This is a genomic window from Azoarcus sp. DN11, assembly GCF_003628555.1.
Lineage (GTDB): Bacteria > Pseudomonadota > Gammaproteobacteria > Burkholderiales > Rhodocyclaceae > Aromatoleum.
The window spans coordinates 567,195-622,363 of the sequence record NZ_CP021731.1; the positions used below are offsets into that span (position 1 = coordinate 567,195).

General features: G+C 69.2%; 50 protein-coding genes, 1 pseudogene and 1 riboswitch (2 of these 52 cut by a window edge). Of the genes and pseudogenes, 25 read left to right on the forward strand and 26 right to left on the reverse strand.

Annotated elements, in window-relative coordinates; translation table 11 throughout:
• The 4 genes in view from CDA09_RS02530 to CDA09_RS02545 are tightly spaced (at most 2 nt apart) and all read right to left on the reverse strand, a layout consistent with a single transcriptional unit that may run on beyond the window.
• Positions 1–714, reverse strand: partial view of a glycosyltransferase gene (locus CDA09_RS02530; protein WP_121427183.1) — the 5' portion only. The gene continues 360 nt to the left of window position 1, outside the view; the window shows 714 of its 1,074 coding nt (coding positions 1–714); the start codon lies at positions 712–714; the stop codon falls past the left edge of the window.
• Positions 711–1,802: a glycosyltransferase gene (locus CDA09_RS02535; protein WP_121427184.1), complete on the reverse strand. Its 1,092-nt coding sequence runs from the start codon at positions 1,800–1,802 to the stop codon at positions 711–713. Before CDA09_RS02535 ends, CDA09_RS02530 begins: the two co-directional genes overlap by 4 nt.
• Positions 1,799–2,842 carry a glycosyltransferase family 9 protein gene (locus CDA09_RS02540; RefSeq protein WP_164844359.1) on the reverse strand — a complete coding sequence of 348 codons (1,044 nt, stop codon included), beginning with the start codon at positions 2,840–2,842 and terminating at the stop codon, positions 1,799–1,801. The genes CDA09_RS02535 and CDA09_RS02540 overlap by 4 nt, the downstream gene beginning before the upstream one ends.
• Before the next feature lie 2 nt (positions 2,843–2,844).
• Positions 2,845–4,110, reverse strand: a complete 1,266-nt coding sequence (locus CDA09_RS02545) for an O-antigen ligase family protein (RefSeq protein WP_121427186.1) — start codon at positions 4,108–4,110, stop codon at positions 2,845–2,847.
• Positions 4,111–4,136: 26 nt separating this feature from the next.
• Between CDA09_RS02545 and CDA09_RS02550 the strand changes: the two genes are divergently transcribed.
• The 3 genes from CDA09_RS02550 (at position 4,137) to CDA09_RS02560 (ending at position 7,632) form a co-directional block, all read left to right on the forward strand.
• Positions 4,137–5,297, forward strand: a complete 1,161-nt coding sequence (locus CDA09_RS02550; RefSeq protein WP_121427187.1) for a glycosyltransferase — start codon at positions 4,137–4,139, stop codon at positions 5,295–5,297.
• A 107-nt stretch (positions 5,298–5,404) separates the two neighbouring features.
• Positions 5,405–6,514, forward strand: coding sequence for a glycosyltransferase (locus CDA09_RS02555; RefSeq protein ID WP_121427188.1), 1,110 nt, complete (start codon positions 5,405–5,407; stop codon positions 6,512–6,514).
• Positions 6,511–7,632 carry a glycosyltransferase gene (locus CDA09_RS02560; protein WP_121427189.1) on the forward strand — a complete coding sequence of 374 codons (1,122 nt, stop codon included), beginning with the start codon at positions 6,511–6,513 and terminating at the stop codon, positions 7,630–7,632. The genes CDA09_RS02555 and CDA09_RS02560 overlap by 4 nt, the downstream gene beginning before the upstream one ends.
• Positions 7,633–7,645: 13 nt before the next feature.
• Here the strand turns inward: CDA09_RS02560 and CDA09_RS02565 are convergent, their stop codons facing one another.
• On the reverse strand, positions 7,646–9,178 hold the full coding sequence (locus tag CDA09_RS02565) for a glycosyltransferase family 39 protein (protein ID WP_121427190.1): 1,533 nt from the start codon (positions 9,176–9,178) through the stop codon (positions 7,646–7,648).
• Between the two features lie 233 nt (positions 9,179–9,411).
• Here CDA09_RS02565 and asnB point away from each other — a divergent pair, with 233 nt between their 5' ends.
• Genes asnB through CDA09_RS02580 form a run of 3 tightly spaced genes read left to right on the forward strand, consistent with a single transcriptional unit; the run spans position 9,412 to position 13,060 of the window.
• Positions 9,412–11,235, forward strand: coding sequence for an asparagine synthase (glutamine-hydrolyzing) (asnB, locus tag CDA09_RS02570; RefSeq protein ID WP_121427191.1), 1,824 nt, complete (start codon positions 9,412–9,414; stop codon positions 11,233–11,235).
• A 2-nt stretch (positions 11,236–11,237) separates the two neighbouring features.
• Complete coding sequence (locus CDA09_RS02575) at positions 11,238–12,395, forward strand: glycosyltransferase (protein WP_121427192.1); 1,158 nt, start codon at positions 11,238–11,240, stop codon at positions 12,393–12,395.
• A 2-nt stretch (positions 12,396–12,397) separates the two neighbouring features.
• A complete protein-coding gene (locus CDA09_RS02580) occupies positions 12,398–13,060 on the forward strand; it encodes a sulfotransferase family 2 domain-containing protein (protein ID WP_121427193.1) in 663 nt (220 codons plus the stop codon).
• A 16-nt stretch (positions 13,061–13,076) separates the two neighbouring features.
• On the opposite strand, the gene msbA is transcribed toward CDA09_RS02580, so the two are convergent.
• The 9 genes from msbA to cobU all read right to left on the reverse strand — a co-directional run bounded on the left by msbA (position 13,077) and on the right by cobU (position 22,073).
• Positions 13,077–14,858 (reverse strand): lipid A export permease/ATP-binding protein MsbA, encoded by a 1,782-nt coding sequence (gene msbA, locus CDA09_RS02585; protein WP_121427194.1) that lies wholly within the window; start codon positions 14,856–14,858, stop codon positions 13,077–13,079.
• A complete protein-coding gene (locus tag CDA09_RS02590) occupies positions 14,855–15,466 on the reverse strand; it encodes a fused DSP-PTPase phosphatase/NAD kinase-like protein (RefSeq protein ID WP_164844360.1) in 612 nt (203 codons plus the stop codon). The genes msbA and CDA09_RS02590 overlap by 4 nt, the downstream gene beginning before the upstream one ends.
• 68 nt (positions 15,467–15,534) lie before the next feature.
• On the reverse strand, positions 15,535–16,482 hold the full coding sequence (gene rfaD / locus CDA09_RS02595) for an ADP-glyceromanno-heptose 6-epimerase (protein WP_121427196.1): 948 nt from the start codon (positions 16,480–16,482) through the stop codon (positions 15,535–15,537).
• Positions 16,483–16,495: 13 nt separating this feature from the next.
• Positions 16,496–17,446, reverse strand: coding sequence for a D-glycero-beta-D-manno-heptose-7-phosphate kinase (gene rfaE1 / locus CDA09_RS02600; RefSeq protein WP_121427197.1), 951 nt, complete (start codon positions 17,444–17,446; stop codon positions 16,496–16,498).
• A gap of 73 nt (positions 17,447–17,519) precedes the next feature.
• A complete protein-coding gene (gene cobC, locus CDA09_RS02605) occupies positions 17,520–18,071 on the reverse strand; it encodes an alpha-ribazole phosphatase family protein (protein ID WP_121427198.1) in 552 nt (183 codons plus the stop codon).
• Entirely contained in the window at positions 18,056–18,826 is a 771-nt protein-coding gene (locus tag CDA09_RS02610; RefSeq protein ID WP_121427199.1) for an adenosylcobinamide-GDP ribazoletransferase, read from the reverse strand. The genes cobC and CDA09_RS02610 overlap by 16 nt, the downstream gene beginning before the upstream one ends.
• Before the next feature lie 19 nt (positions 18,827–18,845).
• The gene (gene cobT / locus CDA09_RS02615; RefSeq protein ID WP_121427200.1) at positions 18,846–19,904 is read right to left on the reverse strand and encodes a nicotinate-nucleotide--dimethylbenzimidazole phosphoribosyltransferase; all 1,059 of its coding nucleotides are present in this window, start codon (positions 19,902–19,904) and stop codon (positions 18,846–18,848) included.
• Positions 19,905–19,967: 63 nt separating this feature from the next.
• Positions 19,968–21,470 (reverse strand): diguanylate cyclase, encoded by a 1,503-nt coding sequence (locus CDA09_RS02620; protein WP_121427201.1) that lies wholly within the window; start codon positions 21,468–21,470, stop codon positions 19,968–19,970.
• A 51-nt stretch (positions 21,471–21,521) separates the two neighbouring features.
• On the reverse strand, positions 21,522–22,073 hold the full coding sequence (cobU, locus tag CDA09_RS02625; protein ID WP_121427202.1) for a bifunctional adenosylcobinamide kinase/adenosylcobinamide-phosphate guanylyltransferase: 552 nt from the start codon (positions 22,071–22,073) through the stop codon (positions 21,522–21,524).
• An 86-nt stretch (positions 22,074–22,159) separates the two neighbouring features.
• A riboswitch (cobalamin riboswitch) is annotated at positions 22,160–22,397 on the forward strand.
• Between the two features lie 125 nt (positions 22,398–22,522).
• Between cobU and CDA09_RS02630 the strand changes: the two genes are divergently transcribed.
• The 9 genes from CDA09_RS02630 to CDA09_RS02670 all read left to right on the forward strand — a co-directional run bounded on the left by CDA09_RS02630 (position 22,523) and on the right by CDA09_RS02670 (position 31,519).
• Positions 22,523–24,487, forward strand: a complete 1,965-nt coding sequence (locus CDA09_RS02630; protein WP_121427203.1) for a TonB-dependent receptor — start codon at positions 22,523–22,525, stop codon at positions 24,485–24,487.
• A gap of 19 nt (positions 24,488–24,506) precedes the next feature.
• Positions 24,507–25,487 (forward strand): FecCD family ABC transporter permease, encoded by a 981-nt coding sequence (locus CDA09_RS02635; protein WP_286164358.1) that lies wholly within the window; start codon positions 24,507–24,509, stop codon positions 25,485–25,487.
• On the forward strand, positions 25,484–26,266 hold the full coding sequence (locus tag CDA09_RS02640) for an ABC transporter ATP-binding protein (RefSeq protein ID WP_121427205.1): 783 nt from the start codon (positions 25,484–25,486) through the stop codon (positions 26,264–26,266). Before CDA09_RS02635 ends, CDA09_RS02640 begins: the two co-directional genes overlap by 4 nt.
• Before the next feature lie 2 nt (positions 26,267–26,268).
• Positions 26,269–26,880, forward strand: a complete 612-nt coding sequence (gene cobO / locus CDA09_RS02645) for a cob(I)yrinic acid a,c-diamide adenosyltransferase (RefSeq protein WP_121427206.1) — start codon at positions 26,269–26,271, stop codon at positions 26,878–26,880.
• 211 nt (positions 26,881–27,091) lie between these two features.
• Complete coding sequence (gene cobA / locus CDA09_RS02650; protein ID WP_121427207.1) at positions 27,092–27,940, forward strand: uroporphyrinogen-III C-methyltransferase; 849 nt, start codon at positions 27,092–27,094, stop codon at positions 27,938–27,940.
• Positions 27,937–29,238, forward strand: a complete 1,302-nt coding sequence (locus tag CDA09_RS02655; RefSeq protein ID WP_121427208.1) for a cobyrinic acid a,c-diamide synthase CobB — start codon at positions 27,937–27,939, stop codon at positions 29,236–29,238. Before cobA ends, CDA09_RS02655 begins: the two co-directional genes overlap by 4 nt.
• A gap of 207 nt (positions 29,239–29,445) precedes the next feature.
• Positions 29,446–30,036 (forward strand): DNA-3-methyladenine glycosylase I, encoded by a 591-nt coding sequence (locus CDA09_RS02660; RefSeq protein WP_121427209.1) that lies wholly within the window; start codon positions 29,446–29,448, stop codon positions 30,034–30,036.
• Entirely contained in the window at positions 30,033–30,911 is an 879-nt protein-coding gene (locus CDA09_RS02665) for a LysR substrate-binding domain-containing protein (protein ID WP_286164359.1), read from the forward strand. Before CDA09_RS02660 ends, CDA09_RS02665 begins: the two co-directional genes overlap by 4 nt.
• Before the next feature lie 11 nt (positions 30,912–30,922).
• Positions 30,923–31,519 (forward strand): acyl carrier protein phosphodiesterase, encoded by a 597-nt coding sequence (locus tag CDA09_RS02670; RefSeq protein ID WP_121427210.1) that lies wholly within the window; start codon positions 30,923–30,925, stop codon positions 31,517–31,519.
• Between the two features lie 59 nt (positions 31,520–31,578).
• On the opposite strand, the gene CDA09_RS02675 is transcribed toward CDA09_RS02670, so the two are convergent.
• From CDA09_RS02675 to CDA09_RS02690, 4 genes are all read right to left on the reverse strand, one after another.
• Positions 31,579–31,920, reverse strand: coding sequence for a hypothetical protein (locus CDA09_RS02675; protein WP_121427211.1), 342 nt, complete (start codon positions 31,918–31,920; stop codon positions 31,579–31,581).
• Between the two features lie 190 nt (positions 31,921–32,110).
• Entirely contained in the window at positions 32,111–32,749 is a 639-nt protein-coding gene (locus CDA09_RS02680) for a LutC/YkgG family protein (protein WP_121427212.1), read from the reverse strand.
• Positions 32,746–34,152 (reverse strand): LutB/LldF family L-lactate oxidation iron-sulfur protein, encoded by a 1,407-nt coding sequence (locus CDA09_RS02685; RefSeq protein ID WP_121427213.1) that lies wholly within the window; start codon positions 34,150–34,152, stop codon positions 32,746–32,748. The genes CDA09_RS02680 and CDA09_RS02685 overlap by 4 nt, the downstream gene beginning before the upstream one ends.
• Positions 34,152–34,937, reverse strand: coding sequence for a (Fe-S)-binding protein (locus CDA09_RS02690; RefSeq protein ID WP_121427214.1), 786 nt, complete (start codon positions 34,935–34,937; stop codon positions 34,152–34,154). The genes CDA09_RS02685 and CDA09_RS02690 overlap by 1 nt, the downstream gene beginning before the upstream one ends.
• 235 nt (positions 34,938–35,172) lie before the next feature.
• Between CDA09_RS02690 and CDA09_RS02695 the strand changes: the two genes are divergently transcribed.
• Together CDA09_RS02695 and CDA09_RS02700 are read left to right on the forward strand one after the other, a co-directional pair.
• Positions 35,173–36,141 carry a DMT family transporter gene (locus CDA09_RS02695; RefSeq protein WP_121427215.1) on the forward strand — a complete coding sequence of 323 codons (969 nt, stop codon included), beginning with the start codon at positions 35,173–35,175 and terminating at the stop codon, positions 36,139–36,141.
• Between the two features lie 21 nt (positions 36,142–36,162).
• Entirely contained in the window at positions 36,163–36,543 is a 381-nt protein-coding gene (locus CDA09_RS02700; protein WP_164844361.1) for a DUF2784 domain-containing protein, read from the forward strand.
• Between the two features lie 25 nt (positions 36,544–36,568).
• Here the strand turns inward: CDA09_RS02700 and CDA09_RS23245 are convergent, their stop codons facing one another.
• Positions 36,569–36,742: a hypothetical protein gene (locus CDA09_RS23245; protein ID WP_164844362.1), complete on the reverse strand. Its 174-nt coding sequence runs from the start codon at positions 36,740–36,742 to the stop codon at positions 36,569–36,571.
• A gap of 117 nt (positions 36,743–36,859) precedes the next feature.
• Here CDA09_RS23245 and gcvA point away from each other — a divergent pair, with 117 nt between their 5' ends.
• The 4 genes from gcvA (at position 36,860) to CDA09_RS02720 (ending at position 41,941) form a co-directional block, all read left to right on the forward strand.
• Entirely contained in the window at positions 36,860–37,828 is a 969-nt protein-coding gene (gcvA, locus tag CDA09_RS02705) for a transcriptional regulator GcvA (protein ID WP_121427217.1), read from the forward strand.
• An 85-nt stretch (positions 37,829–37,913) separates the two neighbouring features.
• Positions 37,914–40,163: a YgiQ family radical SAM protein gene (locus CDA09_RS02710; RefSeq protein ID WP_502697084.1), complete on the forward strand. Its 2,250-nt coding sequence runs from the start codon at positions 37,914–37,916 to the stop codon at positions 40,161–40,163.
• Positions 40,156–40,782 (forward strand): 1,6-anhydro-N-acetylmuramyl-L-alanine amidase AmpD, encoded by a 627-nt coding sequence (ampD, locus tag CDA09_RS02715; RefSeq protein WP_121427218.1) that lies wholly within the window; start codon positions 40,156–40,158, stop codon positions 40,780–40,782. The genes CDA09_RS02710 and ampD overlap by 8 nt, the downstream gene beginning before the upstream one ends.
• A 412-nt stretch (positions 40,783–41,194) precedes the next feature.
• Complete coding sequence (locus tag CDA09_RS02720) at positions 41,195–41,941, forward strand: transglycosylase SLT domain-containing protein (protein WP_164844363.1); 747 nt, start codon at positions 41,195–41,197, stop codon at positions 41,939–41,941.
• Positions 41,942–41,992: 51 nt separating this feature from the next.
• On the opposite strand, the gene CDA09_RS02725 is transcribed toward CDA09_RS02720, so the two are convergent.
• Entirely contained in the window at positions 41,993–43,153 is a 1,161-nt protein-coding gene (locus CDA09_RS02725; protein WP_121427219.1) for a pyridoxal phosphate-dependent aminotransferase, read from the reverse strand.
• Between the two features lie 109 nt (positions 43,154–43,262).
• A pseudogene (locus CDA09_RS02730) lies at positions 43,263–45,111 on the reverse strand (phosphoenolpyruvate carboxykinase (GTP)).
• Positions 45,112–45,437: 326 nt separating this feature from the next.
• Between CDA09_RS02730 and CDA09_RS02735 the strand changes: the two are divergent.
• From CDA09_RS02735 to CDA09_RS02745, 3 genes are all read left to right on the forward strand, one after another.
• Complete coding sequence (locus CDA09_RS02735; RefSeq protein WP_121427220.1) at positions 45,438–47,714, forward strand: NADP-dependent malic enzyme; 2,277 nt, start codon at positions 45,438–45,440, stop codon at positions 47,712–47,714.
• Between the two features lie 97 nt (positions 47,715–47,811).
• Positions 47,812–48,942, forward strand: a complete 1,131-nt coding sequence (locus CDA09_RS02740) for a patatin-like phospholipase family protein (RefSeq protein ID WP_121427221.1) — start codon at positions 47,812–47,814, stop codon at positions 48,940–48,942.
• 178 nt (positions 48,943–49,120) lie between these two features.
• Positions 49,121–50,206 carry a serine hydrolase gene (locus tag CDA09_RS02745; protein ID WP_121427222.1) on the forward strand — a complete coding sequence of 362 codons (1,086 nt, stop codon included), beginning with the start codon at positions 49,121–49,123 and terminating at the stop codon, positions 50,204–50,206.
• A 42-nt stretch (positions 50,207–50,248) separates the two neighbouring features.
• Here CDA09_RS02745 and CDA09_RS02750 read toward each other — a convergent pair whose 3' ends face one another.
• Both CDA09_RS02750 and CDA09_RS23095 read right to left on the reverse strand, forming a co-directional pair.
• Positions 50,249–50,980, reverse strand: coding sequence for an IclR family transcriptional regulator (locus CDA09_RS02750; protein ID WP_286164478.1), 732 nt, complete (start codon positions 50,978–50,980; stop codon positions 50,249–50,251).
• An 87-nt stretch (positions 50,981–51,067) separates the two neighbouring features.
• On the reverse strand, positions 51,068–51,259 hold the full coding sequence (locus CDA09_RS23095) for a hypothetical protein (protein WP_128106527.1): 192 nt from the start codon (positions 51,257–51,259) through the stop codon (positions 51,068–51,070).
• Between CDA09_RS23095 and CDA09_RS02755 the strand changes: the two genes are divergently transcribed.
• A complete protein-coding gene (locus tag CDA09_RS02755; RefSeq protein ID WP_286164360.1) occupies positions 51,258–52,415 on the forward strand; it encodes a pseudouridine synthase in 1,158 nt (385 codons plus the stop codon). The genes CDA09_RS23095 and CDA09_RS02755 overlap by 2 nt on opposite strands.
• On the opposite strand, the gene CDA09_RS02760 is transcribed toward CDA09_RS02755, so the two are convergent.
• The 3 genes from CDA09_RS02760 to CDA09_RS02770 all read right to left on the reverse strand — a co-directional run.
• Positions 52,359–52,658: a hypothetical protein gene (locus tag CDA09_RS02760; RefSeq protein WP_121427224.1), complete on the reverse strand. Its 300-nt coding sequence runs from the start codon at positions 52,656–52,658 to the stop codon at positions 52,359–52,361. The genes CDA09_RS02755 and CDA09_RS02760 overlap by 57 nt on opposite strands.
• A 134-nt stretch (positions 52,659–52,792) precedes the next feature.
• The gene (locus CDA09_RS02765) at positions 52,793–53,992 is read right to left on the reverse strand and encodes an ABC transporter permease (protein WP_121427225.1); all 1,200 of its coding nucleotides are present in this window, start codon (positions 53,990–53,992) and stop codon (positions 52,793–52,795) included.
• Positions 53,989–55,169: the 3' portion of an ABC transporter permease gene (locus tag CDA09_RS02770; protein WP_121427226.1), read on the reverse strand. The gene runs 28 nt beyond the window's last position; the window shows 1,181 of its 1,209 coding nt (coding positions 29–1,209); the start codon falls outside the window, past its right edge; it ends in the stop codon at positions 53,989–53,991. The genes CDA09_RS02765 and CDA09_RS02770 overlap by 4 nt, the downstream gene beginning before the upstream one ends.

Below are 55,169 nucleotides of genomic sequence, written 5' to 3' on the forward strand. Positions count from 1 at the left end.
CACGATGCGGTCCATGATGCCGAGCTCGCGCGCCTGCGTTTCGAGCGCTTCGCGCAGCGGGCCGTCGCCGAGCAGGATCAACCGCGGGCGGCGGCCGGTGATCTCGGCCGGCAGGCGGGCGAAGGCGGCGAGCAGTGTCGTGTGGCCCTTGACCTTCACGAAGCGTCCCGGGTGCAGCAGCAGCCAGTCGTCGTCGCGGGCGCCGATCTGCGCGCGTAGCGCCGCGACCTTGTCGGCGTCGACGGGAATCGGCGCGTCGGCGAAGTTCGTGATGTGATGCACGCGGCTCGCCGGCAGGCCGTGCTGGATCATCCAGTCGCACAGGCCCTTGGTGTTGCCGATCCACGCGTGCGCGTGGCGGAAGGGATGCAGCGCGTAGTAGCCGCCGAGGCGCGCGACGTGGACCTGGCCGCGGCCGGGTTTGAGGTGCGTGAGGCGCGAGGCGCGGCCCATGTAGGTCTGCACGATCGGCGTGCGGGCGGCGCGCGCGTAGGCGCTCACCTGCCAGCGCGAGAGCGGGTCCCACACGGTGCGCATCGGCAGTTCCCGCGTCGGGATGCCAGCGAGGTGGCGCGTGGCGAGGTCGCCGCCGCTGCGCACCAGCGCCTGCACCGGCAGGCCGGCGCGCTGCATGGCGCGCAGGAAGCGCACGAACCAGCGTTCGGCACCGCCCATTTCGCGGCTGCCGATGATGTGGAGCGACGGAATCGTCATGAGGGTCGGTTTCCGGTCACTTGGCGATAGACGGCGAGGTTGCCCTCGACCATCGCGTCGATGGAGAACTCCGCGAGGATGCGCGCGCGGCCCGCGTCGCCGAGACGGCGGCGCAGTGCGGGATCGGCGAGCAACTGTCGCAGGGCGCTGCCGAGCGCATTGACGTCGCCGGGCGGGATCAGCAGGCCGCTGACGCCGTCGGCGACCGCCTCCGGCAGCCCCCCGGCGCGGCTCGTCACGATCGGCACGCCGGCAGCGGAGGCCTGCAGCAGCGCGATGCCCAGTCCTTCCATGTCAGCCGGGTGGGCGAGGATGTCGGCACCGCCGAGCCAGCGCGGCAGGTCGTCGCGGAAGCCGGCGAGGCGCACGCGGTCCGCGAGGCCGCGCACGGCGATCTCGGCGCGCAATTCGGCTTCGAGCGGCCCCTTGCCGAAGAGCACGACGTGCAGCGTCGGGAATTCGGCAAGCAGCGGCGGCAGCGCCTCGAGGAGGTAGCGGTGCCCCTTGCGCGGGATCAGCTGTGCCGCCATCGCGATCGTCAGCGCGTCGGCAGGCAGGTCGAATTCGCGGCGGAACGCGGCGCGGTCGACCGGCACGAGCCAGGGCGTCGCATCCAGCGCGCTGCGCACGCAGCTCACCTTCTCCGGCGCGAGGCCCTCGGCGAGGAGCACGTCGCGGATGCCTTCCGAGATCGTGATCACATGGTCGTAGAGGCGGTACTTGAGCGCGACGAGCCAGCGCGGTTCGGGGTTGTCGACGCGGCGCGACAGCACGCAGGGCACGCCCGCGAGGCGCGCGGCGACGCCGCCCCACAGGTCGGCGCCGCGGCGGCTGTGCAGATGCACGACGTCCGGGCGTTCGGCCCGGATCAGCGTCTTCAGCCTTCCGGCGAGCGCGATGTCGGCGTCGCCGCCCATCGCCATCGGCACGACGGTCGCGAAGGGTGCGGCGGCCGCCGCGATGTCGCTGCCGGCCGGGCACGCGAGCACGTTGTCGATGCCGCGCGCCTTCAGGCCTTCGAGGATGAAGGCGACCTGGCGCGCGCCGCCGTAGAAGTGCTTACCGGCTTCGACGTGCAGCACTTTCACGCGTCGGCCCCGGCCGCGAGCGCGAGGCGCGCTTCGGCGAGCGCGCGCTCGGCGCTGATGTCGCGCAGGCAGGTGAAGGCGCCATTGCAGGTCGGGCTGCGCTTGCACGGCGAGCACGGCAGCCCGAGCCAGATCACGCGCGCGTTGGGCCGTCCGGTGTCGAGATAGGGCCGCGTCGAACCGAAGATCGACACGGTCGGGCGCGCGAACGCGATGCCCATGTGCGTGAGGCCGGTGTCGACGCCGATGACGAGGCCGGCGTGCTTGACGACCGCGGTCGCTTCCGGGAGCCTGGTCGCGCCGGCGAGGTCGAGGATGCCGGTGCCGGGCGCGGCGATGCGCGCGGCCGCCTCGCGGTCGCCGGGGCCGCCCAGGATCACCGGCGTGAGGCCGAGTTCGGCGGCGACCTTCGGTCCCAGCGCCTGCCAGGCGTCCTCGAACCAGTGCTTCTGCGGGCGTGTCGTGAAGGGGGCGAAGACCGCGTAGCGGCCGGGTGCGAGGCCGCGTTCGGCGAGCAGCGCGAGCGCGCGCTCCTCTGCGGCCGGATTGACGTGCAGGAAGGGCACGAAATCGCCCGCCGGCAGGCCGAGCTCCTCGGCGAGGAAGCGGTACTCGGAACTGATGCGTTCGATGACGCCGCCCTTGGGCACCACTTCGGTCATCAGGAAGCGGCTGCCTTCGCGCGAGCCCAGTCCCACGCGGCGCTGCGCGCCCGACAGCCAGGTTGCGATGCCGCTCTTCAGCAGGCCCTGCATGTCGAGCGCGAGGTCGAAGCGTTCGGCGTGCATGCGGCGGCGGAATTCGCGCACCGAGCGCCACAGCGCGACGAAGCGGCGCTCGCGCCACAGTTTCGCCCACTCGGTCTTGGGCCAGGGCAGCACGGCGTCGACGTCGGGGTCGTCGGCAACCAGCGCGCCAAGGCCCGGTTCGGTGAGCCACGCGATGTGCGCGTCCGGATAGGCCTTGCGCAACACGGCGGGGAAGGGCGAGGCGAACACGATGTCGCCGATCGCGGAGGTGCGGACGATGAGGATGCGCATCGTCATGTCCGGGCCCGGAGTGCGGTCGCGTAGCCCAGTCCGGCGAACAGCAGCCAGAAATTTCGCCCATCCCAGGCCAGCAAGCGGAAATCGGTCAGGTTGAAGATGGCGTCGAGCATCAGCACGGTCAGCGCGAACGCCGCGATGTCGCCGGGCAGCAGCCCCCTCCGCCACGCACGCCAGCTGGCGAACAGGATGGTCGCGAACAGTGCGGCCATGATCGAGGCGCCGAGTGCGCCGAGCCGGACGAGGAACTCCAGGGGAAGGTTGTGCAGATGCTTGAAATCGTGCAACTGCACCTCCGCGGCCCCGGCGAGCAACTGCGGGGTCGCCCCCGGCCCGTTGCCGAACCACGGATGAGCGGCCCACTGCTGCAGTCCGAAGTGGAGCATGTGCACGCGGATTCCGATGGAGTCATAGGGCAGGCTGGCCCATTCGCCGCCGAGAATCTGGCGATAGGTCGATGCTTCCGATAGGATGCGGTTCGAGACGACGTTGTCGGTGGCGAGGCCGGCGATGCCGAGCGCGATCAGCGCGCCCAGGACAAGCAGCTTGATCCGGGGGCGCCGCGTGAGCGTCACGATGCGTAGCACGAGCAAGGCCAGCAGCGCCACCCAGACCCCGCGCGACTGGGCCGCGATCGTCCAGTAAATCGCCGTCAGCGTGCCGGCCGCCCAGCCGGCGCGGACCCACCACCGCCACGGCTCCGCCGTTTTCCACAGCCGTGCGCGGAAGCACACCAGGCCGATCAGCAGGGCGCCCGAATATTCCCCGAAATGGTTGATGGAACTGAAGCCGAGGCGGATCCGTTCGCCGGTCAGGATGGCCGGCGGCGTGCTCCAGTCGATCGCGACGATGCGTCCGAGCATGAAACCGGCGAGGGCGAAGGCGAGCAGCCGGGATATCCGCTTGTCGTCCGCATCGGTCCAGTAGGCAATCAGCCAGAATACCCACAGCTGGATGAAGCGTGTCCCCACCGACAGGTCGAGCGGCCGGTGGGCGGGGGGCCACCCGAACGCGAGGCCCAGGCCGAAAACGGCGAGCAGCGCCAGCAACAGGGCGAGCGAGCCGCTGCTGCGGGCAGCCCGCGCGAGCCGCGCCGGTTCGAGCAGGGCGGCGAGCAGCATCAGCCCGAGCGCCGTATTCGCGAGCGCCGGTATGAAGAGCGCGGAGAAGCCGAACGCGTAAAGCGAGGCGACCCCGATTTGGCGGGAGATCAGCGGCAAGCTGCGGGGGAAGGTTTGTTGTGCTGTCGGATGGGCTAACATTTCAAACTTTGGCAATCGATCCGACCATGCCCGTGATGCCCCTCTCCCGCTCCGAAGCCGCTGCGCCAGGCCCGTCGGTCTCGATGCTGGTGGGCCCGCTGGGCAAGGGGGGAATCGGCAAGATCGTGGTGCAGCTGACGGAAGCGCTCATTGCGTCGGGGGTCGCGGTCGATCTGCTCCTGCTCGGTCGGGACAGCCCGTATTTCACGGCGCTTCCGAAGGGCGCGAACATCGTGATGTTGCGCAGCCTTCATCCGATAGCGGGAGCGCTGGAACTGGCGCGTTATTTGCGGCGGTGCAAACCAAGGGTGATATTAAACCATCGACCTCGTCTCATCCGCCAGCTTCGTTGGGCGCGGTCGCTGGCCGGCGTGTCGTTCCGTCTGGTGAATGTCATCCACACCCACCTCTCGACGCAGCTGCGCCTGGCGGACAAGCCCCGCCGCCAGTTGCGTGCCGCGCAAAGCCTGGCGGCAGGCGACGCGCTGGTCGCCACGTCGCGCGAGGTCGCGGCGGATGCGGCAGGACTCCTTCGGCTATTGCCCGAGGATATACTCATCGCATATCCCGCGATCGCGGCCGGCGATCTGCAGATGCGCGCCAAGGAAAGCCCTGCGGCGCCGTGTCTCGCGCAGGTGCCGGAAAGCTTCATCGTCGCCATCGGCCGGCTCGAAGAGGAGAAGGACTTCCCGACGCTGATTCGCGCCTTCGCGCAGCTGGGCGCGGCCCGGCCGTCGCTGCAGCTGGTCATTCTCGGCGAGGGACGGGCGCGGGCGGCGCTGGAGTCGCTGGTGGCGCAGCTCCACTTGCAGGGGCGCGTGCACCTGGCGGGCTTTGCGGCGAATCCCTACGCGTGGCTCGCGCGTGCGCGCCTGCTGGCACTATCCTCGGTCGCCGAAGCGTTCGGTATCGTTCTCGCCGAAGCGTTGGCGCTCGGGGTGCCGGTGGTCGCCACCGATTGTCCGAGCGGCCCGCGCGAGATCCTCGTCGATGGCCGTTACGGCCGCCTGGTGCCGCCGGGAAATCCGGCCGCGCTGGCGGAGGCGATCCTGGCCACGCTCGATGCGTCCCCCGATCCCGATTTCCTGCGCGAAGCGGTGCGGCGGTTTTCGCCGGAAGAAAACCTGCGGGTGTATCGCGCGGCGCTGGGACTGGAAGATCCGGCGGACGGGGACAGGAGCGCGTGAGCAGGCGCCGGCGAATGCCGATGGCCGAACGGGCCGCGCCCGCGCGCCTCGCGATTTGTGCCCCGTGATGGAGTAAACTCGCCGCTTTTTTCAGGTGTATCCCGTCAATGCGCCTCGCCGTTTTCATCCCTTCCTTCGGTGACGGAGGCGTCGAGCGGATGCTGGTGAACCTGGCCAGCGGCCTGGTCGGGCGCGGCGTCGACGTCGATTTCATCGTCCGCACGCGCGGCGCCCCGTTTGTCGACCGCCTCGATCCCCGCGTGCGCATCGTCGAAACCGGCCGCGCCGGCCTGTTCGGCGTGCAGCCGGCATTCTGCCGCTATCTGCGCGAGGCGCGCCCCGACTTCGTGCTGTGCGGCAAGGATGAATCGGCGCTGGCGGCGCTGCTCGCGCGCAAGCTCGCCGGCGTGCCGTTCGCCTTGATCATGCGCCCCGGCACCACGTTTTCCGCGCGTCTGGCGCGGCGAAGCGCGTACACCCGGTGGCGGGCGCTGTTGCTGGTCAAATACGTGCATCGCGCGGCGACCGCCGTCGTCGGCAATTCCCAGGGCGTGGTCGACGACATCTCCGCAATCGCGACCCTCGCGCCCGAGCGCGTGCACCTCATCCGCAATCCGGTCATCACCCCCGGCCTCGCCGCCCAGGCCGCCCGGCCGATCGATCATCCGTGGTTTGCCCCCGGTGAGCCGCCGGTCGTCCTCGGCATCGGCGGGCTGCGCCGGCAGAAGGCCTTCGACACCCTGCTGGACGCCTTTGCCCGGGTGCATGCGGAGCGTCCCTGCCGCTTGCTGATCCTGGGGGAAGGGCGCTTGCGCGGTGATCTCGAACGGCTCGCCGCCAAGCTCGGCGTGGCGGCCGACGTCGAGCTGCACGGTTTCGATCCGAATCCCTATCCCTACCTCGCGCGCGCCGCGCTCTTCGTGCTCGCCTCGCGCTGGGAGGGGTCGCCGAATGCGCTGACCGAGGCGCTGGCGCTCGGCACGCCGCTGGTCGCCACCGATTGTCCGTCGGGGCCGCGGGAAGTGCTCGCCGGCGGGGCGGTCGCGCCGCTGGTGCCGGTCGACGACGCGGACGCGATGGCCGCCGCGATGAAGGCCGTGCTGGCGCAGCCCGGCGACCCCGCCGCACGCCGCGCCGCGGTCGCCGAATACACGATGGAACGATGCGCCGCGAAGTACCACGCCTTGTTCGAGTCGCTCGCGCAGGGCGCGTCATGACGGACGGCGCCCGAATCGCCATCTTCGTGTCGACCTCCGGCCACAGCGGCGTCGATCGCGCGATGAAGCACCTGGTCCCGGAGCTGGTCGGACGGGGCTACCACGTCGACGTGCTGAAGGTGCGCCGCCACGGCCCCGATATCCGCTTCTCCCACCCGCGCCTGCACGTCATCGACCTCGGTACGCGCCACACTTATTCCGCAGTTTTCGCTGTCGCTCGCTACCTGAAGGCCAAACGCCCCGTCGTGATGCTGAGCGACAAGGATCGCGTCAATCGCAGCGCGCTCGCGGCGCGCTGGCTCGCCGGAACCGCGACGCGGCTGGTGTTCAGCTCCGGCACCACGATTTCGATCGACCTCGACCATCGCGGCGCGTTCGAGCGGTGGGTGCAGCGGAACTCCATGGGAAAGCTCTATCCGTACGCGGACCAGGTCATCGTGACCTGCGCGGGGGTGGCCGACGACATGGCCGCCTATACAGGGCTCGAGCGCTCGCGCATCAGGCCGGTCGCCAGTCCGGTGGTTCCGGATGCGCTGCTGGAGCAGGAGTTCCCGCGTCCCGAGCATCCGTGGTTCGAGCAGGGCCAGCCGCCAGTGATCCTCGGCGTGGGCGAGATCTGCGAGCGCAAGGGGTTCGATGTGCTGTTGCAGGCGTTTGCGCGCCTGCGCCAGGAACAGCCCTGCCGCCTGATGATCCTGGGCAAGGGCGGCCGGCGGGAGGCGCTGCTCGAACAGGCTGCCGCGCTGGGAGTGGCGGACGATTTCGCGCTGCCCGGCTACGTCGATAATCCCTACGCCTACATGGCCCATGCCCGCCTGTTCGCGATGACTTCCCGCTGGGAAGGGCTGGGTTTCGTGCTGATCGAGGCGATGGCCGTGGGGACCCCCGTCGTATCGACCGATTGTCCCAGCGGTCCGTCGGAAATCCTGCACGGCGGGCAGTTCGGTCGCCTGGTGGCGGTGGACGACGTCGCGGCGCTGCACCACGCAATCGCCGAGACCCTCCGCGCGCCGCTGCCGCCGGCGATGCTCAAGGCCGCCGTCCGGCCTTACACCGTGTCGGCGGCGACCGACGCCTACCTCGAGGCTTTCGGGCTGCCGGCCCGCTGCGCCGGCTGAGACGCTTCCGGCGCTATTGGCCGGGCGGCAGGTAACCGATCCACAGGCGGATCGGGGGCTGCGCGGCCTTTGACAGCGGCGCCATGTCGATGGTCTCTTCGCCGGTCAGCGCAGGGAAGCGCGCCCGCAGGCTCCGGATGAGGGCCTCGCCGTTCGGCTGCTGGCTCAGCGGATGGACGAAGACGGCCCCGGCGGTCCGCACGTCCCCCTCGTTCAGCCAGGGGTTGCCGCCCGCGTCCGTCCCGAAAAAGGGGATCAGTCCGGCCTTCGAGTAGGACACCATGCCCGCGACCGTCCAGCGGTCACCGCCGACGAAGCGCAACGGAGCGCCGGGATGCTGGCTATCCCAGGTCTGCGTGACGTGGTCGAGCAGCGGTTCGTAAGGGAAAGTCGCTTCGTCCCACGGGCGCTGGTGGAAGTTCCAGGCATGGCGCAGGACCAGGGCGAGGGTCAGCGCGACGACGGCGGCGCCCAGTCGGGCAATCCGTTGCTTGTCGACCTCGGGCACGTAGAACAGCACGAGCGCGATGCCGGCCAGCGAATAGAACGGGAAACCCCAGGCCGTCACGAGGTTCGCGCGCGTCGCAAAGCCGAACAGCATCGCCACGATGAGGGGGCCGAGTGCGAGGCTCAACGCGAAGACATGGTTGAAATCGTGCCGGTCGAAGGCTTGCCGCCGGCGTTTCAGGATCAGGAACAACAACGCGGCCGGCAGCGTGTAGCCGATCTGCGAGCGCAGGAACAGCAGCGGTTGATAGACGGGGTGATTCGCGCCGTGGCGCGGCACGCCCGGCAGGGCCTCGGTGTCCAGGCGCCCGAGCGCGTACTTGACGGGGAGGAAGTCGTGCTGGGCGAGCCAGACCAGGTGCGGCATCACGACGAGCACCGACACCAGCACGCCGACGTAGAATCCGCGGCTCGACAGGCTGCGGCGGCCTTCCCGGGTGGCGACGAGAACGATCGCGAGGACCACGAAGAGAATCCCCGTCTCGTATTTTGCCAGGACCGCCAGTCCCGCCCACAGGCCGGCATGGGACCAGCGCCACGCGTCGGGCGCGAGGATCGCGCGATGGACGGTCAGGCACAGCATCGCCCAGGTGGGCAGCATTACGACGTTGGGGTTGAGGATGAACGACGTCGAGTTGAACGCGTTGGATGCGTTGAAGAACGCAACGCCCTCCAGCAGGAGGACCGCGGCGAAAGCGCGCCAGGGCGTCACCAGCAGGGTTTTCGCCAGCGACCAGACGGCCCAGAAGGTGAGCGCGATGCAAAGTTGCGACGCCAGATAGACCGGCCAGCCGACGCTGCCGAAGAGGTCGGTGACGAAGGCGGACAGCCACGGGGCCAGCGGGGGGTGCTTGTCGTAACCGAGCTGCCACAGCTTCCCCCATGCGATGCCTTCCACGGTATCTCGCGGCACCGAAGGGTAGGTGAGGGACGGGACGAGCGTCCAGATCACGACATGGGCCAGGCACAGCGCGAAAAGGCCAAGCTGCGCGCCGCGTTGATCACTGCTGGTTGGTTGGGGGGTGTCCTGCTTAATCATCGAGAAAACCTTCGCGCGGAGCGCGTCTGATCCGGGGCGTGGGCAGCCATCGTCCAGGATGCATTTGCCCGCAGCACCTGCGGGGCGAGCCCGAACCTCGGCAGGCGCGGAGTCTAGAGTACCCACGTGACCCCCGCAACCTTCGCGGTCGCAATGCTACAATTCCCCGCTTTTTTCCGCCTCTTTGGTCCCTTTGAGGGCCGTGTCTTCTCAATCTCACCCGGATCTTCCTGATGTGTGGCATCGCAGGTGTCGTTTTCCAGGATCGTCCTGCCGACGAGGCGCTCCTTCGGCGCATGGCTGCGGCCCTCGCCCATCGCGGCCCGGACGACCAGGGCTTCTTCTGCGGGGACGGGATCGGGCTCGCGCATACGCGCCTGTCGATCATGGATCTCGCGCACGGGCATCAGCCGCTTTATGCGCGCGGCGATGATCTCGTGGTCGTCGCAAACGGCGAGATCTACAACGATCTGGAGTTGCGCAGCGAACTGGAGAAGGACGGCGCGCACTACCAGACGCGCTCCGACAGCGAAACCATCCTCCATGCGTATGACCGGGACGGCGACGACTGCCTGCAGCAGCTTTGCGGCATGTTTGCGCTGGCGCTCTACGACCGGCCGCGCAAGCGGCTGCTGCTCGCCCGCGACCGGCTGGGGATCAAGCCCTTGTTCCTGGGCGAGGTGCCCGGCGGCTACGCGTTCGCGTCGGAACTGAAGGCCCTGCTCCCGGCGCTGCCGGGGGCGCCCGCAATCGATCCCGATGGCCTGGTGCAGTTTCTCCACAACCAGTTCAACTCCGGGCGAACGACGATTCTCAAGGGCGTGGAGCGGATCGCGCCGGGTGAGGCGGTGCTGTTCGAAGCGGGGCGCCTGGTGCGCCGCTGGCAGTACTGGTCGGCGCTCGACGTGCGGGCGCAGCGGCTGACGTTCGAGGAGGCCAGGGAGCAGTTCGACCCCTTGATGGAAACCGTCATGCACCAGCACATGCGCGCGGACGTGCCGTTCGGCCTGTTCCTCTCCGGCGGTGTCGATTCCGGCACGTTGCTGGCGCTGTTGACGCAGTACGGCAAACATCCGGTCCGGACTTTTTCGGTGGGCTTTCCGGGCACCGGCACCCAGGACGAACTGCCGCCCGCGCGGGAGATGGCGACTCGCTACGGCAGCGTTCATACCGAAATCCGGCCGGACAAGATCGAACTCTTCGAACACCTGCCGGCCACGGTGTGGGCGGCGGATGACCTGATGCGCGATTACGCCAGCATCCCGACCTCGCTGCTGTCGCAACACGCGGCGCAGGAGCTGAAGGTCGTGTTCTCCGGCGAAGGCGGCGACGAGGTGTTCGCCGGTTACGGCCGCTTCAGCAGTCCGTCGGCCGAGCGCTGGATCAAGAGCGTGCTTTTTCCCGGCTCCGGCGGTTTCCGGACCAGCGGTTCGCTCGGCCGCCGGGAGCAGCGCCATTTGCTCGGTACGGAGCTGGGGGCGGCTTTCAGGCGCGTGCGCCAGCCCTTCATCGACGCCTGGCGGGCGACGCCGGCCGGCTGGACGCCGCTGCAGCGCATGCAGTACGACGAACTGGTGACCGCGCTGCCGGACAACCTGATGGTCAAGTCCGATCGCATGATGATGGCTTGGGGCCTGGAGGGGCGCGTGCCGTTCCTGGATCACCGGATCGTCGAATTCGGCCTGTCCCTGCCGGATGACTTGAAAGTGAGCGGACGCCGCGGCAAGGTCTTCCTGAAGGAATGGGCGCGTCCCTATCTGCAGGAGGCGCAGGTGTCGGGCAGGAAGCGCGGTTTCCATGTGCCCGTCGGCGAGTGGCTGAGCGGTGATTTCCTGACGCGGCTCGAGCAGCTCTTGCCGACCCTGCCGGCGATCCGGCACTGGTTCAATGCGGGCGAGGTGGGGCATCTGGTGCACGCCAAGCGCGGCGGCAGCAGTGCCGCGACGCGGACACTGTTCTCGCTGCTGCAGTTTGCGCTGTGGCACCGGATCTTCATCGAGGGGCGGGGCGAGCGTCCCGCGTCGCGCGTCGATTCGCTCGAATTCCTCGCGTCGTGACGATGACTTGCCTGGATGTCCCGCAGGGATCGGCCCCGCCGCGGCTCGCGGTGTTCATCTCCTTCTCCGGCGCGGGCGGGGTGGAGCGGATGGTTCTCAACCTGGTCGACGGCTTCGCCGCGCGCGGCATCGGCGTCGACCTGCTGGCGATCCGTGCCGACAGCGCGCATCTCGGCGCCCTGCCGCCGGACGTGCGGCTGATCGATCTCGGCGTGCGTCACAGCGCGCTCGCGATCGGCCCGCTCGCGCGCTACCTGCGGCGCGCCCGTCCCGTGGCGCTGCTGGCGGCGAAGGATCGTGCGATCCGCGCGGCAGTCGCGGCGCGCGCGCTCGCGGGCGTGTCCTGCCGCATCGTCGGCCGCCTCGGCACCAACCTGTCGGCGGCGCTGGAAGGGCGCAGCGGCCTCGCGCGCTGGCTGCGTGTCGCGCCGATGCGGTTCTTCTATCCGCATGTCGATCACGTCGTATGCGTCTCCGACGGCGTGCGCGAGGACGCCGCGCGCCTCACCGGTCTCGACGGCGGGCGCCTGTCGGTGGTGCGCAATCCGGTCGTCACGCCGCGGCTGGCGACGCTGGCGCAGGAAGTGCCCGAGCACCCCTGGGTCGCCGACGCCAGCGTGCCGCTGATTCTCGGCGCCGGGCGGCTGACCGAGCAGAAGGATTTCCCGACGCTGGTCCGCGCCTTCGCGAAGCTGCGTGCGGCACGGCCGGCGCGGCTCGTGATCCTCGGCGACGGCCGCGGCCGCAGCCGCCTCGAACAGCTCGCCGCCGAACTCGGCGTGGGCGGCGACGTCGCGCTGCCCGGCTTCACGCCGAACCCTTACGCGTGGATGACGAAGGCGCGGCTTTTCGTGCTGAGTTCCGCGTGGGAAGGTTCGCCCAACGTGCTGACCGAAGCGCTGGCGCTGGGGGTGCCGAGCGTGTCCACCGACTGCCCGAGCGGGCCGCGCGAAGTCCTCGCCGGCGGGCGCTGGGGGCCGCTGGTGCCGGTCGGCGACGCCGAGGGGCTTGCCGCCGCAATGGCCGCGACGCTCGACGCGCCACAGCCGCCGGACGTGCTGCGGGCCGCCGTGTCCGCCTACACGCGCGACGCCGCCGCCGCGGCCTACCTCGCGCTCCTCGGCGTCACCCCGAACAACGAATTGCCTGTGGAAAGCTGAAGATGCTGCTGTCCCTGAAATACAACTTCCTCTTCGTGCACACCGCCAAGACCGGCGGCACCTCGGTGCGCGACGCGCTCAGTCCGTTGCGTTTCCGCGATCCGTGGTATCCGGTGCAGTTCCTGTGCTCGCGCCTGTCGGCGCTGTCGGGGCATCGGCTCGGGATCAAGTTCCCGCGCCATTCGAAGATCGTCGCTGCACAGGAGATGCTGCCGCAGGAGCTGTTCGAGAAGCTCTTCAAGTTCGTGTTCGTGCGCAACCCGTGGGACCTGCAGGTCAGCTCCTTCCACCACATCCGCCGCGAACGTCCGCACCTGATGAGCCACGTCGAAACCTTCGATGAGTTCATCCGCTGGAAGCTCGACCCGGAGCGGCCCTACCAGTACCACGTCGACACCAGCATCGACCTGCAGTCGGATTACGTGATCGACTTGCACGGCAAGGTGCTGGTGGACTTCATCGGCCGCTACGAGAACCTGCACGACGACTTCGAGGAAGCGTGCCGCCGCATCGGCATCAAGGCGCCGGAGTTGCCGCACAAGCGCCAGGCGAAGGATCGCGGCAAGGACTACCGCAGCTACTACACCGACGAGCTCGCCGCGCTGGTCGGCGAGCGCTTCGCGCCCGACATCGAGCTGTTCGGCTACACCTTCGATCCGCAGTAAGACGCGGACCGCCCGCTCAGGAGCGCGGCGCCGGCGCGGGTTCGACCGGCACGGGCTCGGCGTCCGGCGCGATGCCTTCGCCGCTCGCGAGCAGGTGCGCGTAGGCGCCGCCGGCCGCGGCCAGTTCGGCGTGGCTGCCCTGTTCGACGATGCGGCCGTGCTCCATGACGACGATGAGGTCCGCGTCGCGGATCGTCGACAGCCGGTGTGCGACGACCAGCACCGTGCGGTTCTGGCGCAGTTTGGCGAGCGCTTCCTTCACCGCGCGTTCGGACTCGTTGTCGAGCGCGGACGTTGCCTCGTCGAGCAGCAGGATCGGCGCGTCCTTCAGGAAGGCGCGCGCGATCGCGATGCGTTGGCGCTGGCCGCCGGAGAGCTGGCTGCCGTTCGTGCCGACACGCGTCGCGAGGCCCTGCGGCAGCTTGTCGATGAACTCCATCGCGTGGGCGTGGCGGGCGGCGCGGATCACGTCGGCTTCGGCGATGTCCGGCCGGCCGTAGGCGATGTTCGCGGCGACGGTGTCGTCGAAGAGCACGACCTGCTGGCCGACCCAAGCGATCTGCGCGCGCAGCCACGCGAGCGGCGCCTCGGCGATCGGGGCGCCGTCGAGCAGGATGCGCCCGGCTTCGGGCTCGAAGAAGCGCGCGATCAGCTGGATTGTCGTGGTCTTGCCGCTGCCCGAGGCGCCCACGAGCGCGATCGTCCTGCCGGGCGGGATGTCGAGCGTGAAGTCGCGGATCGCGGGCTCGGTCTGGCCGGGATAGCGGAAGCGGACCTGCTCGAAGCGCAGCGCGCCGCGTGCGCGCGGACCGTCGGCACCCTCGGTGTCGGGCTCGGGCTCGCGGTCGAGGAGCTCGAAGATGCTCTGCGCCCCGGCGAGCCCCTTCTGGATCACGGTGTTGATGTTGGTGAGGCGGCGGATCGGTTCGAACAGCATCGCCATCGCGGCGACGAACGCGACGAAGGTGCCGGGCGTCAGGCGGTCCTGCGCCGACAGCGCCGAGGCTGCCCAGATCACGATGGCCACCGCGGTCGCGGCGAGCACCTGCACCAGCGGCACGTTCACCGACGAGATGCGCACCGTGCGCATCGTTTCCTTCCTCAGCCGCTCGGAGATGTCGGCGAAGCGCCGGTCCTCGTGCTCGTGCGTGCCGAAGAGCTTGATCTCGCGGATGCCGGCGAGGCTTTCGCCGACGGTGCCGGTCATGCGCGCGGCCGTCTCCTGCATCGCGCGGTTGCCGCCGCGCAGCTTGCGGCTCGCGTTGCGGATCGCCCACGCGACGACCGGTGCGATCAGGAGCAACAGCAAGGTCAGCTCCCACGCCGTCCACAGCAGGTAGCCCGCGAGCCCGACGATCACCATCGTGTCGCGCACGACGATGATCCACGCGTTCGACAAGGCGCTGCCGACCTGCGGGATGTCGTACAGGATGCGCGACATCATGCGGCCCTGCGCCTCGGCCTGATGCACCGACAGCGGCAGGTGCATCTGGTGGCGATAGACGCGCTGGCGCAGATCCGTGATCGCCTTGTTCGCGACCCACTGGCTGGACACGCTGGCAGCGTACTCGGCAAGGCCCTTCACGAGGAAGGCGAGCATCAGGAAGAGCGGGACCTGCCACTGCGCGGCGTGTTCCTTCGCGATCAGGCTCTTGTCGACGAGGGGCTTCAGCAGTGCGGGCATCACCGGCTCGAGCGACGCGGCGGCGATCATTGCGATCACCGAGATCACGACGACCTTGCGGTAGGGCAGGATGGTCGCGAGCAGGCGGCGGTAGAGGACGATCGAATCCTTCATTCGCGGTGCAGGACCTTGTCGACAATCAGGCTCGCCCAGCCTTCCTCCTGGAACTGCGGCTTCAGGGTCTTCTCGTCGTAGACGGTATTCACCCAGTCCATGAAGTCGATCGGCGTGCGGGCGTTGTACGCGAGGTAGCTCATCAGGAAGAAATCCAGCACGCCGGTGCGCGCCTGCTTGAAGTGGCCGTAGCGCCACGACAGCTCCGAGAGCGCGTCGGCGACCGGGTGTTTCAGGTGCAGGATGCGGTACAGGGCCGCACCGAGTCCGGCGCGGTCGGCGCCGGATTTGCAGTGCATCAGTGCCGGGTATTCGAGTGACGCAAAAAGCGCGCGGAAGTCGCGCACGCGTTGCGCGGTGGGCGGGTTGCGCGAGTACAGCTCGATGTCGTGCAGCGCGATGCCGAGTTCCCGGCACGCCTCGCGTTCGAGTTCGTACGAGCCGTATTCGTTGAAGCCGCGCAGATTCACGATGCTGCGGATGCCGTAACGCTTGTGGTACTTGCGGATCTGTGCCGGGCTCGGCTGGCTGCAGCGGTACATGCCGCCGCCGAGGTCGTGGAAGTTGTTGTACACGGCGCGGAACAGGCCGTGGTCGACGAGGTGCATGTTGAGCCATGCACGCCGCCGTGCCTGCGGAGTCGGAAACGTTGTCGTCATCGAAAAAGGGGGCGTGTTCACGCGCGTTGCGCGAGCCAGTCGAGGTAGCGCGGCACGCCGTCCTCCACGGGCATGAAGGGCTTGTCGTAGCCGGCGGCGCGCAGCGCGCCGATGTCGGCTTCGGTGAAGCTCTGGTAGCGGCCCTTGAGGTGGTCGGGGAAGGCGATGTAGTCGATGCCGCCGCCCTTGCGCCAGTTGATCGCGGCGCGCGCGACCGCGTTGAAGGTCTGCGCGCGGCCGGTGCCGACGTTGAAGATGCCGCTCACCTGCGGGTTGTCGAGCAGCCACAGGTTCACCGCGACGACGTCATCGACGTGGATGAAGTCGCGCAACTGTTCGCCGGGGCCGTACCCGTCGCAGCCGTCGAAGAGGCGCAGCCGCCCGGATTCGTTCAGCTGGTTGTTGAAGTGGAAGGCGACGCTCGCCATGCTGCCCTTGTGCTGCTCGCGCGGGCCGTAGACGTTGAAGTAGCGCAGCCCGGCGACCTGGCTCCGGATGGCGCCGAGTTGCGGGCGCAGGTGGCAGTCGAACAGGAACTTCGAGTACGCGTACATGTTGAGCGGGCGCTCGAACTCGCGTGCCTCGCGGAAGGTCGGCCCCATGCCGTAGACCGAGGCCGACGAGGCGTACAGGAAGGGCACGCCGCGCGCGACGCACCAGCCGAGCAGCGCCTTGCTGTACGCGAAATTCACGGCCATCACGAAGCGGCCGTCCCATTCCGTGGTCGAGGAACACGCGCCCTCGTGGAACACCGCCTCGACGGTGCCGAAATCCTCGCCCGCCTGGAGGCGGCGCAGGAAGTCGTCCTTGTCCAGGTAGTCGCGGATGTTCGCGTCGGCGAGGTTGAGGCACTTGCGGCCGTCGGTGAGATCGTCCACGACCAGGATGTCGTCGATGCCGCGGGCGTTGAGCCCCTGCACGATGTTGCTGCCGATGAAGCCGGCGCCGCCGGTCACGATGTACATGATGGGTCCTCGCTCAATGCGTGCTCGCGAGCGCGTCCTGCAGTTCCGCGCGGCTCACGGTCGCGGTGCCGAGCTTGCCGACGACCACGCCGGCGGCGATGTTCGCGAGCGCGGTCGCGTCGGGCAGCGACAGGCCGCAGGCGAGCCCGGCGCCCAGCACCGCGACGACCGTGTCGCCGGCGCCGGTGACGTCGAACACGTCGCGCGCGCGGGTGGGCAGGTCGAGCGGCTCGCGGCCCTTTTGCAGCAGTGTCACGCCGCGCTCGGAGCGCGTGATGAGCAGCGCTTCGAGGTCGAGCGCCTCGCGCAGCGCCTCGCCGCGGCCGCGCAGCGTGGCCTCGTCGGCGCAATGCCCGACGACTGCCTCGAATTCGGCCTGGTTCGGCGTGATCACGGTCGCGCCGCAGTAGCGGCCGAAGTCCATGCCCTTCGGGTCGACGACCACCGGCACCTTGTGCGCGCGCGCGACGCGGATGAGGCTGCCGACCTGCGCGAGCGTGCCCTTGCCGTAATCCGACAGCACGACAGCGCCGGCCGCGGCGAGCGCCTCTTCGAAGGACTGCTCGATGCCGGCGCTTTCCAGCACCGCGAAGCTGTCCTCGAAGTCGAGGCGGATCAGCTGCTGGTGGCGGCTGATGATGCGCAGCTTGGTGATCGTCGGGTGCGCCGGCGCTTCCAGCAGGCGGCACGCGACGCCGCCCGTTTCGAGCCGCTCGCGCAGCAGGCGCGCGGCCTCGTCGCGTCCGACCAGGCCGACCAGTTCCGCGCCGGCGCCGAGCGAGGCGGCGTTGAGCGCGACGTTGCCGGCGCCGCCGGCGCGGTATTCGTCCCCTTCGACCTTCACGACCGGCACGGGCGCTTCGGGCGAGATGCGCGTCGTCGAGCCGTGCCAGTAGCGATCGAGCATCACGTCGCCGACGATCAGGACGCGGCCCGCGGAGAAATCGGGCAGGGAAGGGAGCATCGGGGAGGACAAGGGGTGGGTAGCGCGTTGAAAAGTCTGCAATTATCCCACGAACCGGGGATCGCGCGGCGTTTCAGCGATTGAACCACTTCAGCACGACGCCCCAGTCCGCGACGTCGATGCGCGTGACATGGCCGCAGGCGAAGTCCAGCGCGAGCCAGCGTTCGGCGGGCAAACCCAGCAGGTGCCCGGCGATCGCGCGCAGCGGTCCGCCGTGCGCGACGACGACGACCGGCTCGCGCGGCGCCGCGGCGAGCAGGCTGTCGAGCCAGTCGAGCGCGCGCGCGGCCATCTCGTGCGCGGACTCGCCGCCGGGGGCGCGGAAGCCGAGCGGGTCCTCGGCCCAGGCATCGATCGCGGCGCCGATCTCGGCGTAGGCGCGCAGCTCCCATTCGCCGAAGTGCATCTCCTTCAGGCGGTCGTCGAGCGCCGGGGTGCCGAGCTCGGCGGCGAGCAGGCGCGCGCGGGCGAGCGGGCTCGCGTGCAGCGCGAAGCTTTCTGGAAGGACCGGGCGCAGGCGCGCGGCAACGGCGTCGGCCGCTTCGGCGAGGCCGACATCGGCCTGCCCGTAGCACACGCCGGCCGCGACGTCGGGCCGGGGGTGGCGGATCAGGTGAAGTTCCATGCCGCGAGGATCGCGAGGTAGGCGGCGAGTTCGGTGGCTTGTTGCGTGGCGCCCAGCAGGTCGCCGGTATAGCCGCCGAGGCGGCGCACGAAGTAGCGCGCGGCCCACCCGCTCACGGCGATGGTCGCGACGAGCGCCGCGGCGATTTCCTGCGGCGCGAGCAGCACGAGCGGCAGGACGCCGAAGCCCGCGGCAGTCGCGAGTTCCGGGCCGGAGAGCCGGCGCGCGAGCGGCTTGGCCTTGGCGGTTTCGTCCTCGCGCACGTAGGCCAGCGTGTGGATCAGGCAGGTCGAGGCGAGCCGCGACAGCGGATGCGCGACGAGCAGCGCGGTGGCGACGGCGGCATCGCCCGTGGCGCTGAGTTCGATCAGCGCGGCGGCTTTGGTGAGCAGCATCAGCAGCAGGCCGACGGTGCCGTAGCTGCCGATGCGCGAGTCCTTCATGATCGCGAGCACCTGGGCCTTGTCCCAGCCGCCGCCCAGCCCGTCGCAGGCGTCGGCCCAGCCGTCCTCGTGGAAGGCGCCGGTCGCGCGGATCGTCACCGCCATCGACAGCAGCACCGCGATGCTGGGCGGGAAGACCTGCACCAGCGCGAGCCAGCTCGCTGCGCCGATGCCGCCGACGACCCAGCCGACGAGCGGGAAGTAGCGCGCGGCGTGGTTCAGGCGCTCGGGCGACCAGGGCACCCAGGCGGGCACCGGCAGGCGGGTGAAGAAACCGAGCGCGGTGAAGAAGAGTTCGAGCTGGTAGCGCATCGCGTGAAGGTGGAGCTCCTTAGTGGCCTTTCCCGCTGATGCCGGCCGAATCGAAGCTCGCCATCTCGTTGAGGAAGTTCGCCGCCGCCTGCAGCAGCGGGAAGGCGAGCGCGGCGCCGGTGCCTTCGCCCAGGCGCAGGTCCAGCTCCATCAGCGGATCGACGCCGAAGTGCGCGAGCTGCGCGGTGTGGCCCGGCTCCTTCGAGCGGTGCGCGAACACGCAGTAGTCGAGGATTTCGGGCGCGATCGCGTGCGCGACGAGCAGGGCGGAAGTGACGATGAAGCCGTCGATCAGGAGCGTCATGTGCTTTTCGGCCGCGCCGAGCATCGCGCCGGCCATCACGGCGATCTCGAAGCCGCCGTATTCGGCGAGCGCCGCGCGCGGATCGGTCGGGCGGCCGCCGCGCGCGAGCGCCTGGCCGAGGAGTTCGCGCTTGCGCACGAGGCCGGCATCGTCGAGGCCGGTGCCGCGGCCGGTCACGGTCATGAGGTCGGCGCCGCCGCCGTTGCCCCCCTCGCCGATCAGGCAGTGCGTCAGCAGCGAGGCCGCGGCGGTGTTGCCGATGCCCATTTCGCCGAAGCCGACGACGTTGCAGCCGTTCGCGGCCAGCGCATGCGCGAGTTCGCGGCCGCGCGCGAGCGCCGCCTCGCATTGCGCAGCGCTCATCGCGGGTTCTTCCAGGTAGTTCGCCGTGCCCGGGCCGAGCTTCGCGTCGATGAGCCCCGGACGCGCGCCGAACTCGTGATTCACGCCGCAGTCGATGACGGTGAGCCCCAGGCCCAGCTGGCGGCTGAAGACGTTGATCGCCGCGCCGCCCGCGAGGAAGTTCTCGACCATCTGCCAGGTCACATCCTGTGGGAAGGCGGAGACGCCCGCGCGCGCCGCGCCGTGGTCGCCGGCGAAGACCATGATGTGCGGCTGGCGGATCTCCGGGGTGAGCGTCTGCTGGATCAGGCCCAGTTGCAGCGCCAGCGGCTCCAGGCGGCCCAGCGCCCCCTGCGGCTTGGTCTTGTTGTCGATGCGCTGCTGGAGTTGGTCCGCGAGCGTGCGATCGGGCGCGTGAATCCGGAATGTCATGATTGCGGGGGGCGTGTGGCCTGAGAGGGCTGCGATGTTAGCACGCGGCCCGGCACCCCCGCCTCAGGACTGGCGGATGCCGTGCGCCCCGTCCTGCTGGCGGTGCAGGCGCTTGCCTTCCTTGGCGCGGCGCATCAGCTTGCCGGCCTGCTTGAGCAGGGTGGCGGCATCGCAGGCGTTGTTCGAGGAGAGCGCGCAGCCGATCGACGCATCGAGGATGAAGGTCTGATCCGCGATATGGACGATCTCGCCGATCGCGGCAGCCGCGGTGTTCGCGACGCGCTGCAGGTCGTCGACGTCGAACACTTCCTCGAGCACGATGACGAACTGGTCGTTCTCGGGGCGCGCGACGGTGTCCTGCTCGCGCACGAGGCTGCGCAGCCGCTGGGCGACCGTCTTCAGGATCTCGTCACCGACTTCCCGTCCGTAGGTTTCATTGATCGACGTGAACTCGTCCACGTCCAGCAGCACGACGCCGGTGCGGGTGTTGTGGCGCTTCGCGCGGATGACGGCCTGGTCGATGCGGTCGGTGAGCAGGAGCTGGTTCGCGAGGCCGGTGAGCGGATCGAGGTGCGAGGTCTGCTGGAAGCGCTGCTCGCCTTCCTGCAGGCGTTCGGTGAGCGCGTCGATTTCCAGGCTGCGCCGTGCCATGCCTTGCGTCAGCAGCTGCTCCGACGCCTGAAGCGCTTCGATCGTGTGCTCGAGGCTTGCGATCTCGTCCGCGGAACGCATGGCGCGCTCGCGCCAGTTTGCGCCGGTGCGCTCGTCCAGCGCCAGCGCCAGCGTCAGCATGCCCAGCGCCGACGTGAGCTGCATCGCGTAGGTGACCGGGCCGTCGCCGCGCAGCAGTCCCGTCTGTGCGAGCAGGTACAGCACCGCGGCGGCCAGCATTGCCGACCAGCCGGCAACGAGCAGCGTCGCGCCGGGCGCGCGCAGCTGCCGGCAGTGCAGGCCGCAGCCGATCGCGAGGAGGGCGAAGGCGGGGCCGATGCCCGCGACGACGGTGTCCGGATAGCTGTCGCGCAGCACGAAGGCACCCGCCAGCGCGATAGCGAATATGGCGGCAAAGGTCTTCAGCGCGATGTCGACGCGCGGCACCAGGGTCGGGGTGCGCAGGAATTCGCGCGTGAACATCGCCGCGCTGAACCCCGCGAGGGCGAGCCCCGCCGGTTCCGCCGCCTTCGCCCAGTTGTCGACTTGCGCGTCGGGCGCGAAGCCATGGACGATCCCGGCCGCGACCTGCCCGAGCCCCGTCCCGAGCGCGAATCCGGCATATTCGAGGTAGTCGCGATCCTTGCTGTGTGCGAACTGCAGCAGGCTGTACAGCAGCAGGGCCACCGCGAAGCCGGCGTAGAACAGCGTGACGGGCAGGTTCATCAGCAGGCGGCCCGCGTCGGCGCCCGCGCTGCCCTGGGCGGATGCGGCGAGCGGAATCGCCAGCAGCGCAGCAAGCACGAGCGGTGGACGAGCGGCAGGGAGCGTGAACCGATCGCTGCCTGGTGCGTTCGCCGGTGGTGTCGCGTGGCCCATGAAGTCCTTGTCGTGCAATTCGTCACGTTGGCCCAATTCTAAGAGGCTATCGTACCGCGTGTGAATAAGCGTTCCCGGGTACGCGCGTCAGGCGGTGCCCTTGAGTGCCAGGGGCAGGCCGGCGGCGACGAAGGTGACGCGCTCGCACGCGGCCGCGAGCATCTGGTTGAGCCGCCCGGCTTCGTCGCGATACAGGCGTCCGAGCGGCGTTTCCGGGACCAGTCCGAGGCCGACTTCGTTGGCGACCAGCAGCACCTGCGCGGGCAGCGCCGGCAGGATGTCGAGCAGCGCGCGGCGTTCGGCCTGCAGGAGCGGCAGGAGGCCGGCGTCCGCCGGGGCGGGAAGGTCGTCGGCGCCGGCCATCAGGTTGGTCAGCCACAAGGTCACGCAGTCAACGATCACGCAGCGGCCTGCGACCGCTTCGCGCCGCAGCGTCGCGGCGAGGGCGAGCGGCGTCTCCACCGTACGCCAGCCTTCCGGGCGGTCGTCCCGGTGACGCCGGATGCGCGCCGCCATTTCGTCGTCGAGGGCTTCCGCCGTTGCGATCACGGTCACGGGCAGTCCGCTCGCGGCGGCGAGGCTTTCGGCGTGGCGGCTCTTGCCCGAGCGGGCGCCGCCGAGGATCAGGTGTGCGGGCATGTCTTTGGAATTGCTTGGATTTTTTGCGCTGCGCGAAATCGCGGAACGCGCTATTATCCGCGTCGCGCCCGGTTTTGGGCGCGACGTGTTTTCAGGTGCCCGACGGCGACTCCCGCCCGAGGGTTAAACGGGAAACAGGTGCGCGGACGGCCCGCCGGGCCGTCGACGCCATGCCTGTGCTGCCCCCGCAACGGTAAGTGGACGCAAGGCGCATCCAACCGCCACTGGACGAGAGTCCGGGAAGGCGATGCGACCGGTCCGGCACTCCACGATGGAGCCCCGGCCAGCCCACGAGCCCGGATACCGGCCCGGACACGAGATGGCGGAAGTGCCGCGGGGAGGCGGCGACGGGCGCGGTGTTCCGCGGTGCTCGGCGTGTGCCCGCCAGGTGCTTCCTTGTTGAATCGACCGGGGAGCGGGGACGCTGACTCCGGCGCAGGGAGACCCCAATGAACATCCGTTTGTCCGCAACCTACGTCGCGGTGACGAGCCTTTTTCTCTCTTCCATCTCCGGAGCGATCGCCAAGGACTTGGACGAGTCGCAACTAGAGACCATCATCGTCACCGCGAATCGCATCGAAACCCCCGATGTCGCGGCGCCTTATGCCTCTGAAGTGCACACGCGCAAGGACATTGAACGCTCGGGCGCAACTTCGCTTGTCGATTACCTCAACCGCCAGTCGTCGGTCCAGTTGATGCCGAACTTCGGTAACCGTTTCACGCCCAGCATCAACATGCGCGGCTACGGTACCAACGACGGCTTCGAGAACGTCGTGATCTCCCTCGACGGGCGCCGTCTCAACAACATCGACTTGGCCCCGCAGCTTATCGGTGCGATTCCGCTTGAGGATATCGACCGCATCGAGATCACCAAGGGTAGCGGATCGGTCGCGTACGGCGACGGCGCTACTGCGGGCTCGATCCAGATCTACACCAAGCCGCGCACCGGAGCCAGCATCGACGTCAATGTCGGCAGCCATGCGGCGCTGGGCTCGACCGCACAGGCTGGATACGTCGGCGAGCGCTTCACGGTGTCGGCGACCGCCGAGCACGACAAGAGCGGCGGGTTCAGCGACAAGGATCCGTCCGGGCATCGTGATTCGTCGACGGCCGACAACTGGCGGATTGGCCTCACCGGCCGCCCGATTGACAAGCTCAAGTTAAGCCTCGATGCGGGCGATGGCCGAATCGATCTGCGCTACCCGAATTCGTTGACCCATTCCCAGTTCCGCGACGACCCGGCGATGAACAACGGACGCAACTACACGCACCAATTTTTCCGCGACGGCTACTGGGCGGTTGGCGCCGACTACGATATTGCGCCGAATTGGCGCCTGACAGCGCGGCACATCGATGAGGACAAGCGCTCGGAGTTCCCGCAGTTCAGCATCCGATTCGACTACCGTTACCTGTCGGACGATATCGCACTGCAATACCTTGGCGATGCCTTGTCGGTGACTGCCGGCCTGCAAACCTTCGACGGCAAACGTGCCGACGCTTCGAGCGAAACGAGCAAGAAGAACGAAGCGGTGTTCGTCCAGGGACAGTACGAAATCGGTCGCCTGATTTTGTCGGCCGGTGCGCGGCGTGAGCGGGTGAAATATGAATTTGATCCGTCCTCCGGCGCGGGGCTTACGGACGACAAGCGGCTGTCGTCCTGGGATCTGGGTGCAAACTACCGTATCGACGACGTTCTGTCCGTGTTCGGCAACTACAACTATTCGTATCAGGCCCCGGACATCGATCGATTCTTTGTTCCGGTTTTTGATGCGGATTTCAATCTGGTCGGGGCTGAATTCAACGGCTTTATTAAGCCAATGAGGGTGCGTACCCTTACCCTGGGTCTGAATCATGTGCTACCCATCAATCGTCTGAAGCTCGGCGTGTTCCATGCCGGACTGCGTGACGAGATCTACGATTTCAAGCCCAGCGCATTCACCGATATCAATACGAACCTCGATAAGTCGCACAAGTACGGGCTGGAGGTGCAGGACACATGGCGTATTTCGCCGATGTTGACCGGCGTGCTGAACTACTCGTGGACGCGCGCCATCATCGATCACGAGGATATGGGTGGCGGTGCCTTCAACGGAAAGGAGTTGCCGGGTGCGCCGCGCAACAACGTCGTGCTCGGACTGAATTTTGCGGTCAGCGACCGGGATAATCTCTATCTTTCGCACACTTGGCGGAGCAAGACTTGGGCAGCGGACGACTTCGACAACAACAACGAGCAGCGCCAGCGCGCCTACCAATCGACCGACATTGCGTATCGTCATCGTCTCGACAAGGTCGAGCTGTATGCGGCTGTGTCCAATTTGTTCAACTACAAGAACGGCACTTGGGTGCGCGACGACGCGATCTATCCGGTCGACTTCGAGCGTACATGGAAGGTCGGCGCGAAGCTGTCGTTCTGACGCCGACAGGCGCTACGCTGTGACGCGTCCGACCGTGCTGCCAGTCCTTGCCGCGCTCGTGGTCGCGGCGGGGCTCGCCTTCGGCTGGGCCCTGTCCGCGGGCGACCTCCCGGTCGCCTTCGGCGAGGTCTTCGCTGCGCTCTTCCGTGGTGCCGAAGGCATGGCGGCGGACGTCGTGCGCGAGCTGCGCCTGCCGCGCGCGGTGGCGGGCTTCGTGTGCGGCGGGCTGCTCGCGCTCGCCGGCGCGCTGATGCAGGTGCTGCTCCGCAATCCGCTCGCCGACCCCTACGTGCTGGGCATCTCCGGCGGGGCGGCGGTGGGGGCGCTGCTGGCGATCCTGGTCGGCCTCGCGCCCTGGCTCGTCGACGCCTCGGCCTTCGGTGGCGCGCTGGCGGCGACGCTGCTGGTGTTCGGGCTCGCGCACGGCGACGGATCGTGGACGCAGACGCGGCTCCTGCTCACCGGGGTGATCGTCGCGGCCGGCTGTGGCGCGGCGGTGACGCTGATGCTGTCGCTCGTCACCGACACGCGCCTGCAGTCGATGCTGTTCTGGCTGATGGGCGACGCGAGTGGGGCGACCCGGCCGTGGCCGGCGCTCGGCGTGCTGCTCGTCGGCCTCGCCGTCGCGATGCCCGTCGCGCGCGACCTCAACGTGCTCGCGCGCGGCGAGATCGCGGCGCAGGCGCTGGGCGTGCGCGTGCAGCGCCTGCGTTACCTGCTGTACATCCTCGCCTCGCTGCTGACCGCCGCCGCCGTCACGCTGGTCGGTTCGGTCGGCTTCGTCGGCCTGATCGTGCCGCACCTGATGCGCCTGGCGCTCGGCAACGACCAGCGCCTGCTGCTGCCCGCGGCGACGCTGGCGGGCGGCACGTTGCTGACGCTCGCCGACACCGCCGCGCGCACGGTGGTCGCGCCGGAGCAGTTGCCGGTCGGGGTGCTGACCGCGCTGATCGGCGTGCCGGTGTTCCTCTTCCTGCTGTCGCGGAACCCGCACGGATGACGGCCGGCGGCGATCCCGTCCTGCTCGAAGCCGAGCGCCTCGCGCTGCAGGTCGGCGAACGCTGGCTGTGCTGCGAATTCAGCCTGCGGCTTGCCGCCGGCGAATGCCTGGTGCTGCTCGGGCCCAACGGTGCCGGCAAGACGACGCTGCTGCATACGCTGGCCGGGCTGCGCGCGCCCACGGTCGGTGCGGTGCGCCTCGGCGGCCGCCCCTACGCGGAGTGGGACAGCCTCGCCGCCGCGCGTTTCCGCGGTCTCCTCGCGCAGCAGCAGCCCGACCACTTCTCCGCCTCGGTGCTGCAGACCGCGCTGATCGGTCGTCACCCGCATCTCGGGCGCTGGGGCTGGGAGAGCGCCGCGGACGTGGAGGCCGCCCGGGCGGCGCTCGGCGAACTGGGGCTCGCCGATTTCGCCGAGCGCGACATCCTGAGCCTCTCCGGCGGGGAGCGGCAGCGCGTGTCGGTCGCGATGCTGCTGACGCAGTCCCCGCAGCTCTTCCTGCTCGACGAACCGACCAACCATCTCGACCTGCACTACCAGATCGCCGTGCTGGAGCTCTTCGCGCGCCTCAAGGGCGAGGGGCGGGGCGTCGTGATGGTGCTGCACGACATCAACCTCGCCGCACGCTTCGCCGACCACGTGATCCTGCTCGACGGCAAGGGCGGCGTGCTCGCCGGCACGAGCGCCGAGGTCCTGCAGGCGGAGCACCTCGGCCGCGCTTTCGATCACCCGATCCGCCGCCTCGACGCCGATGGGCGGACACTCTTCATTCCGGACTGAACATGGACGAACAGGACAAGGACAGGAACACCCGCCACGCCGAGCGCATGCAACGCAAGAAGGCGGTGGTCGACGAGAAGATCGCCGCGGCGCAGGTCGAGCGCGGCGTGCTGCTGGTCAACACCGGCAACGGCAAGGGCAAGTCGAGCGCCGCCTTCGGCGTCGTCGCGCGCGCCCTCGGCCACGGCATGAAGGTGGGTGTCGTGCAGTTCATCAAGGGCCGCTCCGACACCGGCGAGGAGGCCTTCTTCCGTCGCCAGCCGGACGTCGTGTGGCACGTGATGGGCGACGGTTTCACCTGGGACACCCAGGACCGCAGCCGCGACGTCGCGAGCGCCGAGGCCGCGTGGGAACAGGCGCGTGCGCTGCTGCGCGATCCGGCGATCGGGCTGGTCGTGCTCGACGAACTCAACATCGCACTGAAATACCGCTATCTTGACGTGGCGACGGTCGTCGCCGACCTGCGCGCGCGGCCCGCGCCGCAGCACGTGATCGTGACCGGCCGCGCCGCCCCGCCGGAACTCGTCGAGGCGGCCGACACGGTGACCGAGATGGGCCTCGTCAAGCATGCGTTCGCCGCCGGCGTGAAGGCGATGCCGGGCGTGGAATTCTGACGAGTGGAAGCATTACTCGTGCAAGCCTTGGCATACAGGAAAGCGCAGCCCCCGGCGGAGCGTGTTTCGTGCCGAGGCGCCCGCCACGCGCCAACGAGGCGCAAGATACGCTCCGTCGGGGGCGGTTTCGGGGCAAATTAGCCGTTCTGAAGCCGGATCGCCCGTAGCATTGTCAAAAACCAGACTCAACGATCATCCAGAAGAGACCCGCATGTCCCTTCCCGAACTTCCCAATCCCCGTCCCGGCCCTGCCGCCGGCCATGTGTACCTCGTCGGCGCCGGTCCCGGCGACCCCGAGCTGTTGACGCTGCGCGGTGCGCGCCTCGTCGCCGGCGCGGATGCGCTCGTCTATGACAATCTCGTCAGCCCGGCCATCGTCGATCTGGCGCCGGCGTCGGCCGAACGCCACTACGTCGGCAAGAAGGCCGCCGACCATACGCTGCCGCAGGAAGACATCAACCAGCTGCTGGTGCGGCTCGCACAGGCGGGCAAGCGCGTCGTGCGCCTGAAGGGCGGCGACCCCTTCATCTTCGGGCGCGGCGGCGAGGAGATGGAAGTCCTCGTCGCGGCCGGCATCACCGTCGAAGTCGTGCCCGGCGTCACCGCCGCGGCGGGCATCGCCGCCTATGCGGGCATCCCGCTCACGCACCGCGATCATGCGCGTTCGGTGGTGTTCACGACCGGCTTCCTCAAGGACGGTGCGCTCGACCTCGACTGGCCGATGCTCGCGCGCCGTGGCCAGACGCTGGTGATCTACATGGGCATCTCGCGCCTGCCCGACATCTGCCGCGAACTCGTGGCGCACGGCCTGCCGGCGGACACGCCGGCCGGCGTCGTCGAGCGCGGCACGACGCAGGCACAGCGCGTTGCCGTCGGCACGCTGGCGAATCTGCCGCAGGTGGTCGAAGAGGAAGGCATCCGCCCGCCGGCGCTGACCATCGTCGGCGACGTTGTCGGCCTGTATCCGCGGCTCGCATGGTTCTCGCCCGACAACGCGCCGGCCGTGCATCCGCCGCATGCGGGCTGTACGGCGGTGCATCCCGGCGGGAAGCCGGAATGAGCGGCGCCGTGTCGGATATCGTCCGCTGCCCGGCGCTTTTCGTCGCCGCGCCCGCATCGGGGCAGGGCAAGACCACGGTCACCGCGGCGCTCGCCCGCCTGCATGCGCGGCAGGGGCGGCGCGTGCGCGTGTTCAAGTGCGGGCCCGATTTCCTCGACCCGCAGATCCATGCGGTCGCGAGCGGCGCGCCCGTGTACAACCTCGACCTCGGCATGTGCGGCGCGGCCGACGCGGCGTGGCGGCTGTACGAGGCCGCGCGTGACGCCGACCTGATCCTCGTCGAAGGGGTGATGGGCCTCTACGACGGCAACCCGTCCGGGGCGGACATCGCGCGCCGCTTCGGCCTGCCGGTGATGGCGGTGATCGACGCGCGCGCGATGGCGCAGACTTTCGGCGCCGTGGCCCACGGGCTCGCGCACTACCAGCCGGGCCTGCCGTTCTCCGGCGTGCTGGCGAACCACGTCGGCAGCGCGCGCCATGCGGAGATGCTGCGCGCGGCGCTGCCCGCGGGCATGCGCTGGTATGGCGCACTGTCGCGCGACGTGCAGGCGGGGCTGCCGGAGCGCCACCTGGGCCTGCTGCAGGCCGCGGAGATCGCCGATCTGGAGGCGCGCCTCGACCGCTTCGCCGACGGCATCGCGGCGACCGGCGCGGCCGATCTGCCGGAGCCGGTCGCGTTTTCCGCCGCGCAGCCGCCGCAACTGCCGCCGCTGCTGGCCGGCCGCACGGTCGCGATCGCGCGCGACGCGGCTTATGGCTTCATCTACCCGGCGAACCTCGATACCCTGCGCGGGCTCGGCGCGCGGCTCGCATTCTTCTCGCCGCTTGCCGGCGACGCGCTGCCCGACTGCGACGCCGCGTGGCTGCCCGGCGGCTACCCGGAGCTGCACGGCGAGGCGCTCGCGGCCAACCCGCAGTTCTTCGCTGGCCTGCGCGCGCACGCGGCCGCCGGCAAGCCGCTGCTCGCGGAGTGCGGCGGGATGATGAGCCTGTTCGAGACGGTCGTCGACAAGGCCGGGCAGGCGCACGCCTTCGCCGGCCTGCTGCCGGGGCGCGCCGTGATGCAGCAACGCCTGGCGGCGCTCGGGATGCAGGTGGCGGAACTGCCCGAAGGCCGGCTCGCGGGCCACACTTTCCATTATTCGAAGAGCGACACGCCGCTCGCGCCCCTCGTGCGCGCGCAGACGCCGGACGGGCGCGAAGGCGAGGCGATCTACCGGCAGGGGCGGCTCACGGCGTCCTACGTGCATTTCTACTTTCCGTCGGACCCGGAGGCAGTCGCGGCGCTGTTCGGCTGAACTCAGTCCCGCGGGCGGGAGCGTTCGTGGCGGAAATCCGCCCCCTTGCGGGCGTGTTCCGCGCCTCGTTGGCGCGCGGCGGACGCCTCGGCACGAAACACGCCCGCAAGGGGGCTGCGCGGGGGCACGCTTTTCGGGCTGGCGAACTGCGTGCGCTAAACTTCGCCGAAACCGAGTTGGTCGCGATACGGCCCCACTGGAGAGAGCATGACCGAGCGCTGCGCGTGGGCGGGCAATGATCCGCTCTACATCCACTACCACGACACCGAATGGGGCGTGCCGACCGGCGATGCGCACACGCTGTTCGAATTCCTCGTCCTCGAAGGCGCTCAGGCGGGATTGTCGTGGATCACGGTGCTGCGCAAGCGCGAACGCTACCGCGCCGTGTTCGACGGCTTCGACCCCGAGCGCATCGTGCACTACGGCGACGCGAAGAAGGCGGAACTGCTCGCCGATCCGGGCATCATCCGCAACCGCGCGAAGATCGATGCGGTGATCCTCAATGCGCGCGCCTGGCTCGACCTGCGCGAGGCGGGTACCGATCCCGTCGCCTGGCTATGGAGCTTCGTGGACGGCCAGCCGGTGCAGAACGCCTTCGCCGCGCTCGGGGAGATCCCCGCGACGACGCCGCAGTCCGACGCGATGAGCAAGGCCTTGAAGGCGCGTGGCTTCAAGTTCGTCGGCAGCACGATCTGCTACGCGCTGATGCAGGCGGCGGGGATGACCAACGACCATGTCGTGAGCTGCCCGCGCCACGGCGCAGTGACCGCGCTCGCGCGTGCATGGGGATGCGCTTGAGCGCGCCGCTGCGCCGCGTGCCGCCGATGCATGCGCTGGCGGCCTTCGAGGCGGCCGCGCGCCTGGGCGGCTTCGCGCCCGCGGCCGAGGAGCTGTGCGTGACGCCCAGCGCCGTGAGCCACCGCATCCGCCAGCTCGAGACCCAGCTCGGCACCGTGCTGTTCGAGCGCGCGTCGGGCGGGGTGCGCCCGACCACCGCCGGGCGGCTGTATCTCGACAGCGTGCGCGAGGCCTTCGACAAGCTCGCGCAGGCGGGCGCCGTGCTGCAGCCCGAACGCGAGCGCCTGCGCGTGTCGATGCCGCCGACTTTCGCGCGCCAGCTGCTGATGGCACGCCTGCCCGAATACCTGCGCGCGCACCCGGAAGTGGAACTGGAGGCGCACCTGTCGATCCCGCTGCAGGACGTCACCGCCGAGGCCGCCGACGTCGAGGTGCGCTGGGGCGCGGGCGACTACCCGGACCGCGTCGTGCGCAAGCTCTTCGACGACACGATGGTGCCGCTCGCCGCGCCCGCGTGGATCGCCGCGCACGCGCCGGCGGGCATGGCGGATCTCAGCCGGCTGGAACTGCTGCGCTCGCCGCTGCTGCCGTGGCGGCCGTGCTTTGCCGCAGCCGGGCTCGACTGGGCGGAACCCGAGCGCGGCGCGGTGTTCAACGACCTGGGGATGCTGATGGAGATCGCCGCGGCCGGCCTGGGGGCGGCGGTGTGCACGCGGCGCCTGTCGGCAGCGTGGGTCGAGACGGGGCGGCTGGTGCCGCTCTTCGGCGTGTCCGCGCCGGCGCCCTTCACCTATTACGCCGTCACGACGCCGGCGCAGAGCAAGCGTGCGGTGGTGCAGGCATTCATCGACTGGCTCGGGGCGGCGTTCGGGTAGGGGCCGGCAGCATGAACTTCCTCGCCCACGCCTGGCTTGCCGGCGATCTTCCCGCCGACCGCCTCGGCGGCCTGATGGGGGACTTCGTCAAAGGGCCGCTGCCCGCGGGCCTGCCGCCGGACGTCGCGGAAGGGGTGCGCCTGCATCGCCGTATCGACGTGTTCGCGGACACCCATCCCGCCTTCCAGCGCAGCCGTGCGCGGATCTCGCCCGAGCGCCGGCGCGTCGCGGGCGTGATGGTCGACATGTTCTACGACCATTTCCTCGCGCTGCATTGGGACCGATTCCACGGCGTGCCGCTGGAGCATTTCAGCGCGGCGATGTACGCGCTGATGGGGGCGAACGGCGCACTGCTGCCGCCGCGTCTGGCGGCGATCCTGCCGCACATGCGCGACTCGGACTGGCTGGGGAGTTACCGTTCGGCCGACGTCATTGGCATGGCGCTCGACCGCATGGCGCAGCGGCTGCGCCGCGAGAATCCGCTGACCGGCAGCGGCGCGGAACTCTTTGCCGGGTATGCCGGCTTCGAGGCGGATTTCTTCGAGTTCATCGCGGCGGCGGAGGCGTTTGCCGCGGACTGCCGGGCCCGGCGCGGACCCGGCGCTTAAGGCAGCGATCAGATTCTTCCGAACGGGATGTCGCTGCCAGGTTACAAAAATGTGTTGCGTCAGCGCAACGGAATGACCAGCGGCGGGATGTCCACGCCGATCGTGATCGCGGGGTCGCGCGGATAGTAGCGCGGCGCATAGACCGGGGCATACACCGGCGCCGGGGCGTAATAGCCGATCGGGCGCTCGTAGTACCGGTATTCGCGCACGATCGGGCGGCGCTCGATGATCCGTTCACGGATCACGACGCTCTCGCGGTCGCGGAATTTCTTGTAGTGGCCGAGATGGCGGCCGCGGTCGTGCCAGTCATCGTCGTCGTCATCGGCGTGGGCGGGCAGGGCGGCGACGAGGACGCCACCCGCGACGAGCGCGGCAAGCAGCTTGAATGCGTTGGTTTTCATGGTTGTTTCTCCAGACGGACCGGACAGGGGGCGATCGGGCCGCACCCTGTCCCCATGCGCATTAAACGCGAGATCGCGGGCAGACGTTGTCGCCGAGATGTAAGCGAATTATGCAAAACACGGGCGGGGCGGGGGCGGATGCTGCGGGAAAGGTGCTCCCGCCGCAGGCCCCTGCCCGCTGCCGCCGGCGTCAGCCGACGACGATCACATGCACGCGGCGCGGGCCGTGTGCGCCGAGCTGGATGGTCTGCTCGACGTCGGCCGTGCGCGACGGGCCGGAAATGATGTTGGTCGCGCGCGGCATGCCTTCGGGGCGGGCGCGCAGCACGGCCCACGCCTCCTCGAAGTGGCCGACGATGGCGCCCGCGTCGAGCACGACCACGTGGTCGTCCGGGACGAAGTTGTGCGTGATCGGGCTCGCCGGACCGGACGCCATCATCAGGCTGCCCGGCTCGGCGATGCCGGCGAGCGCCTGCGATACCGCCATCGTCTCGCTGATCCCGGCCGGCCCGTGGTGGATCTCGAGGCCGGGAAACGCCAGGTCCTGCAGCGCGGCGCCGACCGCGGCACGCGCGGGCAGGCCCTTGCCGGCGCGATAGGCTTCGACCGCGGCGGGCACGTCGGCGCGGCTTGCGACGCGGGCGGTCGTGCCGGCGCGGCTCTCGAACTTGCGGATGAAACGCGCGGCGAGGTCCTCGTCCTGCGCGGGACGGGTGTGGCGCGGGACGCGGGCGTCGAGCTCGGCGCGCTGCGTGGCGTCGAGCGGACCGCGCCGGAGCGCGCTGCGGACGGAGCCGAGGATCGCGTCCCTTGCGTTGCTGGTACTCATTGCTGGCCTCGCTTGCCTTGCCACAGTTCGAGGAAGGTGCGCCCCGCCGGCGCCGGCAGGTCGCGCACGTCGGTCCAGCCGCTCGCGAGCGGCAGGCGGCGGATGCTGCCGTTCCTGGCGATCGCCGACAGGAAGCGCGCGCCGACCTGTTCGAGCGCGTGATAGAGCTTCGGCCGCGTCGCGACGTAGCGCCATACCTTGAGCGCGCGCTTCTGCATCACCGGCGTGAGGTCCTGCTGGTGCTGCATGTGGCGCAGCTCGCGCAAGAGGTCCGGCAGCGGAATCTTCACCGGGCACACGGACGCGCAGCGGCCGTTGAGGGTGCACGCGTTGGGCAGGTCGTAGGCGTTGTCGAGCCCCTTGATGAGCGGCGTGAGCACCGAGCCCATCGGGCCGGGATACACCCAGCCGTAGGCGTGGCCGCCGACCGCGCCATACACCGGGCAGTGGTTCATGCACGCGCCGCAGCGGATGCAGCGCAGCATGTCCTTGAAGCGCCCGGCGAGCATCTTCGAGCGGCCGTTATCGACCAGCACGACGTGGTACTCCTCCGGGCCGTCGAGGTCGTCGGCGCGGCGCGGGCCGGTCGAGATCGTCGTGTAAGTCTCGGTCTCCTGGCCGGTCGCGCTGCGGGCGAGCAGGCGCAGGAAGAGCGTCGCGTCATCCAGCGTCGGCACCACGCGCTCGATGCCGGAGGTGACGATGTGCACCTTCGCGAGCGTCTGCGTCAGGTCGCCGTTGCCCTCGTTGGTGACGATGATCGACGAGCCGGTCTCGGCGACGAGGAAGTTGCCGCCGGTGATGCCGACGTCGGCGCGGAAGTACTTGTCGCGCAGCACGAGGCGCGCCTCATTGACGAGATCCGGCACCTCGGTCTTCCTCGGTCCGCCGTGGGCGGCCTCGAAGAGATCGGAGACTTGGTCCTTGGTCTTGTGCACGGCCGGCGCGATGATGTGCGAGGGCGGCTCGTGCGCGAGCTGGATGATGTATTCGCCCAGATCCGTCTCGACGACCTCCATGCCGTTGTCGATCAGCGCCTCGTTCAGGGCGATCTCCTCGGACACCATCGACTTGCCCTTCGTGACGGTCTTCGCGTTCACGCGCTTGCAGATGTCGAGGATGATGTTGCGCGCCTCCTCGGCGTCGCGCGCCCAGTGCACGTGGCCGCCCGCGGCCGTCACCGCCGCCTCGTAGCGTTCGAGGTAGTGGTCGAGATTGCCGAGGATGTGGTTCTTGGTGTTCTTCGCTTCTTCGCGCAGCTGCTCGAACTCCGGCAACTCCGCCGCCTGCTGCGCGCGCTTGCCGACGAAGCCGCCGCGCGCCTTGCCGAGCGCCTGCTGCAGGCTCGCGTCGTGGATCGCAAAGACCGCGCGGTCCTTGAATTCCTTCGAGCGGATCTCCATCAGTCGGCCTCCTTCGCCGCGCCCGCGAGGCCGGGGCCGTCGGCGAGGCCCGCAAGCACTTCCGCGGTGTGGAACACCTTCACCGGCGCGTGAATGCGCTTCAGGCGTCCGGCGATGTTCATCAGGCAGCCGAGATCGCCGCCGACCAGCGTGTCGGCGCCCGAGGCGAGGATGTTCCTGACCTTGTCCTCGACCATCTTCTCGGAGATCTCCGGGTACTTCACGCAGAAGGTGCCGCCGAAGCCGCAGCACACCTCGCTGTCCTCCATCTCCTTGAGCTTGAGGCCGGCGACGTCGCCCAGCAGGGCGCGCGGCTGGCCCTTGATGCCCAGCCCGCGCAGGCCCGAACAGGAGTCGTGGTAGGTCACGGTGCCGTCGTAGCGGGCGTCGGCGGGCGCGGCGTGCAGCACGTCGGCGAGGAAGGACAGCAGCTCCCAGCTCTTCTCGGACAGCGCCTGCGCGCGCGGCCGCCACACGTCGTCGTTCTGGAACAGCACCGGGTAATCGTGGCGGATCGTCGCCATGCACGAACCGGACGGGCCGACGATGTAGTCGTAGTGCTCGAAGGCCTCGATCACCTGGCGCGCGAGCGCGCGCGCGGCGTCGTAGTCGCCGCTGTTGTAACCCGGCTGGCCGCAGCAGGTCTGGTTCGCCGGCACCTCGACGGTACAGCCGGCGTCTTCGAGCAGCTTCACCGCCGAGAATCCGACGTTCGGGCGGAATACGTTCATCAGACAGGTGGCGAACAGTCCGACGCGCGGCCCGCGGGTGGGCGTTTCGGTCATGTGGGATATCTCCGCTTCTTGTTCGGGATGGGTGGCGCGATGTTAACAGGGGCCGCCGCGCCGCGCGGCGAGGGATTTTCAGCGCTGCGATGAGCCTGATTCATGTGCCTCGCAGCATAGCAGCTGGTGCCGGACCGTTCACCGCGCTCAGGGTTTTCCCGATGCCATGCGCGGCCACCCGTGCCCTCAGGCGCCATGCGTGGCACACTGCGCCCTTCGTTTCGGGATCGGGTTCATGCTGGCTGGTTTGCTCGCCGCGCTGGGTGCGGGGCTGTTGTGGGGACTGGTGTTCGTCGTGCCGCTGATGCTCGGGGATTACCCCGGCATCGCACTCGCGTTCGGCCGCTACATCGCCTTCGGCGTGCTGGCGCTGGCGCTGGCATGGTTCGACCGCGCGGCGCTGATGCGCCTCACGCGCGCCGACTGGATCGAGGCCGGCAAGCTCGCGCTGATCGGCAACCTTGTCTACTACTCCACGCTCGCGAGCGCGATCCAGCTCGCCGGCGCGCCGGTGCCGACGCTGATGATCGGCACGCTGCCGGTCGTCATCGCGATCTGCGCGAACCTCGGCGAACGCCGCGCGGGCAACGCCGCTGGGGCGGTTGCGTGGCGGCGCATTGCGCTGCCGCTCGCGGTGATTCTCGGCGGACTGCTGGTGGTGCACTTCGATCCCGCCGCGCATGCGGCCGCAGCGGCGGGGGGCGCGGCGCAGGACGGGCCGCGCTACGTGCTCGGGCTGTTGCTCGGCGTCGCGGCCGTGGCGTCGTGGACCTGGTACCCGATCCGCAACGCCCGCTGGTTGCGCGCGCGCGAGCCGGGGCTCGCACGGCCGTGGGCGACCGCGCAGGGGCTCGTGACGCTGCCGCTCGCGCTCCTTGGCGCCGCCGGCTTCGCGCTGTGGCAGGGCGTCACTGCGCCGGCGGACGTGTTCGATTGGCCTTTCGGGCCGCGGCCCGCAGCCTTCGTCGGCCTGATGCTGCTCGTGGGCCTCGCCGCATCCTGGCTCGGCACCCTGTTGTGGAACCGCGCGAGCCACCTGCTGCCGCCCGCGCTTGTCGGCCAGCTCATCGTGTTCGAAACTTTGTCGGCGCTGCTCTATGCTTTCCTGTGGTACGGGCGCTGGCCCAGCGTGGGCGAGGCGGTCGGCATCGTGCTGCTGGTTGTCGGCGTGCTGTTGGGGGTACGCGTGTTCCGTCCGGCCTGACCGGATCCTGGGGAGAAGGCTGTGTTTGCTCTGATGGCGGCCGATTTCGTCGTGCTGATGCACGCGCTTTTCATCGCCTTCGTGGTATTCGGAGGCTTGCTGACGATCCGCTGGCCGCGCCTGGCGTGGGCGCATCTACCCGCCGCTGCATACGGGGCCGGCATCGAGCTGATCGGCTGGACCTGCCCGCTGACGCCGCTGGAGAACGCGTTGCGGCGGGCAGCGGGCGGCGGCGTCGAGCTTCAGGGGGGATTCGTCGAGCACTACCTGATCCCGCTGATCTATCCGCCGGGACTCACGCCCGCGGTGCAGGCGGTGCTCGGGTTCGCCGTCGTGGCGGCCAACGTGGCGGTGTACGGAATTGTCGCCCTGCGTCGGCAGCGGCGCAGGGCGACCGATTGAGCGGCGCCCTCGTGGGGCGCGGGACTCAGTGGGGTTGGGGGCTGGAGCCGATCAGGAGGTCGAGCACGGCGTTGGCGAGGCGGGCGACGATGCGCTTCGTGCGCTGCCAGCCGGCGACGAACAATTGGCCGAGCGCCTCGTTGCGCCTGCGCTGGGCTTCACGGATATAGCCCTGATAAAACAGATAGTCCTTGTCCATGTTGCGGCTCCTTGGCGTTTGAGCCCGTCGTGAGGGCCTGGAAGCGACTGTACGGATATTTGTTGCATCGCAACAAGCGATCGTTCATCATGCGACGCCTTAGAAAATTTCATCCGTATGCCGGCCCGCCTTCCTCCACTCAACGCCCTGCGCGCCTTCGAGATCGCTGCGCGACACCTTAGTTTCAAGCTCGCCGCCGAGGAGCTCTCGGTCACGCCGACTGCGATCAGCCACCAGATCCGCGGGCTCGAGGACGACCTCGGCGTGCCGCTGTTCCGGCGCCTCACGCGCGCGCTCGAACTGACGCCCGAAGGCGAGGCGATGCTGCCCAAGCTGCGCGAGGCGATGAGCGCGATCACCGCGTCGGTCGAAACGGTGCGCGCGATGCGGCCGGTGAGCCGGCTGTCGGTCGTGGCGCCGCCGTCGTTTGCGTCGCGCTGGCTCGTGCCGCGGCTGCAGGGCTTCGCCGAGACGCATCCCCAGGTCGAGCTGCACCTGGCGAGCGCCACGCGGGCGATCGACGGTGTCGAAGCGGGCGGTCTCGGCATCGACCCGCCGGCGCCGCGCGCCGAAGGGGCGCAGCTGTGGATCCGTTTCGGCTCCGGGCGCTACCCCGGCTACCGCAGCGAGCTGCTCGTCGAGCCCGAATACACGGCCGTCTGCAGCCCGGCGCTGCTGCGCGCGAAGCTGCCGCTGCGCGAGCCCGCCGACCTGAGACGCCACACGCTGATCTACGACGACACGGTGCCCGACACGCGCGAGCGGCCGACCTGGCCCGAATGGCTCGCCGCCGCGGGCGTCAGCGGCATCCGCACCGCCGGCCTGCATTTTGGCGACTCCGGCCTCGCGATCGCGGCGGCGCTCGACGGCCTCGGCATCGCGCTGCTGTCGAAGCCGCTCGTCGCCGCCGAAGTCGCGGCCGGCCGCCTCGTCGTGCCCTTCGCGATCAGCGTGCGGCGGCGCTTCGCGTACTACCTGGTCACGCAGGACGCCGTCCCCGACGCCCTGCCGACCGCAGCGTTTCGCGCCTGGCTGCTCGACGAGGTGCGCCGCGACGCCGCGCTCGCCGGCATGCGGCACGCGTGATGCGGTCGCCAGCCCCTTGCCTCTCTTCCCCTGCCCGATTGAACCGAACGACGGCACGGAATCTCTGAATACAATGCCTGCGACCATGAACACCGATTCCCTCCCCAGCATCCTTGCCGCCGCCCGCCCGCCCGCCCGGCCCGCCCCCTTCCTGCCGATGTCCCGCGCCGAGATGCAGGCGCTGGGGTGGGACGAGTGCGACGTCGTGCTCGTCACCGGCGACGCCTACCTCGACCATCCGAGCTTCGGCATGGCGCTCGTCGGGCGGCTCCTCGAGGCGCAGGGCTTTCGCGTCGGCATCCTCAGCCAGCCCGACTGGAAGAGCGCGGACGCCTTCCGCGCCCTCGGCCGTCCGCGCCTCTTCTTCGGCATCACCGCCGGCAACATGGATTCGATGGTCAACCGCTACACCTCGGACCGCAGGATCCGCTCCGACGACGCCTACACGCCCGGCGCCGAAGCGGGCCGGCGGCCCGACCGCGCAGTGACCGTCTATGCGCAGCGCGCGCGCGAAGCCTTCCCCGACGCCAAGGTGGTGCTCGGCAGCATCGAAGCCTCGCTGCGCCGCATCGCGCACTACGACTACTGGTCCGACAAGGTGCGGCGCTCGGTGCTGCCGGACTCCAAGGCCGACCTGCTGATCTTCGGCAACGCCGAGCGGGCGCTCGTGGCTCTCGCCCACCGGCTCGACGCCGGCGAGCCGATCGAATCGATCCGCGACCTGCGCGGCACGGCCTTCATGGTCAAGCCCGGCTGGCTGCCGGGCGCGGAATGGAGCGAGATCGACTCGCTCACGCTCGATCGCCCCGGCCCGGTCGCACCGCATCCCGATCCCTACGCGATGGAAGCGGAGATGGTGACGGCCGCCGCGGAGGGCGCCCAGCCGGTGCGCATCGTCCCCGCCGCCGAGCGCGTCGCCGCCCGGCGCGCGGCGCGCGGCAAGACCGTCGTGCGCATGCCGTCCTACGAGATGGTCGTCGCCGACCCGGTGATGTACGCGCACGCTTCGCGCGTCTTCCATCTCGAATCGAATCCCGGCAACGCCCGCGCGCTCGTGCAGGCGCACGGCGAAGGGCCGGGGCGGCGCGACGTGTGGCTCAACCCGCCGCCCGTGCCGCTCACGACGCCCGAGATGGATTTCGTCTATGGCCTGCACTACGCGCGCCGCCCGCACCCGTCCTACGGCGACGCGCGCATCCCCGCGTGGGACATGATCAAGTTCTCGATCAACATCATGCGCGGCTGCTTCGGCGGCTGCACTTTCTGCTCGATCACCGAGCACGAGGGGCGCATCATCCAGAGCCGCTCCGAGGCATCGATCCTGCACGAGATCGAGGAGATCCGCGACAAGACGCCCGAATTCAAGGGCCACATCACCGACCTAGGCGGCCCCACCGCGAACATGTACCGCATGGCGTGCAAGGACAAGAAGATCGAGTCCTCGTGCCGGCGCCTGTCGTGCGTGTATCCCGGCATCTGCGAGAACCTCAAGACCGACCACGCGCCGCTGATCTCGCTGTACCGCAAGGCGCGCGCGATTCCCGGCGTCAAGCGCGTCACGATCGGCTCGGGCCTGCGCTACGACCTCGCGGTGCGCTCGCCCGAATACGTCAAGGAACTCGTCACGCACCACGTCAGCGGCCTGCTGAAGATCGCGCCCGAGCATACCGAGGAAGGGCCGCTGTCGAAGATGATGAAGCCCGGCATCGGCACCTACGAGAAGTTCGCCGCGATGTTCGAGAAGTACTCGCAGGAGGCCGGCAAGAAGCAGCACCTCGTGCCCTACTTCATCGCCGCGCACCCCGGCACGACCGACGCGGACATGGTGAACCTCGCGCTGTGGCTCAAGCGGCAGGGCTTCAAGCCCGACCAGGTGCAGACCTTCATGCCCACGCCGATGGCGATGGCGACGACGATGTACCACAGCCGCAGGAACCCCTTGCGCAAGGTGTCGGCCGACTCCGAGATCGTCGAGACCGCTCGCGCCGGCAAGCTCAGGAAGCTGCACAAGGCCCTGCTGCGCTGGCACGACCCGGAGAACTGGCCGCTGATCCGCGAGGCCCTGCAACAGATGGGACGCGCGGATCTCATCGGCAACGGGCCGAACTGCCTCGTGCCGCGCCACCAGCCCGGCGTGCCCCTCGGTGCGGCCGGCAGCACCCCTGCGGGGCGCGGTCCGGCGAAGGCGCCTGCCGGCAAGCGCCCGAGCTGCGGCGGGAAGCGGACTCCGGCCGCCGAGCGTGGCACGGAGCGTGCCCAGACGGCGCGCCCTTCCCCCGGCACGAAGCCAGCGGCGGCCCGCAAACCTGCGCGGCCGGCGAAGCGCCATGCATGAGCGGACATCCGCCGTGGCGGGGCAGGGCGCCGTGCCCGACGCGGCAGACTGCACCGAAGGAGGCTGGGTCGACGCTGCACTGCGCTGCCCGTCGCCGAATTGCGACGCCCGCCCGCCGGGTACGGACGTCACGCTGATCGTCGTCCACGCGATCAGCCTGCCGCCCGACGAGTTCGGCGGCCCGGGCGTCGAGCAACTCTTCACCAACGCCCTCGACCCCGCGGCGCATCCGTACTACGCGGCCATCGGCCACCTGCGCGTGTCGGCGCATTTCTTCATCCGCCGCGACGGCAGCCTGCTGCAGTTCGTGCCGACCGACGCGCGCGCGTGGCACGCCGGCGTGTCGAACTGGCGCGGGCGCGAGCGCTGCAACGATTTCTCGATCGGCATCGAGCTGGAAGGCTGCGACACGCAGCCCTTCGACGCGGCGCAGTACGAACGGCTGGCGGCGCTGCTGCGCGAGCTGTGTGCGCGTCACCCGATCGAGGCGGTGACGGGCCACTCGGACATCGCCCCCGGGCGCAAGACCGACCCCGGCCCGTGCTTCGACTGGCAGCGTCTGCGGCTGGCGCTGGGGCGGCCGGAACTCGCCTGTGGCCCCCTGTCCGGCCCGCCCTGAGGTCGCCAGCACAGTGCTGTTACAAATTTTGTGACAATTTTTTCACTTCTTGCGAAGGCCAGTCTGTGCGAGACTTCGCCACCTGAAGGAGGAAGGTGGGCCTCACTCGCAGCGTGCCTGCTTGACCAAGCCCAATAAAATCAATAGAGTAGGGTTATTGCTGCAGCGCAGCAACGTATTTTTCAATTGTAGTTTTCAATAATTGGCAGCGGGGCGGCGCACGATTCCGAACGGAATCGGCGTCTTGGGACAGCGCCGGAGAGCGCATCCGTCTCCCCGCCGGGCGTGCGGTCTGGTTGCGATCGCGCACTCGAACAACCACTGAAGACGTGATCTTCCGATCGACAGGCGAAGTCTGTCTGGGCGCTGCTGGCGCCGCGGTCGAGGGCATGGTCGCAGCAGGGAGGTACCGATGACTCACGCAACTCGTCCTGGTCGCAGGCTTCACGACGCGGCCACGTTCTTCGTGCATTTCGTCCACGGCAGTCTGATCCTCACGGCGTTCGCGTTTGTCGCGTTCGCGGGAGCGGGTTATCTGCGCAAGGACCCTGTCAGCTATGCCGACCTCGGCCCCGGAGTTCTGGAGGCCGCGGCTGCCGGCGACACTGCGGAGCCCCCTGTCCCGGCGCCTGAACCGGCCGCGGAGGCGCCCGCCGAAACGCCGCGACCGAAGGTCGCGACGCCTGCGGGGGGGCTGTCGGCCGAGATGCGCGGCGTGCGCGATTTCGTCGTGCAGCGCTACAACATCTCCACGCGTGCGCTCGAACCGCTGCTTGCGGCCGCCGAACGCAGCGGCCGCAAGCTCGGGGTCGACCCGCTGCTGATCGTTGCGGTGATGGCGATCGAGTCCAGCTTCAACCCGTTCGCCGAGAGCCAGAACGGCGCGCAGGGCCTGATGCAGGTGATCCCGCGCTTCCATCTCGACAAGATCGGCCGCAACGCCGGCGAGGATGCGCTGTTCGACCCGATGCTCAACATCCGCGTGGGCACGCAGGTGCTCGTCGAGGGCGTGCAGCGCTTCGGCAGCATGCAGGCCGCGCTGCAGTATTACGGCGGCGCCCTGAGCGATCCGAACGCGAGCTACGCGAACAAGGTGCTGGCGCTGCAGAAGCGCCTGCTCGCGGCCGCGGCACGCGCGAAGACGGGGGCCGGCGCCTGACGACGCGCGGGGGGCGCTTCCCGGCCTCCGCGCACGTCGTTTCCGGTGTCCTCAGGCGCGCATGCGCGCGATGCGCTCGATCGCTTCCAGCAGACGCTCGCGGCGGTTTGTGTAGGCGATGCGCAGATGGCGGCGCGGCTGGTTGTCGCCGAAATCCAGCCCCGGCGTTGCCGCGACCCCCGCTTCCTCGATCAGGCGGTGGGCGAGCGCTTCGCTGTCGTCGGCGAGGTGCGAGACGTCCGCATAGATGTAGAACGCGCCCTGCGGCTCCGCGCCGACGATGAAACCCAGCTCGCGCAGTGCCGGCAGCAGCGTGTCGCGGCGCTGTGCGAACTCGTGCCGACGGGCTTCCAGGATCGCTATCGTGGCCGGCGCGAAGGCCGCCAGCGCGGCGTGTTGCGCTGGCGTGGAGGGCGAGATGAAGAAATGCTGCGCGAGCTTCTCGATCTCGCGCACGTAGGCCTGCGGCGCGACGAGCCAGCCCAGGCGCCAGCCGGTCATCCCGAAGTACTTGGAAAAGCTGTTCACGACGAACACGTCGTCCATCGACTTCAGCACGGTGCTCGCCTCGACGCCGTAGGTCAGTCCCTGGTATATCTCGTCGACGATCAGCGTGCCTTGGTGTGAGAGCGCCGTCGCACGCAGCGCCGCGAGTTCGGCCGGGTCGAGCAGGGTGCCGGTCGGGTTCGACGGGCTCGCGACGACCAGCCCGCGCGTGCGCGCCGTCCAGGCGCCCGCGACCTGATCGGGCGTCGGCTGGTAGCGCGTCTCCGCCCCCACCGGCAGCGCCCGCGGCGCCCCTTCGAAACTGCGCACGAGGTGGCGGTTCGACGGATAGCCGGGGTCGGGCAGCAGCCACTCATCGCCCGGATCGGTTGTCGCGGCCAGCGCCAGCATCAGCGCGCCGGACGCGCCCGGCGTGACGATGATGCGCTCGGGTGCGACGTCCGCGTCGAAGCGGTCGTGGTAGAAGCGCGCGATCGCCTCGCGCAGCTGCGGCAGGCCGAGGGCGGCCGTGTAGTGCACGTCGCCGCCGGCGAGGAAGCGCGTCGCCGCATCGATCATCGGCTGTGGCGTCGCGAAGTCGGGCTCGCCGACTTCCATGTGGATGATGTCGCGCCCCTGCGCTTCGAGCGCGCGCGCGCGGCGCAGCAGCTCCATCACGTGGAAGGGCTGGATGTCGGCAGTGCGGCGGGCGAGATGCGGTGTCATGCGTATTCCTCGGGGGGCGATCGATGTGAAATTGTAGGGGACGGAAAAAACAAAAGCGCCGACGCGCGGCGCTTTTGCTCGTTCAGCCGGCCGTGGCCGGCGGGCAGGTTCAGACCGACAGGGCCAGCTCGAACATCTCGCGCTTGAGCGTCAGCGCGCGCGGCAGGCGGTCCTGCAGCTTGTCGAACCATTCCTTGTGCAGCTCGAGTTCCCTCTTCCACGCGTCGGCGTCGACCTGGGTCAGCGCCTCGAACTCGGGCTTGGTCACGTCGGAACCGGTCCAGTCGATGTCCTCGAACTTGGGCATCCAGCCGAGCGAGGTCTCCTTCGCGCCGATGCGGCCGCGCACGCGGTCGACGATCCACTTCAGCACGCGCATGTTCTCGCCGAAACCCGGCCACATGAACTCGCCCTTCTCGTTGATGCGGAACCAGTTTACGCAGAAGATCTTCGGGGTCTGCTCGACCACGTGGCCCATCTTCAGCCAGTGGTTGAAGTAGTCGCCCATGTGGTAGCCGCAGAAGGGCAGCATCGCGAACGGGTCGCGGCGCACCACGCCCTGCGCGCCGAAAGCGGCAGCGGTGGTTTCGGAGCCGAGGGTCGCGGCCATGTAAACGCCGAAGTTCCAGTTGAACGCCTGGTAGGCGAGCGGCACGGTGGTCGCACGGCGGCCGCCGAAGATGAAGGCCGAGATCGGCACGCCGGCAGGATCTTCCCAGGCCGGATCGATCGACGGGCACTGGCTGGCCGGCGCGGTGAAGCGCGAGTTCGGGTGCGCCGCCTTGCGCCCGGTTTCCTTCGCGAGTTCCGGCGTCCAGTCCTTGCCCTGCCAGTCGATCAGGTGCGCGGGCGCTTCCTTGCTCATGCCTTCCCACCACACGTCGCCGTCGTCGGTCAGCGCGACGTTGGTGAAGATGATGTTTTCCTTGAGCGTCGCCATCGCGTTGTAGTTGGTCTTTTCCGACGTGCCCGGGGCGACGCCGAAGAAGCCCGCTTCCGGGTTGATGGCGTAGAATTTGCCGTCCTTGCCCGGCTTGATCCACGCGATGTCGTCGCCGACGGTGTAGATCTTCCAGCCGTTGAAGGACTTCGGCGGGATCAGCATGGCGAAGTTGGTCTTGCCGCAGGCCGACGGGAAGGCCGCCGCGACGTAGGTCTTCTCGCCTTCGGGCGACTCGACACCGAGGATCAGCATGTGTTCGGCGAGCCAGCCTTCGTCGCGCGCCATCGTCGAGGCGATGCGCAGCGCGAAGCACTTCTTGCCCAGCAGCGCGTTGCCGCCGTAGCCCGAGCCGTAGGACCAGATCTCGCGCGTCTCGGGGTAGTGCACGATGTACTTGGTGTCGGGGTTGCACGGCCAGCGCGAATCCTTCTCGCCCGGCCCGAGGGGGGGCGCCGACGGAGTGCACGCAGGGCACGAACTCGGCGTCGCTGCCGAGCACGTCATACACCGCCTTGCCCATGCGCGTCATCGTGCGCATGTTGGTGACGACGTACGGGGAGTCGGTGATCTCGACGCCGATGTGGGCGATCGGCGAACCGAGCGGGCCCATCGAGAACGGCACGACGTACAGCGTGCGACCGCGCATGCAGCCCTTGTACAGGCCGTTGAGGGTCTCGCGCATGGTGGCCGGGTCTTCCCAGTTGTTGGTCGGGCCGGCGTCGTCCTTGTTCCTGGAGCAGATATAGGTGCGGTCTTCGACGCGCGCGACGTCCGAGGGGTCCGACCACGCGAGGTAGGAATTCTTGCGCTTTTCCGGGTTGAGCTTGATCAGCATGCCCGCCTCGACCATTTCGGCGCACAGGCGGTCGTATTCCTCGGCCGATCCGTCGCACCAATAAACCCGGTCGGGTTCGGTCAGGGCGGCGATTTCGGCGACCCACTTCTTCAGGCCGGCGTGGCGAATGTAAGCGGGTGCGCCGGCCAGGATGGCCTCGGCGGACAAGCGTTGAGTCATGATGGAAAACTCTCCAGATTGCAAAAGCGGTAAGCCGCCTGGAGCTCGCAGCCGCGCGTCCCGGGCGGGATTTTTGACGGGCCTTTGGACCTTCTTGTTGCGCCGTCGCTGCGGAAACTACTAGGGTAAACCGCAGTCGGCGAAAGCTTAATATTATGCCACGGCCGCGCGGCCGGCGGAAAATCCGCTTCGGCGTGGCCCGGCCGCCTGGCGCCGCTGCCCACCCGCCAGGCTGTCTCCCCGCCGCGATCCGCGGCATCATTACGGATTCGGGAGAATCCCCGGCGGCAGCCGGGAAACTGATTACAACAATTACGGGACTTCAAATGGACGAAACGATCCGCGCTGCGGCGCTCGATTACCACCGTTATCCGCGGCCGGGCAAGATCTCGGTCACCCCCACGAAAGTGCTGTCCAACCAGCGCGACCTGTCGCTGGCCTATTCCCCGGGGGTTGCCGCGGCCTGCGACGCGATCGTCGAGGAGCCGGCCGAAGCCGCGAACTTCACCGCGCGCAGCAACCTGATCGGCGTCGTCACCAACGGCACCGCAGTGCTGGGCCTGGGCAACATCGGCCCGCTCGCCGCCAAGCCGGTCATGGAAGGCAAGGGCGTGCTGTTCAAGAAGTTCGCCGGCATCGATGTGTTCGACCTCGAGATCGCCGAGAACGACCCCGACAAGCTGATCGACATGATCGCGGCGCTCGAGCCCACCTTCGGCGGCATCAACCTCGAGGACATCAAGGCGCCGGAGTGTTTCTACATCGAGGCGCGCCTGCGCGAGCGGATGAAGATCCCGGTGTTCCACGACGACCAGCACGGCACGGCGATCGTCGTCGGCGCGGCGGTCCTCAACGGCCTGCACCTGCTGGGCAAGGACCTGAAGAAGGTCAAGCTCGTGACCTCCGGCGCGGGGGCCGCGGCGCTCGCCTGCCTGGGCCTGCTCGAGAAGCTCGGTATCCCGGTCGACAACATCTGGGTCACCGACATCGAAGGCGTGGTCTATGAGGGCCGCACCGTGCTGATGGATCCGATCAAGGCGCGCTACGCGAAGCCGACCAGCGCACGCAAGCTCGCCGAGGTGATCGAGGGGGCGGACGTGTTCCTGGGCCTCTCCGCGGGCGGCGTGCTCAAGCCCGAGATGGTCGCGAAGATGGCCGCGAAGCCGCTGATCCTCGCGCTCGCGAACCCGACGCCGGAGATCCTGCCGGAGCTCGTGAAGGGCGTGCGCGACGACGCGATCATCGCCACGGGCCGTTCGGACTACCCGAACCAGGTCAACAACGTGCTGTGCTTCCCGTTCATCTTCCGCGGCGCGCTCGACGTCGGCGCGACCACGATCACCGACGAGATGCAGCTCGCCGCCGTGAAGGCGATCGCCGAACTCGCGCGCGCCGAGCAGAGCGACATCGTCGCCGCCGCCTACGGCGAGAAGGTGTCGGGCTTCGGCCCCGAGTACATCATCCCGCGCCCCTTCGATCCGCGCCTCATCGTCAAGATCGCCCCGGCGGTCGCCGAAGCGGGCATGGCCTCCGGCGTCGCGACGCGCCCGATCACCGACTGGGATGCGTACCGCACGCAGCTCAACAACTTCGTGTGGCATTCGGGCCTGATCATGAAGCCCGTGTTCGCCGCGGCGCGCGGCACGAACCAGCGCATCATCTTCGCCGAGGGCGAGTCCGAGCGCGTGCTGCGCGCGGTGCAGACGGTGGCCGACGAAGGTCTCGCGCGCCCGATCCTGATCGGTCGCCCGGACGTCGTGAACGCCAACATCGAGCGTTTCGGCCTGCGCATGCGTGCCGACCGGGATTTCGAGCTGGTGAACCCCGACTCCGACCCGCGCTTCAAGGAGCTGTGGACCTACTACCACGGCCTGATGGAGCGCCACGGCGTGTCGATCGAGTACGCGAAGAAGGAAGTCCGCCGCCGTACGACGCTGATCGGCGCGCTGCTGCTGAAGTTCGGCTACGGCCACGGCCTCATCTGCGGCACTTACGGCATGCACCGGCTGCACCTCGACTTCATCGAGAAGGTCATCGGGCGGCGCGAGGGAGTGAAGCACTGCTATGCGCTCAACGTCGTGAACCTGCCCGAGCGCACGCTCTTCCTCGCCGACACCTACGTCAACTACGACCCGTCGCCGGAGCAGATCGTCGAGGTGACGCTGCTGGCGGCCGAGGAGATGTCGCGCTTCGGCATGACGCCCAAGGTCGCGCTGCTGTCGCATTCGTCTTTCGGCAGCGCCGACTCGCCGACCGCCGAGAAGATGCGTGCCGCGCTGCGCCTGCTGCACGAGCGTCATCCGGAGCTCGAGGTCGAAGGCGAAATGCACGGCGATGCCGCGCTCGACGCGGACCTGCGCCTGCGCATCTTCCCGAACGCGCGCATGCGCGACGCCGCCAACCTGCTGATCTTCCCGACGCTCGACGCCGCGAACATCGCCTTCAACCTGCTCAAGACGGCGGCGGGCGAAGGCATGACCGTCGGTCCGATCCTGCTCGGTGCGGCGCGCCCGGTGCATATCCTCACGCCGTCGGCGACGGTGCGCCGCATCGTCAACATGACCGCGCTCGCCGCGGTCGAGGCGGCCCAGCGCCAGCGCTGACGCAGCGCCCCGGGCAAACGCGGGTGCCGGCCGTTCACGGCCCGGCACCTGCGTGGCATCATCCCGGGGGAGTTGTCCGCAAGCGACCGGGGGCGCGATGTCCGATGGCAAGGCTGCGCTGGTACTGACGGGAGGCGGCGCGCGTGCGGCCTACCAGGTCGGCGTGCTGTCGGCGATCCGCGAGATCCGCGGCCGCCGTCCGGGCAATCCTTTCCCCATCCTGTGCGGCACCTCCGCGGGCGGCATCAATGCAGCCGCGCTGGCGGTGTATGCCAGCGACTTCAACGTCGGCGTGCGCATGCTCGCGCGCATCTGGCGGCAGTTCCACGTCAATCAGGTCTATCGGGCCGATGCGGCCGCGCTGCTCGCGACCGGTGCGCGCTGGGCCTCGGCGCTGACGCTGGGCTGGGCGGTACGGCAGACGCCGCGCTCGCTGCTCGACAACGCCCCGCTGCGCGGTCTGATCAGCGACGTACTGGACCTCTCCGGCATCTCCCGCGCCATCGGGCAGGGCCACCTGCACGCGGTGAGCGTCGCCGCGTCGGGCTACTCCTCGGGCGAGAGCCTCACCTTCTTCGACGCCGTCCCCGAAGTCGAGCCGTGGCGGCGCATGCAGCGGCTGGGCGTGCGCACCTCGATCGGCATCGACCACCTGCTCGCGACCAGCGCGATTCCCTTCGTCTTCCCGGCGGTGCGGATCAATCGCGAATGGTTCGGCGACGGGTCGATGCGCCAGCTCGCGCCGATCAGCCCCGCGATCCACCTCGGCGCCGACCGCATCCTGGTGATCGGTTCCGGGCGGCTGGTGGAGGAGGGGCGCCAGCGCAGCGAAGGCTATCCCTCGCTCGCGCAGATCGCCGGCCATGCGCTGTCGAGCATCTTCCTCGACAGCCTGTCGGTGGATCTCGAGCGGCTCCATCGCATCAACATCACGGCCGGCGCGATGAGTCCGGAACAACGCGCGGCGGCAGGGATCTACCTGCGGCCGATCGAGACCCTGGTGATCTCGCCGTCGCAGCGCCTCGACGCGATTGCCGGACGGCACCGCGACACCCTGCCGCTGGCGCTGCGTACCGTGCTGCGCGGTATCGGCGCGATGCGGCGCGAGGGCTCGACCCTGCTGTCCTACCTGCTGTTCGAGCCACCTTTCACGCAGGCGCTGATGGAGCTCGGCTACAAGGACACGATAGGCCGGCGCGACGAAGTTGCGGCCTTTTTGCGAGTGTAACGGTCTCCATGCGTGCGCCGGGGTCATCTAAAATATTATTTGTGGGCATGGTGTGACACGTTGTAATAAATTTCTCGCGAAGAACATCAAAAAGACTTGATATCTGCCTAATTTGTATAAGAATAGTACCTGAGCTGACGTACTCCCCCTTTTTGTTTCCTTTGTTTCAGGCCACAAGATGAAATTCCGTAATCTGGCGATCGCGATGATCAGTCTCGCGATGATGCAGGCGGGTTGGAGCCTCCCCGCTGCGGCCGCCACGAGGGCGGCTGCGTCCGGTTCCGAAGGGACCGCGACGAAGACTGTCAAGAAATCCTCCAAGCGCTCGGTCAGCGCGCCCGCGAAGAAATCGGTGAAGAAGCGCGTGAGCCGCAAGGCCGCTGCGCATCATCACCAGGCCCGCCGGGTCAAGGTGTCGCTGCGCCACGATGCTGCCGCCCACGATGCCGCGGTGAACAGCGCGCCGCTGCAGCTCGACGCCGCGGGCCTGCCGCACCTGCGCTCGACGGCCTTCCTCGTCATGAACCAGAACACCGGCCACGTGATCCTCGAGAAGAAGAGTGATTCCGTGCTGCCCATCGCCTCGATCACCAAGCTGATGACTGCGATGGTCGTGCTCGACGGGGGCCAGAGCCTCGCCGAGGAGATCACGATCTCCGAGGGCGACATCGACACGCTGAAGGGCACGGGCTCGCGGCTGTCGCTGGGTACCCGTCTGTCGCGCGAGGAGATGCTGCATCTCGCCCTGATGTCGTCGGAAAACCGTGCCGCTTCCTCGCTCGCGCGCCACTATCCGGGCGGCGAGGCGGCCTTCGTCGCGGCGATGAACGTCAAGGCGCGCATGATAGGCCTGACCGACACGCACTTCAGCGATCCGACCGGCCTCACGCCCGCAAACGTCTCGAGCCCGCACGATCTCGCGCGCATGGTGTCGGCCGCGTCGACCTATCCGCTGATCCGCGAGTTCTCGACCACGTCCGAGCGTTACGTGCAGATCGGCTCGCGCGTGCACCGCTTCGGCAACACCAATTCGCTGGTGCGCAGCCCGGATTGGGAGATCGGTGTGCAGAAGACCGGCTACATCCGCGAGGCGGGGCGCTGCCTCGTCATGCAGGCGTGGCTGATGAGCCAGCCGGTGATCTTCGTGCTGATGGATTCGGAGGGGCGCTATTCGCGCACGGCCGACGCCGTGCGGATCAAGAAATGGCTTGAAGCCGCCGGCCCGCAGCGCTTGGCAGTGGCAACCGGCAAGGAAAACATCTGAGCGCTTGTCAGGATGCGGACCCCGGCTGCGCCGGGGCCGCGTTCAGCGTGCGTTGCGCTTGACGTAGCCGAGGGCGCGGGAAATCTCGTCGGCGGCCTCGCGTACGAGCGGGGCGCGGTCGGGATTGAAGCGTTCGGAGGGCGTCGATACCGACAGGCCCGCGATGAGTTCGCCGCTGTCGTCACGCACGCCCGCGGCGATGCAGCGCACGCCGATCTCCACTTCTTCCAGGTCGAAAGCCACGCCGTGGCGGCGGACCTTGTCGAGTTCCTTCTCCAGCGTCGCGATTTCGGTGAGTGAGGCCGGCGTCGATCCGGGCAGACCGGTGCGGCGGGCGTAGTCGCGCACCCGTTCCATCCCGTCCTCGACGAGGAAGAGCTTGCCGGTGGCCGTCGTATGCAAGGGCGCGCGGGCGCCGACGATATGCACGACGCGCACGGCCGAGCGGCCACTGGAGGTGCGCTCGACGTAGACGATCTCGTCACCGGTGCGGATGCCGAGGTTGACGCTCTCACCGGTGGCCGCATGCAGCCTGAGCATCGCCGGCATCGCGGTTTCGCGCAGCGAGATGCGCGACTTCACCAGGCTGCCGAGTTCCAGCAGGCGGATTCCCAGGCGGTAGGTGCCGCCTTCGCCGCGCTCGACGAAGCCGCTTTGCGCCATTGCGCTGAGGATCCGGTGTGCCGTGGAGGGGTGCAGGCCGGTCTCGAGCGCGATCTGCTTGAGCGCGGCCGGATCGGGGTGCCGTGCCAGCACGTCGAGGAGCTTCATCATGCGCTCGACGACCTGGATCGGATTCTTGGTTTCGGTGGGGGTGTTGGTGCTCACGCGGCCGCCATGGGAATTGCAATTGCGCGCATTCTAGCCGTGCGGGGTGATTTCGCCTAGTGAAACGCCGCCGCGCGTGCCGCAATACCCGCGATCCGGCTGCTGGAAGCCGGCGCGGGCAGCCGATATACTGAAATACGTTGCGCCCGGCGATGCCGGGCATTGTTTTTTGAAGGGTTCGTCCGTGCCGTGCGCGGGCGCGCCCGTGACCCGGATTGCGACCATGAAGCGCTCGAAGGAAGCCGGCACGCCCGGAGAGGTCCCCCCGCAGGAAGACGCCGCCGCGCCGCGCCGCACGCTGGGGGTCAAGCGGGCGGGTGATGCTCTAGCCGCCGACGCGCCCCGCCGGCCCGGCGTGCGTGCGCGCTTCCAGCCCGGCTATGCGAAGGCGATCGCGGCGACACGGCCGTCCGCGCCGCAGGGTGAGGAGGGGCCGCGCGCCAGGAAGGAAGGCGGGCGCGAGGAGGCCGGGCGCGGCAAGGACGCGCGTCGGCAGCGCAAGGACGTCGGCCCTGCCGCAGCGGCGCCCGCTGGCGGGCGTCCCGCGCGCAAGGCGGGGCCGAGGCCGGAAGGTCAATCCGTCGCCCGCCGCGAGGGGAGCCGCCCCGCGGCTCGACCGGAAGTCCGGGACGGCGCCGCTGCGACGGCCGCCGCCGAAGGCGTGCGCCTGTCGAAGGTGATGGCCGAGCGCGGTCTGTGCTCGCGCCGCGAGGCAGATGAATTCATCGAACGAGGCTGGGTGTTCGTGGAGGGACAGTGTGTGTCGGAACTCGGCACGCGCATCGACCCGAACGCCGAGATCACGCTCGCGTCGCAGGCGCGCCGGCGCCAGTCCGAACGCGTGACGATCCTGCTGCACAAGCCGGTCGGTTACGTCTCCGGCCAGCCGGAGCCGGGCTATGAGCCGGCCGTGTCGCTGATCGGCGCGGCGAACCAGTTCGACCGCGACACCGCGCAGCCTTTCGACTTCTCGCACCTCAAGGGCCTCGCCCCGGCAGGGCGTCTCGACATCGATTCGACCGGCCTGCTGGTGCTGACGCAGGACGGCCGTATCGCGCGCCAGCTGATCGGCGACGACTCGGAGGTGGACAAGGAGTACCTCGTGCGCGTCGAAGGCGAACTCGACGAGCGCGGGCTCGCGCTGCTCAACCACGGCCTCGAACTCGACGGCCGCAAGCTGCGGCGCGCCAAGGTCGAGTGGATCAACGCGGACCAGCTGCGCTTCGTGCTGCGCGAAGGCCGCAAGCGTCAGATCCGGCGCATGTGCGAGCTGGTCGGCCTGAAGGTGGTCGGCCTCAAGCGCATCCGCATCGGGCGCGTCCGGCTAGGCGACCTTCCGCTCGGGCAATGGCGCTTTCTCCGCGAAGACGAGCGGTTTTGACGCCTGCGCACGCGGCTTCAGCGGCGTCGGCTTGGCGGCGCTGCGACGGCGTCGCGGTGCACGCCTGGCCGGCAGCCTGGCGGGATCGCTGACGCCCGACTGCTCGGTAAACCAGCCCTTCAGCGGGCAGTCGCAGTCATCTGCGCAGCCGTGTTCGCACGCGCACTCTGCCTGCGTTTCATCCAGCAGCACCATTTCCCGAACCGCTTCGCAGCGGCCGATCGGCGAGTCGAGGAAAGTCATGGCGTACTCCTTCGATGCGGTTATGCACAAGGGTCCAATTCTCGTCCCTTCAATCTAGTCGGCATTTTTCGGTGCTGCTCGCGCGAATCGCGCAATCTTGATCTGGCGCAAGAATTCCCGTTCTGAACGAATGGTTATTCGGCCCGCAGCGCTTCGACCGCGTCGAGGCGTGCCGCGCGGATCGCGGGCAGCACGCCGGCCAGGAGGCCAATCACCACCGCGGTCGATTCGGCGGCGGCCACGAAATGCCAGGGCGTGTGCACCGGCAGCGCGGGAACCAGCAGGCCGACGAACTGCGCGATGGCGCTCCCGACCAGCAGCCCGAATACCCCGCCGATCGCCGCGAGCGCGACCGCTTCCGCAAGAAAGAGCCGCAGGATCGTCGCCCGCCGTGCGCCGAGCGCCACCAGCAGGCCGATCTCGTTGGTGCGCTCGGTGACGGCGATGGTCATGATCGTGACGATGCCCACCGCGCCGACCAGCAGCGAGATGCCGCCGAGCGCGCCGACGGCCGCGGTGAGGATGCCGAGGATGTTCGACAGGCGAGCGAGCATGTCTTCCTGGGTCGTCAATGTGACGTCGTCCTGGCCGTGGCGCGCGACCAGCACCTTGCGGATGCCGGGGGTGACGCGCGACGCGGGCACGGCTTCCTCGTAGGTGACGTTGATCTCGATCAGCCCTTCGCGGTTGTAGAGCGACAGCGCGCGCGAGGTCGGGATGTAGGCGGTGTCGTCGAGGTCGACGCCGAGGAACTGGCCTTTCTCCTCCATCACGCCGATGACGCGATAGCGTTCGCCGCCGATGCGCAGGCGTTCGCCCAGCGCGTTGGCGTTGCCGAAGAGTTCGTGCTTGAGCTTGGCGCCGAGCACGACGAAGGCGCGCGCACCGTTGGGGTCGTCGGGCGGCAGGAAGCGCCCGACGCGCACGTGCATCGAGAAGATGCGCTGCATCTCGGGGCCGACGCCATACACGCTGGTGCGGCGCACGCGGCCCGCGCCTTCGACATCCGAGTTGCCCCACACGATGGGCGTCACGGCGGTGACGTGGGGCACACGTTCGAGCGCGAGGGCGTCGTCGAGGGTGAGCTGGCGGGCGGTGCTCGGCAGCCCCGGCGGTCCGCCGCGCGCGCCCTGCCGGCCGGGGGTGACTTCGATGATGTTGGTGCCGAACTGCGTGAACTCGTTGAGCACGAAGCGGTGCAGGCCCTCGCCGATAGAGGTCAGCAGGATCACCGCGGCGATGCCGACGCCGATGCCTAGCAGCGTGAGGAAGCTGCGCAGCCGGTGGGCGAGGAGCGAGCGCAGCGCGAGCTGGAGGAAGTCGTGCAGGCTCATCGCCGGGACAGGGCCTGCACGGGGTCGAGGCGGGAGGCGCGCCGTGCGGGCATCACGCCGAACAGGATGCCGGTCGTGAGCGCCGTGCCGATGCCGGCGAACACGGCCCAGTCGGGCGGCCAGGCGGGCAGCACGGGGAAGGCGAGGCGCAGCCCCCAGGCGCCGAGGTGACCGAGCGCAAACCCGGTGATCGCACCCGCGAGCGACAGCAGCGCGGCCTCGGTGAGGAAGGCGAGGCGGATGTTGCGGCCGGTCGCGCCGAGCGCCTTGAGCAGGCCGATCTCTGCGGTGCGCTGCGTCACCGCGACCAGCATCACGTTCATCACGAGGATGCCGGCGACCGCGAGGCTGATCGCCGCGATCCCCGCGACCGCCAGCGTCAGCGCACCGAGGATGCGATCGAAGGTGCCGAGCACGGCGTCCTGCGTGATGAGCGTGACGTCGAGCTCGCCGTCGCGGCGCAGGCGCATGATCTGCTCGAGCTGCTGCTTCGCCGGCCCGATCGCCTCGCGGCTGCGCGCCTCGACGATGATGCGGAAGAGGTTGTTGGTGTTGAACATCGCCTGTGCCGTGGCGACCGGCAGGAACACCAGTTCGTCGGTGTTCATGCCCAGCCCCTGGCCGGTCTTGGCGAGCACGCCGATCACGCGCAGGCGCCGGTCGCCGACGCGCACGATGCGCCCGATGGCCGGTTCGCTGCCGAAGATCTCGTCGCGGATCTTCGTGCCGAGCACGGCCACCGCCGTGGCGCGGCCCAGATCCTCGCGCGGCAGGAAGCTGCCTTCGGCCATGCGGAAGGCGCGGATGTCGACGTAGTCGCCGCTGGTGCCGACGACCATCGCCTCGCGCAGGCGTCCGCCCCAGGCGATCTCGGAGTTGCCCACCGACAGCGGCGCCATGCGCGTGACCAGCGGCGCGCGCAGCAGCGCCTGGGCATCGCGCACGGTGAGGTCGCGCGGGGTGCTGGTGACGAGGTTGCCCAGCCCGAAACCGCCGGTCGCGGTGCGCCCCGGGAGCACGATCACGAGGTTGCTGCCGAGCGCCGAGAATTCGTTGACGACGTAGCGCCGCGCGCCGTCGCCGAGCGCCGTGAGCACGACCACCGCCGCCACGCCGATCGACATCGCCAGCACCATCAGCGCGGTGCGCAGCGGGTAGCCCGAGGCGGCGCGGGTCG

What these genes read in the sequence shown, in the direction of transcription:
- cobU (WP_121427202.1), bottom strand. Translation starts at nt 22,073, where the DNA reads ATGCCCGCACACCTGATCCTCGGCGGCGCCCGCTCGGGCAAGAGCCGC.
- CDA09_RS02580 (WP_121427193.1), top strand. Translation starts at nt 12,398, where the DNA reads ATGCTGCTGTCCCTGAAATACAACTTCCTCTTCGTGCACACCGCCAAG.
- CDA09_RS02720 (WP_164844363.1), top strand. Translation starts at nt 41,195, where the DNA reads ATGACTCACGCAACTCGTCCTGGTCGCAGGCTTCACGACGCGGCCACG.
- CDA09_RS02560 (WP_121427189.1), top strand. Translation starts at nt 6,511, where the DNA reads ATGACGGACGGCGCCCGAATCGCCATCTTCGTGTCGACCTCCGGCCAC.
- cobA (WP_121427207.1), top strand. Translation starts at nt 27,092, where the DNA reads ATGTCCCTTCCCGAACTTCCCAATCCCCGTCCCGGCCCTGCCGCCGGC.
- CDA09_RS02695 (WP_121427215.1), top strand. Translation starts at nt 35,173, where the DNA reads ATGCTGGCTGGTTTGCTCGCCGCGCTGGGTGCGGGGCTGTTGTGGGGA.
- CDA09_RS02740 (WP_121427221.1), top strand. Translation starts at nt 47,812, where the DNA reads ATGTCCGATGGCAAGGCTGCGCTGGTACTGACGGGAGGCGGCGCGCGT.
- CDA09_RS02610 (WP_121427199.1), bottom strand. Translation starts at nt 18,826, where the DNA reads ATGCGCTACCAGCTCGAACTCTTCTTCACCGCGCTCGGTTTCTTCACC.
- rfaE1 (WP_121427197.1), bottom strand. Translation starts at nt 17,446, where the DNA reads ATGCTCCCTTCCCTGCCCGATTTCTCCGCGGGCCGCGTCCTGATCGTC.
- CDA09_RS02680 (WP_121427212.1), bottom strand. Translation starts at nt 32,749, where the DNA reads ATGAGTACCAGCAACGCAAGGGACGCGATCCTCGGCTCCGTCCGCAGC.
- CDA09_RS02710 (WP_502697084.1), top strand. Translation starts at nt 37,914, where the DNA reads ATGAACACCGATTCCCTCCCCAGCATCCTTGCCGCCGCCCGCCCGCCC.
- CDA09_RS23095 (WP_128106527.1), bottom strand. Translation starts at nt 51,259, where the DNA reads ATGGTCGCAATCCGGGTCACGGGCGCGCCCGCGCACGGCACGGACGAA.
- asnB (WP_121427191.1), top strand. Translation starts at nt 9,412, where the DNA reads ATGTGTGGCATCGCAGGTGTCGTTTTCCAGGATCGTCCTGCCGACGAG.
- cobC (WP_121427198.1), bottom strand. Translation starts at nt 18,071, where the DNA reads ATGGAACTTCACCTGATCCGCCACCCCCGGCCCGACGTCGCGGCCGGC.
- CDA09_RS02565 (WP_121427190.1), bottom strand. Translation starts at nt 9,178, where the DNA reads ATGATTAAGCAGGACACCCCCCAACCAACCAGCAGTGATCAACGCGGC.
- CDA09_RS02630 (WP_121427203.1), top strand. Translation starts at nt 22,523, where the DNA reads ATGAACATCCGTTTGTCCGCAACCTACGTCGCGGTGACGAGCCTTTTT.
- cobT (WP_121427200.1), bottom strand. Translation starts at nt 19,904, where the DNA reads ATGACATTCCGGATTCACGCGCCCGATCGCACGCTCGCGGACCAACTC.
- CDA09_RS02675 (WP_121427211.1), bottom strand. Translation starts at nt 31,920, where the DNA reads ATGAAAACCAACGCATTCAAGCTGCTTGCCGCGCTCGTCGCGGGTGGC.
- CDA09_RS02545 (WP_121427186.1), bottom strand. Translation starts at nt 4,110, where the DNA reads ATGTTAGCCCATCCGACAGCACAACAAACCTTCCCCCGCAGCTTGCCG.
- CDA09_RS02575 (WP_121427192.1), top strand. Translation starts at nt 11,238, where the DNA reads ATGACTTGCCTGGATGTCCCGCAGGGATCGGCCCCGCCGCGGCTCGCG.
- CDA09_RS02670 (WP_121427210.1), top strand. Translation starts at nt 30,923, where the DNA reads ATGAACTTCCTCGCCCACGCCTGGCTTGCCGGCGATCTTCCCGCCGAC.
- CDA09_RS02725 (WP_121427219.1), bottom strand. Translation starts at nt 43,153, where the DNA reads ATGACACCGCATCTCGCCCGCCGCACTGCCGACATCCAGCCCTTCCAC.
- msbA (WP_121427194.1), bottom strand. Translation starts at nt 14,858, where the DNA reads ATGAAGGATTCGATCGTCCTCTACCGCCGCCTGCTCGCGACCATCCTG.
- CDA09_RS23245 (WP_164844362.1), bottom strand. Translation starts at nt 36,742, where the DNA reads ATGGACAAGGACTATCTGTTTTATCAGGGCTATATCCGTGAAGCCCAG.
- ampD (WP_121427218.1), top strand. Translation starts at nt 40,156, where the DNA reads ATGCATGAGCGGACATCCGCCGTGGCGGGGCAGGGCGCCGTGCCCGAC.
- CDA09_RS02745 (WP_121427222.1), top strand. Translation starts at nt 49,121, where the DNA reads ATGAAATTCCGTAATCTGGCGATCGCGATGATCAGTCTCGCGATGATG.
- gcvA (WP_121427217.1), top strand. Translation starts at nt 36,860, where the DNA reads ATGCCGGCCCGCCTTCCTCCACTCAACGCCCTGCGCGCCTTCGAGATC.
- CDA09_RS02555 (WP_121427188.1), top strand. Translation starts at nt 5,405, where the DNA reads ATGCGCCTCGCCGTTTTCATCCCTTCCTTCGGTGACGGAGGCGTCGAG.
- CDA09_RS02690 (WP_121427214.1), bottom strand. Translation starts at nt 34,937, where the DNA reads ATGACCGAAACGCCCACCCGCGGGCCGCGCGTCGGACTGTTCGCCACC.
- CDA09_RS02755 (WP_286164360.1), top strand. Translation starts at nt 51,258, where the DNA reads ATGAAGCGCTCGAAGGAAGCCGGCACGCCCGGAGAGGTCCCCCCGCAG.
- rfaD (WP_121427196.1), bottom strand. Translation starts at nt 16,482, where the DNA reads ATGTACATCGTGACCGGCGGCGCCGGCTTCATCGGCAGCAACATCGTG.
- CDA09_RS02655 (WP_121427208.1), top strand. Translation starts at nt 27,937, where the DNA reads ATGAGCGGCGCCGTGTCGGATATCGTCCGCTGCCCGGCGCTTTTCGTC.
- CDA09_RS02765 (WP_121427225.1), bottom strand. Translation starts at nt 53,992, where the DNA reads ATGAGCCTGCACGACTTCCTCCAGCTCGCGCTGCGCTCGCTCCTCGCC.
- CDA09_RS02640 (WP_121427205.1), top strand. Translation starts at nt 25,484, where the DNA reads ATGACGGCCGGCGGCGATCCCGTCCTGCTCGAAGCCGAGCGCCTCGCG.
- CDA09_RS02760 (WP_121427224.1), bottom strand. Translation starts at nt 52,658, where the DNA reads ATGACTTTCCTCGACTCGCCGATCGGCCGCTGCGAAGCGGTTCGGGAA.
- CDA09_RS02750 (WP_286164478.1), bottom strand. Translation starts at nt 50,980, where the DNA reads ATGATGAAGCTCCTCGACGTGCTGGCACGGCACCCCGATCCGGCCGCG.
- CDA09_RS02660 (WP_121427209.1), top strand. Translation starts at nt 29,446, where the DNA reads ATGACCGAGCGCTGCGCGTGGGCGGGCAATGATCCGCTCTACATCCAC.
- CDA09_RS02685 (WP_121427213.1), bottom strand. Translation starts at nt 34,152, where the DNA reads ATGGAGATCCGCTCGAAGGAATTCAAGGACCGCGCGGTCTTTGCGATC.
- CDA09_RS02550 (WP_121427187.1), top strand. Translation starts at nt 4,137, where the DNA reads ATGCCCGTGATGCCCCTCTCCCGCTCCGAAGCCGCTGCGCCAGGCCCG.
- CDA09_RS02735 (WP_121427220.1), top strand. Translation starts at nt 45,438, where the DNA reads ATGGACGAAACGATCCGCGCTGCGGCGCTCGATTACCACCGTTATCCG.
- CDA09_RS02540 (WP_164844359.1), bottom strand. Translation starts at nt 2,842, where the DNA reads ATGCGCATCCTCATCGTCCGCACCTCCGCGATCGGCGACATCGTGTTC.
- CDA09_RS02590 (WP_164844360.1), bottom strand. Translation starts at nt 15,466, where the DNA reads ATGCACCTCGTCGACCACGGCCTGTTCCGCGCCGTGTACAACAACTTC.
- cobO (WP_121427206.1), top strand. Translation starts at nt 26,269, where the DNA reads ATGGACGAACAGGACAAGGACAGGAACACCCGCCACGCCGAGCGCATG.